Origin of the sequence: Streptococcus taonis, from assembly GCF_029948085.1 — a bacterium.
Classification (GTDB): Bacteria; Bacillota; Bacilli; order Lactobacillales; family Streptococcaceae; genus Streptococcus; species Streptococcus taonis.
Genome location: NZ_JARZZP010000007.1, coordinates 57,279 through 113,645 on the forward strand (window position 1 = coordinate 57,279; position 56,367 = coordinate 113,645).

At 40.3% G+C, this 56,367-nt stretch carries 44 protein-coding genes and 1 tRNA gene (1 of these 45 cut by a window edge); 36 read left to right on the forward strand and 9 right to left on the reverse strand.

Going from position 1 to position 56,367, the window contains the following annotated elements; translation table 11 throughout:
* The 10 genes from QEZ38_RS05110 to QEZ38_RS05155 form a co-directional block, all read left to right on the forward strand.
* Positions 1-398, forward strand: partial view of a Bax inhibitor-1/YccA family protein gene (locus QEZ38_RS05110; protein WP_281335222.1) — the 3' portion only. It extends 286 nt beyond the left edge of the window; the window shows 398 of its 684 coding nt (coding positions 287-684); its start codon lies beyond the left edge, outside the window; the stop codon is at positions 396-398.
* Between the two features lie 96 nt (positions 399-494).
* Positions 495-1,487: an aspartate--ammonia ligase gene (gene asnA / locus QEZ38_RS05115; RefSeq protein WP_281335223.1), complete on the forward strand. Its 993-nt coding sequence runs from the start codon at positions 495-497 to the stop codon at positions 1,485-1,487.
* A gap of 60 nt (positions 1,488-1,547) precedes the next feature.
* On the forward strand, positions 1,548-2,087 hold the full coding sequence (gene rsmD / locus QEZ38_RS05120) for a 16S rRNA (guanine(966)-N(2))-methyltransferase RsmD (protein ID WP_045762698.1): 540 nt from the start codon (positions 1,548-1,550) through the stop codon (positions 2,085-2,087).
* Positions 2,077-2,565 (forward strand): pantetheine-phosphate adenylyltransferase, encoded by a 489-nt coding sequence (coaD, locus tag QEZ38_RS05125; RefSeq protein ID WP_281335224.1) that lies wholly within the window; start codon positions 2,077-2,079, stop codon positions 2,563-2,565. Before rsmD ends, coaD begins: the two co-directional genes overlap by 11 nt.
* Positions 2,549-3,586 (forward strand): SepM family pheromone-processing serine protease, encoded by a 1,038-nt coding sequence (locus QEZ38_RS05130; protein ID WP_281335225.1) that lies wholly within the window; start codon positions 2,549-2,551, stop codon positions 3,584-3,586. The genes coaD and QEZ38_RS05130 overlap by 17 nt, the downstream gene beginning before the upstream one ends.
* Before the next feature lie 56 nt (positions 3,587-3,642).
* A complete protein-coding gene (locus QEZ38_RS05135; protein ID WP_000615324.1) occupies positions 3,643-3,873 on the forward strand; it encodes a DUF1146 family protein in 231 nt (76 codons plus the stop codon).
* Positions 3,874-3,898: 25 nt separating this feature from the next.
* Complete coding sequence (murA, locus tag QEZ38_RS05140; RefSeq protein ID WP_070460789.1) at positions 3,899-5,185, forward strand: UDP-N-acetylglucosamine 1-carboxyvinyltransferase; 1,287 nt, start codon at positions 3,899-3,901, stop codon at positions 5,183-5,185.
* A complete protein-coding gene (locus tag QEZ38_RS05145; RefSeq protein WP_080979309.1) occupies positions 5,172-5,366 on the forward strand; it encodes a DNA-directed RNA polymerase subunit beta in 195 nt (64 codons plus the stop codon). Before murA ends, QEZ38_RS05145 begins: the two co-directional genes overlap by 14 nt.
* A 206-nt stretch (positions 5,367-5,572) precedes the next feature.
* A complete protein-coding gene (locus tag QEZ38_RS05150) occupies positions 5,573-6,403 on the forward strand; it encodes a DNA/RNA non-specific endonuclease (RefSeq protein WP_281335226.1) in 831 nt (276 codons plus the stop codon).
* 252 nt (positions 6,404-6,655) lie between these two features.
* Positions 6,656-7,987, forward strand: coding sequence for a hemolysin family protein (locus tag QEZ38_RS05155; RefSeq protein ID WP_281335227.1), 1,332 nt, complete (start codon positions 6,656-6,658; stop codon positions 7,985-7,987).
* An 86-nt stretch (positions 7,988-8,073) separates the two neighbouring features.
* On the opposite strand, the gene QEZ38_RS05160 is transcribed toward QEZ38_RS05155, so the two are convergent.
* Positions 8,074-8,144: transfer RNA gene (locus QEZ38_RS05160), tRNA-Cys, on the reverse strand.
* A 189-nt stretch (positions 8,145-8,333) separates the two neighbouring features.
* Between QEZ38_RS05160 and QEZ38_RS05165 the strand changes: the two genes are divergently transcribed.
* From QEZ38_RS05165 to QEZ38_RS05245, 17 genes are all read left to right on the forward strand, one after another.
* Positions 8,334-10,313: a peptide ABC transporter substrate-binding protein gene (locus QEZ38_RS05165; protein WP_281335228.1), complete on the forward strand. Its 1,980-nt coding sequence runs from the start codon at positions 8,334-8,336 to the stop codon at positions 10,311-10,313.
* A gap of 65 nt (positions 10,314-10,378) precedes the next feature.
* Positions 10,379-11,875, forward strand: coding sequence for an ABC transporter permease (locus QEZ38_RS05170; protein WP_049502738.1), 1,497 nt, complete (start codon positions 10,379-10,381; stop codon positions 11,873-11,875).
* Entirely contained in the window at positions 11,875-12,801 is a 927-nt protein-coding gene (gene oppC, locus QEZ38_RS05175; protein ID WP_248035153.1) for an oligopeptide ABC transporter permease OppC, read from the forward strand. The genes QEZ38_RS05170 and oppC overlap by 1 nt, the downstream gene beginning before the upstream one ends.
* A gap of 8 nt (positions 12,802-12,809) precedes the next feature.
* The gene (locus QEZ38_RS05180; protein ID WP_281335229.1) at positions 12,810-13,877 is read left to right on the forward strand and encodes an ABC transporter ATP-binding protein; all 1,068 of its coding nucleotides are present in this window, start codon (positions 12,810-12,812) and stop codon (positions 13,875-13,877) included.
* A gap of 10 nt (positions 13,878-13,887) precedes the next feature.
* Positions 13,888-14,814, forward strand: coding sequence for an ATP-binding cassette domain-containing protein (locus QEZ38_RS05185; RefSeq protein ID WP_001291283.1), 927 nt, complete (start codon positions 13,888-13,890; stop codon positions 14,812-14,814).
* 437 nt (positions 14,815-15,251) lie between these two features.
* Positions 15,252-16,235, forward strand: a complete 984-nt coding sequence (locus QEZ38_RS05190) for an acetylxylan esterase (protein ID WP_281335230.1) — start codon at positions 15,252-15,254, stop codon at positions 16,233-16,235.
* Positions 16,236-16,603: 368 nt separating this feature from the next.
* Positions 16,604-21,058 carry an SIALI-17 repeat-containing surface protein gene (locus QEZ38_RS05195; RefSeq protein ID WP_342760439.1) on the forward strand — a complete coding sequence of 1,485 codons (4,455 nt, stop codon included), beginning with the start codon at positions 16,604-16,606 and terminating at the stop codon, positions 21,056-21,058.
* 622 nt (positions 21,059-21,680) lie between these two features.
* Complete coding sequence (locus QEZ38_RS05200; RefSeq protein WP_281335231.1) at positions 21,681-25,193, forward strand: SIALI-17 repeat-containing surface protein; 3,513 nt, start codon at positions 21,681-21,683, stop codon at positions 25,191-25,193.
* A 387-nt stretch (positions 25,194-25,580) separates the two neighbouring features.
* Complete coding sequence (locus QEZ38_RS05205) at positions 25,581-26,279, forward strand: N-acetylmannosamine-6-phosphate 2-epimerase (RefSeq protein ID WP_001135642.1); 699 nt, start codon at positions 25,581-25,583, stop codon at positions 26,277-26,279.
* 114 nt (positions 26,280-26,393) lie between these two features.
* Positions 26,394-27,719, forward strand: coding sequence for an ABC transporter substrate-binding protein (locus QEZ38_RS05210; protein WP_153225117.1), 1,326 nt, complete (start codon positions 26,394-26,396; stop codon positions 27,717-27,719).
* 233 nt (positions 27,720-27,952) lie between these two features.
* On the forward strand, positions 27,953-28,819 hold the full coding sequence (locus QEZ38_RS05215; RefSeq protein ID WP_075227343.1) for a carbohydrate ABC transporter permease: 867 nt from the start codon (positions 27,953-27,955) through the stop codon (positions 28,817-28,819).
* A 15-nt stretch (positions 28,820-28,834) separates the two neighbouring features.
* A complete protein-coding gene (locus QEZ38_RS05220) occupies positions 28,835-29,674 on the forward strand; it encodes a carbohydrate ABC transporter permease (RefSeq protein ID WP_045613500.1) in 840 nt (279 codons plus the stop codon).
* A 200-nt stretch (positions 29,675-29,874) separates the two neighbouring features.
* Complete coding sequence (locus QEZ38_RS05225; RefSeq protein WP_049548140.1) at positions 29,875-30,327, forward strand: NanQ anomerase/TabA/YiaL family protein; 453 nt, start codon at positions 29,875-29,877, stop codon at positions 30,325-30,327.
* A gap of 20 nt (positions 30,328-30,347) precedes the next feature.
* Complete coding sequence (locus tag QEZ38_RS05230) at positions 30,348-30,998, forward strand: DUF624 domain-containing protein (RefSeq protein ID WP_281335232.1); 651 nt, start codon at positions 30,348-30,350, stop codon at positions 30,996-30,998.
* Between the two features lie 164 nt (positions 30,999-31,162).
* The gene (locus tag QEZ38_RS05235; protein ID WP_016466210.1) at positions 31,163-32,080 is read left to right on the forward strand and encodes a dihydrodipicolinate synthase family protein; all 918 of its coding nucleotides are present in this window, start codon (positions 31,163-31,165) and stop codon (positions 32,078-32,080) included.
* A 15-nt stretch (positions 32,081-32,095) separates the two neighbouring features.
* Entirely contained in the window at positions 32,096-32,980 is an 885-nt protein-coding gene (locus QEZ38_RS05240) for an ROK family protein (RefSeq protein ID WP_075228292.1), read from the forward strand.
* A gap of 322 nt (positions 32,981-33,302) precedes the next feature.
* On the forward strand, positions 33,303-40,343 hold the full coding sequence (locus QEZ38_RS05245; protein WP_281335233.1) for an SIALI-17 repeat-containing surface protein: 7,041 nt from the start codon (positions 33,303-33,305) through the stop codon (positions 40,341-40,343).
* A gap of 324 nt (positions 40,344-40,667) precedes the next feature.
* On the opposite strand, the gene QEZ38_RS05250 is transcribed toward QEZ38_RS05245, so the two are convergent.
* Positions 40,668-41,513: a MurR/RpiR family transcriptional regulator gene (locus QEZ38_RS05250; protein ID WP_281335234.1), complete on the reverse strand. Its 846-nt coding sequence runs from the start codon at positions 41,511-41,513 to the stop codon at positions 40,668-40,670.
* Between the two features lie 174 nt (positions 41,514-41,687).
* Here QEZ38_RS05250 and pbp2b point away from each other — a divergent pair, with 174 nt between their 5' ends.
* From pbp2b to rpsI, 8 genes are all read left to right on the forward strand, one after another.
* Positions 41,688-43,745, forward strand: coding sequence for a penicillin-binding protein PBP2B (pbp2b, locus tag QEZ38_RS05255; protein ID WP_281335235.1), 2,058 nt, complete (start codon positions 41,688-41,690; stop codon positions 43,743-43,745).
* Positions 43,746-43,755: 10 nt separating this feature from the next.
* Positions 43,756-44,352 (forward strand): recombination mediator RecR, encoded by a 597-nt coding sequence (gene recR, locus QEZ38_RS05260; protein WP_000966747.1) that lies wholly within the window; start codon positions 43,756-43,758, stop codon positions 44,350-44,352.
* Between the two features lie 179 nt (positions 44,353-44,531).
* The gene (locus tag QEZ38_RS05265; protein WP_281335236.1) at positions 44,532-45,575 is read left to right on the forward strand and encodes a D-alanine--D-alanine ligase; all 1,044 of its coding nucleotides are present in this window, start codon (positions 44,532-44,534) and stop codon (positions 45,573-45,575) included.
* A 53-nt stretch (positions 45,576-45,628) separates the two neighbouring features.
* On the forward strand, positions 45,629-47,002 hold the full coding sequence (locus QEZ38_RS05270; protein ID WP_281335237.1) for a UDP-N-acetylmuramoyl-tripeptide--D-alanyl-D-alanine ligase: 1,374 nt from the start codon (positions 45,629-45,631) through the stop codon (positions 47,000-47,002).
* Positions 46,989-47,600, forward strand: coding sequence for an NUDIX hydrolase (locus QEZ38_RS05275; RefSeq protein ID WP_281335238.1), 612 nt, complete (start codon positions 46,989-46,991; stop codon positions 47,598-47,600). Before QEZ38_RS05270 ends, QEZ38_RS05275 begins: the two co-directional genes overlap by 14 nt.
* 120 nt (positions 47,601-47,720) lie before the next feature.
* Entirely contained in the window at positions 47,721-48,428 is a 708-nt protein-coding gene (locus tag QEZ38_RS05280; protein WP_281335239.1) for a YwaF family protein, read from the forward strand.
* Between the two features lie 159 nt (positions 48,429-48,587).
* On the forward strand, positions 48,588-49,034 hold the full coding sequence (rplM, locus tag QEZ38_RS05285; protein WP_001044622.1) for a 50S ribosomal protein L13: 447 nt from the start codon (positions 48,588-48,590) through the stop codon (positions 49,032-49,034).
* A gap of 18 nt (positions 49,035-49,052) precedes the next feature.
* The gene (gene rpsI, locus QEZ38_RS05290; RefSeq protein WP_002893764.1) at positions 49,053-49,445 is read left to right on the forward strand and encodes a 30S ribosomal protein S9; all 393 of its coding nucleotides are present in this window, start codon (positions 49,053-49,055) and stop codon (positions 49,443-49,445) included.
* Between the two features lie 117 nt (positions 49,446-49,562).
* Here the strand turns inward: rpsI and QEZ38_RS05295 are convergent, their stop codons facing one another.
* From QEZ38_RS05295 to QEZ38_RS05325, 7 genes are all read right to left on the reverse strand, one after another.
* A complete protein-coding gene (locus QEZ38_RS05295) occupies positions 49,563-50,780 on the reverse strand; it encodes a site-specific integrase (protein ID WP_281335240.1) in 1,218 nt (405 codons plus the stop codon).
* 66 nt (positions 50,781-50,846) lie between these two features.
* A complete protein-coding gene (locus QEZ38_RS05300) occupies positions 50,847-51,110 on the reverse strand; it encodes a helix-turn-helix domain-containing protein (protein WP_075228872.1) in 264 nt (87 codons plus the stop codon).
* 13 nt (positions 51,111-51,123) lie between these two features.
* The gene (locus QEZ38_RS05305; RefSeq protein ID WP_075228871.1) at positions 51,124-51,777 is read right to left on the reverse strand and encodes a replication protein; all 654 of its coding nucleotides are present in this window, start codon (positions 51,775-51,777) and stop codon (positions 51,124-51,126) included.
* 202 nt (positions 51,778-51,979) lie between these two features.
* Entirely contained in the window at positions 51,980-52,510 is a 531-nt protein-coding gene (locus QEZ38_RS05310) for a hypothetical protein (RefSeq protein ID WP_281335241.1), read from the reverse strand.
* Between the two features lie 72 nt (positions 52,511-52,582).
* Complete coding sequence (locus QEZ38_RS05315; protein WP_281335242.1) at positions 52,583-53,671, reverse strand: cell division protein FtsK; 1,089 nt, start codon at positions 53,669-53,671, stop codon at positions 52,583-52,585.
* A complete protein-coding gene (locus QEZ38_RS05320; protein ID WP_180364485.1) occupies positions 53,671-53,985 on the reverse strand; it encodes a hypothetical protein in 315 nt (104 codons plus the stop codon). The genes QEZ38_RS05315 and QEZ38_RS05320 overlap by 1 nt, the downstream gene beginning before the upstream one ends.
* An 88-nt stretch (positions 53,986-54,073) precedes the next feature.
* Positions 54,074-54,325, reverse strand: a complete 252-nt coding sequence (locus QEZ38_RS05325) for an RNA polymerase sigma factor (protein WP_281335243.1) — start codon at positions 54,323-54,325, stop codon at positions 54,074-54,076.
* Positions 54,326-55,161: 836 nt separating this feature from the next.
* Between QEZ38_RS05325 and QEZ38_RS05330 the strand changes: the two genes are divergently transcribed.
* A complete protein-coding gene (locus QEZ38_RS05330; RefSeq protein ID WP_281335244.1) occupies positions 55,162-56,190 on the forward strand; it encodes an LPXTG cell wall anchor domain-containing protein in 1,029 nt (342 codons plus the stop codon).
* Positions 56,191-56,367: the final 177 nt, after the last annotated feature.

The following is a 56,367-nucleotide window of genomic DNA, read 5'->3' on the forward strand; positions in this document are numbered from 1 at the left end:
TGAGTTTCATCGTGTCGCTCTATCTACCAGGAACGGTTCTAACGGCTTTCATTTCCAGCGCTGCCCTTTTCTTTGTCATGGCAATTGTCGGAGTTGTGATTAAAAAGGACTTGAGTGGTATCGGGCGTGCTTTGATTGCAGCCTTGGTAGGTTTCATTTTAGCTATGATTGTCAATGTATTTTTAAACAGTGGTCTCTTTGACTACATTATCAGTATAGTCATGGTTCTTGTTTTTGCAGGTTTGATTGCTTGGGATAACCAAAAGATTCGCTATGTTTATGAAGAATCAAATGGTCAAGTCGCTACAGGTTGGGCAATTTCTTTGGCGCTTAGCCTCTACCTTGACTTTATCAACCTTTTTCTTAGCTTCTTGCGTATCTTTGGAAGTGACGATTAATACTTTTAGAGCTCAAATGAGCTCTTTTTTAAATTTTTACTTTTATTTTTACTAGCAAAAGGGTATAATCATCTTATTATTCAAAAGGAGAGATGTATGAAGAAAAGTTTTATCCATCAACAGGAAGAAATTTCCTTTGTAAAAAATACCTTTACCCAGTATTTGAAAGATAAGTTAGAAGTTGTAGAAGTGCAGGGTCCAATCTTGAGTAAAGTTGGGGACGGGATGCAGGATAACCTTTCAGGGATTGAACATCCAGTTTCTGTTAAGGTTTTGCAAATTCCAGATGAATCTTATGAGGTGGTACATTCGCTTGCTAAGTGGAAGCGCCATACCTTGGCCCGTTTTGGTTTTGGCGAGGGTGAAGGCCTCTTTGTTCACATGAAGGCCCTTCGTCCAGACGAAGATTCACTAGATGCGACTCACTCAGTCTATGTAGACCAGTGGGACTGGGAAAAAGTTATTCCAAACGGACAGCGCAATCTTGCCTATCTTAAAGAAACGGTAGAAAAGATTTATAAGGCGATTCGTTTGACAGAGTTAGCAGTAGAAGCACGCTATGATATTGAGTCAATTTTGCCTAAGCAAATTACCTTTATCCATACAGAAGAGTTGGTAGAACGCTACCCAGACTTGACACCAAAAGAACGTGAAAATGCTATCTGTAAGGAGTTCGGTGCGGTCTTCCTAATTGGTATCGGTGGAGAATTGTCAGATGGAAAACCTCATGATGGACGTGCACCAGACTATGATGACTGGACAACTGAATCTGAAAATGGCTATCATGGCTTGAATGGGGACATCCTTGTTTGGAATGATAATTTGGGTGCAGCCTTTGAATTGTCTTCAATGGGCATTCGTGTCGATGAAGACACCCTCCGTCGCCAAGTAGCTATCACAGGAGACGAAGACCGCCTTTCTTTGGAGTGGCACAAAGCTCTCTTAAACGGCCTCTTCCCATTGACAATTGGTGGAGGAATTGGCCAATCTCGTATGGCTATGTTCCTGCTTCGTAAGAAGCACATCGGTGAAGTCCAAACCAGTGTTTGGCCACAAGAAGTGAGAGACACCTACGAAAATATTCTTTAATCAATCGAGCCGTAAGGTTCGATTTTCTTTTTTTGATAAGAATTTGGTATAATATACGGTATGAAAATCGTATCAGGTATCTACGGAGGGCGTCCTTTAAAGACGCTGGACGGTAAAACAACTCGACCTACTTCAGATAAGGTAAGGGGCGCTATTTTTAATATGATTGGTCCCTACTTTGAAGGTGGGCGAGTGCTAGATCTTTATGCTGGCAGTGGTGGTCTATCCATCGAAGCAGTCTCAAGAGGGATGTCCAGTGCCGTTCTGGTCGAGAAGGATCGCCGAGCCCAGAATATAGTCGCAGAAAATATTCGGATGACCAAGGAAACCTCTAAATTTCAATTATTGAAAATGGAATCCAGTCGCGCATTGGAGCAAGTGGATGGTGTCTTTGATCTTATTTTCTTGGACCCTCCATATGCAAAAGAACAAATCGTGTCAGATATTGAAAAAATGGCGGAGAGAAATCTTTTTTCAGAGGATGTCATGGTGGTTTGCGAAACAGATAAATCAGTAGAACTTCCAGAAGAAATCGCCTGTTTGGGTATCTGGAAGGAAAAAATATATGGAATTAGTAAGGTGACGGTTTATGTCAGATAAGATTGGGCTATTTACAGGTTCCTTTGATCCGATGACCAATGGACATTTGGATCTCATTGAGCGTGCAAGTAAGCTCTTTGATCAATTGTATGTGGGAATTTTTTATAATCCACACAAAATGGGATTTTTACCGATAGAGAGTCGAAAGAAGACTGTTGAAAAAGCAGTGGGACATCTCAAAAATGTGGAAGTGATAGCTTCTCACGATGAATTAGTCGTTGATGTTGCTAGAAGATTAGGTGCAGAGGTCTTGGTGCGTGGCTTGCGTAATGCAACAGATCTTCAGTATGAAGCTAGTTTTGATTTTTACAACCATCAACTAGCAGGAGAAATGGAGACAATCTACCTTCACAGTCGGCCGGAGCATGTTTACATCAGCTCTTCGGCTGTGAGAGAACTATTGAAATTTGGTCAAGATATCAGCGGGTATGTACCAAATGCTGTCCTAGAGGAGTTAAACAATGAAGAAAAAAACTAGATGGCCCTTATATCTCATTATTGGGCTCATTATCACTTTTATCGCTTTTACAGTGCCCCTGCCTTATTATATCGAGGTACCAGGAACTTCTGAAGATATTCGAAAGGTCTTACAAGTTAATAACCAACCTGACCAAGAGGAAGGTTCCTACCAATTTGTGACGGTTGGAGTTAAGCACGCTAGAATGGTTGACTTAGTCTATGCCTGGCTAACACCTTTCACCGACATACATAGTGCCAAAGAGATGACGGGTGGTTCATCAGATGCGGAATTTATGCGAATCAACCAGTTTTACATGGAAACTTCGCAAAACATGGCCAAATATCAAGGTCTGAAGACGGCGGGTAAGGAAATAGAGCTCAAATATCTGGGTGTCTATGTTTTGACTGTAACAGATAACTCGACTTTCAAAGGGGTTCTCAATATTGCTGACACCGTAACAGCGGTGAATGATAAAACTTTTGAGAGCTCCAAGGAGATGGTGGACTACGTTAATTCTCAGACTCTAGGTGATCAGGTGAAGGTTACTTATGAGGAGGATGGAAAAGTCAAAACTGCCGAAGGAAAGATCATTACTCTAGAAAATGGGAAGAATGGTATCGGAATCGGTTTGATTGACCGTACTGAAGTATCTAGTGATGTACCAATCAAGTTTTCAACTGCTGGCATTGGTGGTCCTAGTGCTGGGATGATGTTTAGTTTATCCATCTACACGCAAATTGCAGACCCTACTCTTCGAAATGGACGGATTATTGCCGGTACAGGAAGTATCGATAGAGATGGTAACGTAGGTGACATTGGCGGAATTGATAAAAAAGTGGTTGCCGCAGCTAAAAAGGGAGCTACTGTATTCTTTGCTCCTAACAATCCAGTAACTGAGGAAGCTAAAAAGGCAAATCCAAATGCCAAGAGTAACTATGACACAGCTCTAGAAGCAGCTCAAATGATTAAAACAGACATGAAAATCGTTCCAGTCAAAACGCTTCAAGATGCGATTGACTATTTAAAAAACAATCCCTAAACAGTAGGCGAATCCCTAAACTAGCGTAGAAAAAAAGAAGATGGTATAATAGGCAAATGATTCAATTGTTTTTTACCCTTAGTAGTCATATGTTTTTTGTCTACCTAGTCTTTCAACTCTTGAAAGATTTGGTCAGATGGGATCAAATTTTGAAGGTGACAAAGGATAATGCGAAGAAGGTTCGACTCTTGGTAGTATTGTGTAGTATCGGTTTAGGATATCTGATTAGTTCCTTTTTCCTAAATCTCTACCAACTTTGGCAAGAAGCAGTTAGAACACTATTCTAAAATTGTAAGTGAAGGAAAATACTCTATGGAAAAAATTGTAGTTCAAGGTGGCGATAATCGTTTGGTTGGAAGTGTCACCATCGAGGGCGCAAAAAATGCAGTGTTGCCACTGCTTGCAGCAACTATTTTAGCAAGTGAAGGAAAAACAGTCTTAAAAAATGTTCCTATTTTATCGGATGTTTTTACCATGAATCAGGTGGTTCGTGGATTAAATGCGAAAGTAGACTTTGATCAAGAAGCACATATTGTTGAAGTTGATGCGACTGGAGATATCACAGAAGAAGCCCCCTATAAGTATGTCAGCAAGATGCGTGCTTCTATTGTAGTATTGGGGCCAATCTTGGCTCGTGTGGGACATGCTAAAGTTTCGATGCCAGGTGGCTGTACTATCGGTAGTCGTCCGATAGACCTTCACCTAAAAGGACTCGAAGCAATGGGGGCTGAGATCACCCAAACGGCTGGTTATATTGAAGCTAAGGCAGAACGCTTGCACGGAGCTCACATTTACATGGACTTCCCTAGTGTTGGAGCTACTCAAAACTTGATGATGGCAGCAACTCTTGCTAACGGCGTAACTGTCATTGAAAATGCTGCGCGTGAACCTGAGATTGTCGACTTGGCTGTTCTCCTAAATAAAATGGGTGCCAAAGTCAAGGGGGCAGGAACAGAAACTATTACCATTACTGGTGTTGAACAACTACACGGCGCAACCCACAATGTTGTGCAAGACCGTATTGAAGCAGGAACCTTCATGGTAGCAGCTGCCATTACAGGTGGAGATGTCTTGATTCTGGATGCTATCTGGGAACATAATCGCCCCTTGATTGCTAAATTACAGGAAATGGGTGTTGAAGTCATCGATGAGGACGAAGGAATTCGTATTCGTTCTCAACGTGAAAAATTAAAGGCTGTTCACGTTAAGACACTTCCACATCCAGGATTTCCGACAGATATGCAAGCGCAGTTCACTGCTCTAATGACCGTTGCTCAAGGTGAGTCAACTATGGTAGAGACTGTATTTGAGAATCGTTTTCAACATTTAGAGGAAATGCGTCGTATGGGCTTGCACTCTGAAATCATCCGTGATACAGCCCGTATCGTCGGAGGACAGCCTCTCCAAGGTGCAGAAGTTCTATCGACAGACTTACGTGCCAGTGCAGCCTTGATTTTGACAGGCTTGGTAGCTGAAGGCGAAACAGTTGTAGGAAAGCTTGTCCATTTAGATAGAGGTTATTACCGTTTTCATGAAAAATTAGCCCAGTTAGGAGCTAAGATTGAACGGGTAAGTGTGGAAGCTGATGAAGATGAATAAACGATCCAAATATGTCTTACGTCGCTTTATCCTAGTAATTGTAGTACTACTATTAGGATTCTTAGCTCTTGCTATTGGTTTGATGATTGGCTATGGTATTCTAGGAAAAGGTCAAGATCCTTGGGCTATTTTAGCACCAGCAAAATGGCAAGAACTCATCGCAAAATTTACAGGAAAATAGACTGGGAGACCAGTCTTTTTCTAGGAAGTGAATGTAATACTCAATGAAAATCAAAGAGCAAACTAGGAAGCTAGCCGCAGGCTGCTCAAAACACAGTTTTGAGGTTGTGGATAGAACTGACGAAGTCAGCTCAAAGCACTGCTTTGAGGTTGCAGATGGACGCTGACGTGGTTTGAAGAGATTTTCGAAGAGTACAAGGAGAAAATATGAATAAAAAAACAAGGCAGGCCCTAATTGGCCTCTTGCTCTTTTTGCTCTTGTCAGCAGGAAGCTACTATATTAAACAAATGCAGTCTTCCAACACTGCACCACAAACACAAGCAAAACAAAAATCACAATCGTCGGATACTCCAAGTAAAGAACTGGCTGAAAGTGTCCTAACAGATTCGGTTAAAAAACAAATCAAGGGTACTCTAGAGTGGAATAGCGCAGGAGCCTTTATCGTCAATAACAATAAAACCAATCTGGATGCTAAGGTTTCAAGCAAACCCTATGCAGATAACAAGACAAAAACTGTAGGAGGAGAGACAGTTCCCACAGTAGCGAATGCGATCATGTCAAAAGCAACAAGGCAGTACAAGGACCGTGAAGAAACTGGCAATGGTTCAACATCTTGGACGCCTGCGGGTTGGCATCAGGTTAAGAATCTAAAAGGAAGCTATAACCATGCGGTCGATAGAGGACACTTGTTAGGCTATGCCTTGATAGGTGGTTTAGATGGCTTCGATGCTTCTACCAGCAATCCTAAAAATATTGCCGTACAGACAGCTTGGGCCAACCAAGCGCGTGCAGAAGATTCCACAGGCCAAAACTACTATGAGAGTTTGGTTCGAAAAGCCCTAGATCAGAATAAACGAGTGCGTTACCGTGTGACGTTGCTCTATGCGTCTGAGGAAGACTTGGTGCCGTCTGCATCGCAGATTGAAGCTAAGTCCTCTGATGGAGAATTGGAGTTTAATGTCGTTATTCCAAATGTCCAAAAGGGAATTCAGTTAGATTACCGAACAGGTGAGGTCACAGTCACAAAAAACAACTAATTGATCAAGAGGTTGAGGGAAAATCCCAACCTCGTTTTTTATTAGTCATGAACTGTTGACACGATTGGTTGTTTTTTGCTCTTCTGATTTTAAAGAGCTTTTTTGAAAATTTACAAGGCTTGAACTAGGGCGTCGGGACTGGGATTGCAGTTCTCTATTCAGCGACCCTTTATCATAGAAATTGAAAATTAATGTGTAGAAATTGGAAAATATGGTATAATAGTTTCAATTATACTTTTTAGGAGAAGGAAAATGGAAGACCCGAGCAGTCAGGATTTGTTACTGCAATTTGTTTTATTAGTTGTTTTGACCTTTTTAAATGCCTTTTTCTCTGCAACAGAAATGGCCATGGTTTCACTTAGTCGTTCACGTGTTGAGCAAAAAGCTGAGGAGGGAGATAAACGCTATATCCGTTTACTAAAGGTACTTGAAAACCCGAATCACTTTTTATCAACCATTCAAGTTGGTATCACCTTAATTACGATCTTGTCAGGGGCTAAACTAGCAGATTCACTTGGAGAGTTGATCGCCTCTTGGATGGGAAATAGCGAGACTGCCTATGCGGTAGCTAGCTTCTTATCATTAGCTTTCTTGACCTATATTTCTATTGTTTTTGGCGAACTTTATCCTAAGCGAATTGCTCTAAATCTTAAGGATGCCTTGGCTATCCGAACAGTACCGTTTATTATTGCTCTTGGTAAGATTGTGAGTCCCTTCGTTTGGATGCTCTCGGCGTCAACTAATCTCTTGAGTCAATTGACACCGATGACATTTGACGATGCAGATGAAAAAATGACTCGTGATGAGATTGAGTACATGTTGTCTAAGAGTGAAGAAACCTTGGATGCTGATGAAATTGAAATGTTACAAGGGATTTTCTCGCTAGACGAGCTCATGGCACGTGAAGTCATGGTTCCTCGAACCGATGCTTTCATGGTAGATATTCAAGATGACACTCAAACCATTATCCAAAGTATCTTGAAACAAAACTTTTCTCGTATTCCTGTTTATGATGGAGATAAGGATAATGTTATTGGATTGATTCATACTAAGAGTCTTCTTAAAGAAGCCTTTGCCAGCGGTTTTGACAATATTGTCTGGAAGCGAATCTTACAAGATCCACTCTTTGTACCTGAGACCATTTTTGTGGATGATTTATTAAAAGAGTTTAGAAATACCCAAAGACAGATGGCTATCCTACTAGATGAGTATGGAGGGATGGCTGGTCTAGTTACGTTGGAGGATCTCCTTGAGGAGATTGTTGGTGAGATTGATGATGAAACTGACCGAGCTGAAGTCTATGTTCACACTATTGGTGAGAATACCTATATTGTTCAAGGTACGATGAACTTGAACGACTTCAATAGTTATTTCGATGTTGAACTTGAAAGTGACGATGTAGATACGATTGCTGGTTACTATTTGACTGGCGTGGGAACTATTCCAACATCAGAAAAACTTAGCTATGAGTTAGAAAGTAGCAATAAGCATATCACTCTAACCAATGATAAAGTCAAAAATGGACGTGTAACCAAGCTTAAGGTTCAAATCCAAGCACTCGAATCAGAAGAAGAAACAGAATAAAACAAAAGCTTTATCAGAGTAGAACTGATAAAGCTTTTCTAGTAGTAAAAAAGAAAAGACCCCTGTAGGAGCCTTTGATAATATAGAGGCGGTAGACGGATTTGAACCGACGATCAAGCTTTTGCAGAGCCGTGCCTTACCACTTGGCTATACCGCCTTAACTTTTATTATTATACCTTTTAAATTAAATCTCGTCAATAGTTTCTTTTCTGAAAATGTAAGTTATCCTGCTTTCCTGATTTAAAAAGGCATGCGACAAAATATTCTGAAAATTCGTTTACTTTTGAAAGGGATTATGGTATAATTAACAGTATCTCATTAATTTTAATAGAGGAGTTAACTAAACATGAAAAAAGGTCGGATTTTTGCGGTAGCAGGGGTTGCCCTACTTGCAACAGGCGTTCTCGCAGCTTGTGGTTCTTCAAAATCATCAAATGCTGAAGCACCAAAAGCATATGGTTATGTATACACTGCTGATCCAGAAACATTGGACTACCTTATCTCTGGTAAACAAAGTACAAAAGTTGCCACTTCAAACGGTATCGATGGACTCTTTACGAATGATAAGTATGGTAACCTTACTCCTGCAGTCGCTGAAGATTGGTCAGTATCTCAAGATGGTTTAACATACACGTATAAAATTCGTAAAGGTGTAAAATGGTTCACATCTGATGGTGAAGAATATGCAGAAGTAACTGCAAATGACTTTGTTACAGGTTTGAAACACGCAGCCGACAATAAATCAGCCGCCCTTTACCTAGCACAAAATTCTGTTAAAGGATTGGCTGACTACTTGTCAGGAAACAACACAGACTTCTCTGCAGTAGGTGTTAAAGCAGTCGATGATTACACTCTTCAATATACATTGAACCAACCAGAACCATACTGGAACTCTAAACTGTCTTACGGAATTTTTTGGCCTTTGAACGCAGAGTTTGAAAAATCAAAAGGAAAAGACTTTGGTAAGGCGACAGATCCAACATCATTGCTTTACAATGGTCCGTTCTTGCTTAAAGGATTGACAGCTAAGTCTTCTATCGAGTTTGCGAAGAATGAACAGTATTGGGATAAAGACAATGTTCATATTGATACTGTAACGCTTGCTTATTATGATGGTTCGGACCAAGAATCAATCGAGCGTAACTTTACAAGTGGTGCATACAGCTATGCCCGTCTCTTCCCTACTAGCTCGAACTATTCTAAGGTAGCAGAAACATATAAAGATAATATCTACTATAACCCACAAGGTTCTGGTGTTGCTGGTTTGGGTGTCAATATTGATCGCCAAAGCTATAAGTATACTTCAAAAACAACTGACGAAGAAAAAACTTCTACTAAGAAAGCCCTTCTTAATAAAGATTTCCGTCAAGCTTTGAACTTTGCATTTGATCGCACTGCATATTCGGCTCAGATTAATGGTAAAGATGGAGCAGCACTTGCTGTTCGTAACCTCTTCGTAAAACCAGAATTTGTTTCAGCAGGTGAAAAAACATTTGGTGACTTGGTCACTGAGAAAGTTGTTTCTTATGGTGATGAGTGGAAAGATGTAAACTTTGCAGATGCTCAAGATGGACTTTACAATGCAGACAAAGCGAAAGCAGAATTAGCTAAAGCTAAAAAAGACCTTGAAGCAGATGGCGTAAAATTCCCAATCCACTTGGATATTCCAGTTGACCAAACTGCTAAGAACTACATTGCGCGTATTCAGTCCTTCAAACAATCTGTTGAGACCGCTTTGGGTACAGATAATGTAGTTATCGATATCCAACAAATCACTACGGATGAATTACACAATATCACATACTACGCTGCTAGTGCGGCAGCAGAAGATTGGGACCTTTCAGGTGCTGTTGGATGGAATCCAGACTATGATGATCCATCAACTTACCTTGATATCTTGAAATCAACTAATAGTGAAACAACTAAGACCTACATGGGCTATGATAATCCATCAAATCCAGCGGTTGCTCAAGTTGGTTTGAAAGATTACGACAAATTAGTTGATGATGCAGCTAGTGAAACAAGTGATCTTAACAAACGTTATGAGAAATATGCAGCAGCTCAAGCTTGGTTGACAGATAGCTCACTCTTCCTTCCAGCTATGTCGTCTACTGGTGCTGCTCCAGTTATTTCACGCGTAGTACCATTCTCAGAATCTTATACTCAATCAGGTGATAAAGGCTCAGATATTTACTTCAAATATCTTCAATTGCAAGCTAACACTGTAACAACCAAAGAGTACAAAGAAGCTCGTGAAAAATGGCTCAAAGAAAAAGCTGAATCAAACAAAAAAGCTCAAAAAGAGTTAGCGAGTCATGTGAAATAAATAATGCTCATCAGAACTTTCTCTCCTAAAGGAGAAGGTTCTTTTGGGATTTTAAAGGAAATAATATGAAAAAATATGTTTTTATGCGTATCTTGCGGTCGTTGGTTTCTATTTTCTTAGTAACGACCTTGATTTACACAATCATCTATACGATGGTTCCACGGAAGTTGATCTTCAAACAAGATACTAACTACAATAAAATTGCGACAACGGCTGATAAACGAGATAACTATGAAAATACTGTCTTTGAGCGTATGGGTTATATCGAATATTACGATACGAAAGAGTTGCAGGAAAAAGCTAGTAGCATTGACTCTTCTGTTACAGTAGATGCAAATGATACAAATAAAGCAATCTATGAAAAATATATCCAACAACTTGGGAATGGTTGGACTCTAGGTGAGTTTACAGAGAGTGGACAATTCTACGCTACACGTGAAATTCCTATTTTTGAGCGTGTGTTCAAATTCTATGCAAACTTGCTTGATATTGACCATACAAACAAGATCCAAGACCCTGAGAATCCTAACTTAGAGCGTTATTTGCGCTTTGAGAATGACCCTGCTATCGGTTGGTCTCTTGTGGGTTCAGGTACTAAACACAAATACCTCTTATACTTCAATAGTCAGTTCCCATTTGTTCACCAAAACTTTGTCAACTTGAATCTAGGAGATTCTTATCCAACTTATGCCAATACTCCTGTTCTTCAAGTTATTACACAAGGACAAGGACAAACGAAGACTTCTGAAGTTCAATTCCCAACTGGTAAGAAAACATCATCAGTTAACATTTACTCAAGAACTTATAAATCTCCGAGTCAAGCTGATGCTCGTGAAGTAGCGAACTACGGTAAAGATGATCCATATACAGCTACTGAAAGCAACTATCAGTACCCATCTATGATTGCAAGTTCTGCTATCACTGGTTTGATTGGTCTTGCGATTTCATATGCGATTGCGATTCCTCTTGGTTCAGCAATGGCTCGTTTCAAAAACACTTGGATCGATAGTTTCGCTACAGGGACTCTAACGTTCTTGTTGGCTCTTCCAACGATTGCCCTAGTCTATATTATTCGTTTGATTGGTTCTTCAATCGGCTTCCCAGACTCATTCCCAATCTTGGGTGCTGGTGATTGGCGTTCTTATGTCCTTCCAGCAGTGATTCTAGGCTTGCTAGGAGCACCTACTATGGCAATTTGGATTCGCCGTTATATGATTGACTTGCAATCACAAGATTTCGTTCGTTTTGCTCGTGCTAAAGGTTTGTCTGAGAAAGAGATTTCTGATAAGCACATCTTTAAAAATGCTATGGTACCACTCGTTTCTGGTATCCCAGGTTCTATCATTGGTGTTATTGGTGGAGCAACTCTTACTGAAACAGTCTTCGCCTTCCCAGGTATGGGTAAAATGTTGATCGACTCTGTAAAGGCTTCAAACAATAATATGGTAGTTGGTCTCGTCTTTATCTTCACTTGTGTTTCAATCTTCTCAAACCTTATTGGAGATATTTGGATGACCATTATTGACCCACGTATTAAATTGACAGAGAAAGGAGGCAAATAATGTCTACAATTAGTAATGAAAAATTTCAGTTTGTAAAACGTGATGATTATGCCTCTGAAGCAATTGATGCTCCTGCCTACTCATACTGGGGTTCTGTCTTTAGACAGTTTTTGAAGAAGAAATCAACAGTAATCATGCTAGGTATCTTGATTGCAATTGTTTTGATGAGTTTCATTTACCCAATGTTCTCTGATTTTGACTTCAATGATGTAAGTAAGGTAAATGATTTTAGCGCTCGTTACATTAAGCCAAATGCTGAGCATTGGTTTGGTACAGATAGTAATGGTAAATCTCTCTTTGACGGTGTCTGGTTTGGAGCTCGTAACTCTATCTTGATTTCTGTCATTGCGACCTTTGTCAACCTTTTTATCGGTGTTGTTATTGGTGGAATTTGGGGGATCTCAAAATCAGTTGACCGTATCATGATGGAAGTCTACAACGTTATCAACAATATTCCATCACTTTTGATCGTTATTGTTTTGACTTACTCTATCGGTGCAGGTTTCTGGAATTTGATCTTTGCCATGAGTGTAACCACTTGGATTAGTGTTGCCCATTCAATTCGTATCCAAATGTTACGTTACCGTGATTTAGAGTACAACCTTGCTTCACGTACCTTGGGAACACCAAGTTACAAAATTATTATGAAAAACATTATGCCCCAATTGGTATCTGTTATTGTTACGAGTACGTCGCAAATGCTTCCATCTTTTATCTCATATGAAGCTTTCCTATCATTCTTTGGACTTGGCTTGCCAATCACAGTACCAAGTTTGGGACGTTTGATTTCAGATTATTCTCAGAACGTAACAACCAATGCATACCTCTTCTGGATTCCATTGACAACTTTGGTCTTGGTATCCTTGTCCCTTTTCGTAGTAGGTCAAAACCTAGCGGATGCTAGTGATCCACGTACACATAGATAGGAGTAGAAATGACAAAAGAAAAAAATGTAATTTTGACTGCTCAAGATATTGTCGTGGAATTTGATGTTCGTGACAAGATTTTGACAGCTATTCGAGGTGTCTCCATTGATCTGATCGAGGGAGAGGTTCTCGCTTTAGTTGGAGAGTCAGGTTCAGGTAAATCAGTTTTGACAAAAACATTCACAGGAATGTTGGAAGAAAATGGTCGTATTGCACAAGGTAGTATTAATTACCGTGGGCAAGATTTGACAGCTTTATCTTCTCATAAAGATTGGGAAAGTATTCGTGGTGCGAAGATTGCAACTATCTTCCAAGATCCAATGACCAGTCTAGACCCAATCAAGACAATCGGAAGTCAAATCACAGAAGTTATTGTTAAACACCAAGGCAAGACTGCGCAAGAAGCTAAAGAATTGGCTATCGACTATATGAATAAAGTTGGTATTCCAGATTCTGAGAAACGTTTTGACGAGTATCCTTTCCAATATTCTGGGGGAATGCGTCAACGTATCGTTATCGCGATTGCTCTTGCTTGTCGTCCAGACATTCTTATCTGTGATGAGCCGACAACAGCTCTTGACGTGACCATCCAAGCACAGATTATTGATTTGTTGAAGTCACTTCAACACGAATACCACTTTACAACAATCTTTATCACCCATGACCTAGGTGTCGTAGCAAGTATCGCTGATAAAGTTGCAGTTATGTATGCTGGTGAAATCGTCGAGTATGGTACTGTTGAAGAAATCTTCTACGACCCACGTCATCCATATACATGGAGCCTCTTGTCAAGCTTGCCTCAACTTGCGGATGACAAAGGTGAATTGTACTCAATCCCTGGAACACCTCCATCGCTTTATACTGAATTGAAGGGAGATGCTTTTGCTCTTCGTTCAGATTATGCTATGAAGATTGACTTCGAGGAAAAAGCACCTCAGTTTGCAGTATCTGATACTCATTGGGCTAAGACATGGTTGCTTCATGAACAAGCTCCAAAAGTTGAAAAACCATCGGTGATTGCAGATTTACACGACAAGATTCGTGAAAAGATGGGCTTTACACATCTTGTGGACTAGGAGGAAGGAAATGTCTGAAAAATTAGTAGAAATTAAAGACTTAGAAATTTCCTTCGGTGAAGGAAGCAAAAAGTTTGTCGCTGTTAAAAATGCGAACTTCTTTATCAACAAAGGAGAAACTTTCTCACTTGTTGGAGAGTCTGGTAGTGGTAAGACAACAATTGGTCGTGCTATTATCGGTCTTAATGATACCAGCAAAGGTGATATCATCTTTGAAGGTCAAAAAATTAATGGTAAAAAATCACGTGAACAAGCTTCGGAATTAATCCGTCGTATCCAAATGATTTTCCAGGACCCTGCTGCAAGTTTGAATGAACGTGCAACGGTTGACTATATCATTTCTGAAGGTCTTTATAACCACCATTTATTTAAAGATGAAGAAGAAAGAAAAGAAAAAGTTCAAAATATTATTCGTGAAGTGGGACTTTTGGCTGAACATTTGACACGTTACCCACATGAGTTTTCAGGTGGACAACGTCAACGTATCGGGATTGCCCGTGCCTTGGTTATGCAACCTGACTTCGTTATTGCGGATGAGCCGATTTCAGCCTTGGACGTTTCAGTACGTGCCCAAGTTTTGAACTTGCTCAAGAAATTCCAAAAGGAATTAGGCTTGACTTATCTCTTTATCGCCCACGATTTGTCAGTAGTTCGTTTCATCTCTGATCGTATCGCGGTAATTTATAAGGGTGTCATTGTTGAAGTGGCTGAGACTGAAGAATTGTTTAACAATCCAGTTCATCCATACACGCAAGCACTTCTATCAGCTGTTCCTATTCCAGACCCAATCTTGGAACGTAAAAAAGTTTTGAAAGTCTATGATCCAGATCAACATGACTATGAAACTGATAAACCTTCTATGGTAGAAATTCGTCCAGGTCACTATGTTTGGGCAAACCAAGCTGAGTTGGAACGCTATAAAAAAGATTTGAAATAAGAAAGAGTTTTGTAATCTTGGTAGAATAATTCTATTAAGGTTATGAAACTTTTTTATTTTTGTAAAAGAACATTAGTTTAAAGATAGACAACTATATACCCGAAAACATGCTAATACTCAATGAAAATCAAAGAGCAAACTAGGAAGCTAGCCGTAGGTTGCTCAAAGCACGGCTTTGAGGTTGCAGATAAAGCTGACCTAGTTTGGATTTGAGTATAAGCCTAGTCTTCAATGACTCTTGGAGGAGAGAGAAAAGAAGCTGTTATTCTTTGAAAGTGTATTGAATTTATACAGAATGGAATGGATAAAACTACTTTCAGATAAGCTTTTATGAATCTTCAAAATTAAAATCACTTTCTATTTAAAATATCAGTCTTGCATTGCCTTCCTTTATGTGCTAGAGTTATGGTAACGTTTACAAAATTAAGGAGGGTTTTATGAGAAATTCAGCACTAATAGAAGAAATGAAAACTTACAGAGGTCGAGATGAAGTTCCGCAAGACTTTGACGATTTTTGGGATGGGGAAATAGAGAAGGTTTCGGTCTTGCCAGATTACCAACTAGAAGAACGTGATTTTCATATTCCAAATGTGAAGTGTTATGAGCTAACTTTTAAGGGCACTCGGGAAGGTCTTGTTTATGCGCGTGTGGTCTTACCAAAATCTGAACATAAAGTACCAGTTATTTTTCACTTCCATGGCTATATGGGACGTTGCTGGGATTGGGCAGATATGTTGGCCTTTACAGTCGCTGGTTATGGCGTTGTATCTATGGATGTCCGTGGTCAGTCTGGTTACTCACAAGATGGCTTGCGCTCGCCACTCGGAAATACTGTTAAGGGCCAAATCATTCGTGGTGCAGTAGAAGGAAAAGAGCAACTCTTCTATAAGGATGTTTATCTTGATATTTATCAATTAGTTGAGATTGTAGCTAGCTTCCCACAAGTGGATGAAGGCCAATTAGCAAGCTATGGAGCTTCTCAAGGAGGAGCGCTGGCTCTAGTGGCTGCGGGGTTAAATCCACGGATTAAGCGAACCGTAGCTATTTATCCATTCTTATCAGACTTTAGACGAGTGCTAGAGATTGGAAATACCAGCGAAGCCTATGATGAGCTTTTTCGTTACTTTAAGTTCCATGATCCATTCCATGAGACAGAAGAGCAGATTATGGAAACACTTAGCTATATCGATGTAAAAAATCTTGCCCATCGTATTAAGGGGGAAGTTCGGATGATTACTGGACTTGATGACGATGTCTGCTATCCAATCACTCAGTTTGCTATTTACAACCGTTTGACTTGTGAAAAGAGTTATCGTATCATGCCTGAATATGCTCACGAAGCCATGAATGTTCATGTCAATGATCAAGTTTACAACTGGTTGTGTGGTAGTGAGATCCCCTTTACCTATCTTGGTCACTAAAAATTGAAAAAAAGCTCTGTAGTTTCGAATGAACTACAGTCTTTTCTTTATGTGACTCAGATAATGAGAAAGTAGTTTCAGGTAGTTTGAAACTTCTAAATATCTTTGAAAGTAGAATCTATTATGGATTATAAAGTCTAAAATTTAGAATATTTATTATATAATATGGTTAAGATAAAAAGTGAAAGGAGTATAGCTAGTTGCGAATCTTTTAACTTGGAATTTATAAAAGAGCAACAGCATTTCATTTACAAAGAATGGCAATTCCATTCAATAATACAGTTTCTTATTTGCAGCTAGTCTGAAAGGCTAAAAATTTTAAGCAAAAAAGAAAGCGCTTTATTTTTTAAAATAACGGAAGGGAAAACATGAATCAGAGAGATTTTGATAGAAAACAGAGATATGGAATTCGGAAATTTGCAGTTGGAGCAGCTTCAGTAGTGATTGGAGCCATTGTTTTTGGTGCTGCCCCTGCTTTGGCTCAAGAGCTACCATCAGCGAATGGTGAAACAGCGGGGCAATCTTTGCCAGAATTGCCTAAGGAAGTAGAGACAGGAAGTCTGACGAATCTCGATAAGGAGCTTGCAGGCCAAGTAACCACAGTAAATAATAGTGGAACAGAAGTGAGCCGTGAAGAGTTGCAAGCAAACCCAGGGTCTGAAAAACCAACAGAAACAGAAGCATCAAACGAAACTCCAGCTACAGAGAGTGAAGACGAGGAAGTTGGAAATATTCCCCGTGACTTTTATGCCAGAGAGTTGGAAAATGCCAATACTGTTATTGAAAAAGAGGATGTGGAAACCAATCCTTCAAATGGTCAAAGAATTGACATGAAAGAGGAACTTGACAAGCTTAAAAAACTTCAAAATGCGACCATTCATATGGAGTTTAAGCCAGATGCATCTGCTCCACGTTTTTACAACCTTTTCTCAGTCTCTAGTGATACCAAAGTAAATGAGTATTTCACCATGGCCATCCTTGATAACACAGCTATCGTTGAAGGTCGTGATGCAAATGGAAATCAATTCTATGGTGATTATAAAACTGCTCCTTTGAAGATTAAGCCAGGTGAGTGGAACTCTGTAACCTTTACAGTTGAAAGACCAAATGCTGACCAACCAAAAGGTCAAGTTCGTGTCTATGTGAATGGTGTCTTGTCGCGTACAAGTCCTCAGTCTGGTCGCTTCATTCAAGATATGCCAGATGTCAACCATGTACAAATCGGTACAACAAAACGCACAGGCAAAAACTTCTGGGGCGCTAATCTTAAAGTCCGTAATCTGACTGTTTATGACCGTGCTCTTTCTCAAGAAGAAGTTAAAAAACGTAGCCAACTTTTTGAAAGAGGAGAGTTGGAGAAGAAACTTCCTGAAGGAGCAAAAGTTACTGATAAACTGGATGTTTTTGAAGGTGGTGAGAACCGCAAACCAAATAAAGATGGTATCGCAAGCTACCGCATTCCAGCTCTGCTGAAAACTGATAAGGGAACCTTGATTGCTGGAGCAGACGAGAGACGTTTGCATCACTCTGACTGGGGTGATATCGGTATGGTCATTCGTCGTAGTGATGATAAGGGTAAAACTTGGGGAGATAGAATCGTCATCTCAAATCCTCGTGACAATGAGAAGGCTAAGAGAGCTCATGCAGGATCACCAGTCAACATTGACATGGCTCTAGTTCAAGATCCGAAAACTAAGAGAATCTTTGCCATTTATGATATGTTCGTAGAAGGCGAAGCTGTTAGAGATTTGCCAGGAAAAGCGCCACAAGCCTATGAGAAAATTGGTGACAAGGTATACCAAGTCTTGTACAAACAAGGTGATGCAGGACGTTATACCATTCGTGAAAATGGCGAAGTTTTTGACCCTGAAAATAGAAAGACAGAATACCGTGTTGTAGTTGATCCTAAGAAACCAGCCTATAGTGATAAGGGTGATCTATACAAGGGTGAAGAACTGATTGGTAATGTCTACTTCGATTATAGCGACAAGAATATCTTTAGAGTTTCAAACACTAACTATCTCTGGATGTCTTATAGCGATGACGATGGAAAAACTTGGTCTGCACCTAAAGATATTACATACGGCATTCGTAAGGACTGGATGCACTTCTTAGGTACTGGACCTGGTACAGGTATTGCCTTACATTCAGGACCTCATAAAGGGCGTCTGGTTATCCCTGCCTACACTACAAATAACGTATCCTACCTCAGTGGATCCCAGTCTTCACGCGTTATTTATTCAGATGATCATGGTGAAACTTGGCACGCTGGTGAAGCGGTCAATGATAACCGTCCAGTAGGTAACCAAACAATTCATTCTTCAACTATGAATAATCCAGGTGCTCAAAATACTGAGTCAACTGTTGTTCAGTTGAATAATGGGGATCTCAAACTCTTCATGCGTGGATTGACAGGGGATTTGCAAGTTGCAACGAGTAAAGACGGTGGAGCAACTTGGGAAAAAGATGTAAAACGCTATTCAGATGTCAAAGATGTCTATGTTCAAATGTCTGCCATTCATACGGTGCACGATGGTAAGGAATATATCATCCTCAGTAATGCAGGTGGTCCAGGACGTTACAATGGTTTGGTACACTTGGCACAAGTGGAAGCTAACGGAGATTTGACTTGGCTCAAGCACAATCCAATTCAAAGCGGTAAATTTGCTTATAACTCCTTGCAAGATCTTGGAAATGGTGAATTTGGTTTGCTTTATGAGCATGCAACTGCCACTCAAAATGAATACACCTTGTCTTATAAAAAATTCAACTGGGATTTCTTAAGTAAGGATAGAATTTCTCCAACAAAAGCAACTGTGAAAAATGCTGTGGAGATGAGCAAAAATGTCATCGCTTTAGAATTTGATTCAGAAGTATTGGTGAATCAACCACCAGTTCTTAAACTGGCAAATGGGAATTTTGCTACCTTCTTGACGCAGTATGATTCAAAAACCTTGTTATTTGCAGCTAGCAAGGAAGATATTGGTCAAGAAATTACAGAAATCATTGATGGTGCAATTGAGAGCATGCATAATTTGCCTGTAAGTCTCGAAGGTGCAGGAGTCCCTGGTGGGAAAAATGCTGCAAAGGCAGAAATTCATGAAGTCCCAGAATTTACAGGTGCAGTCAATGGTGAAGGTACAGTTCATGAGGATCCAGCCTTTGATGGTGGCGTCAACGGTGAGGAAGCAGCCGTTCATGACGTGCCAGCCTTTGAAGGTGGTGTGAACGGCGAAGAAGCAGCTGTTCATGAAGTTCCAGAAATAGAGGTTGAAGAAAATCCACCAGGAACTATTCACGAAGTCCCAGAATTTGAAGGCGGTGTGAATGGTGCTGAAGCAGCAGTCAATGAAGTCTCAGACTTCGAGGGTGGTGTGAACAGCGAGGAAGCAGCCGTTCATGAAATTCCAGAAATAGAGGTTGAAGAAAATCCACCAGGAACTATTAACGAAGTTCCGGAATTTGCAGGTGGAGTCAATGGTGCCGAAGCAGCCGTTCATGATGTGCCAGCTTTTGAAGGTGGTGTGAACGGCGAAGAAGCCGCGGTCCATGAAGTTCCAGAATATATTCCAGTGCAAACTTCAAAAGGGGAAGCTGCGGTTCATGAAATTTCAGACTTCGAAGGCGGTGTGAATACAGTAGAAGCAGCTAAGTCAGACACTTCAGACTTCGAAGGCGGTGTCAATGGTGAGGAAGGAGCTAAGGCAGAAAGTCCAGAGTTCGAAGGCGGTGTGAATGCAGTAGAAGCAGCCAAGTCAGACACTTCAGAGTTCGAAGGCGGAGTCAATGCAGTAGAAGCAGCCAAGTCAGACGCTTCAGACTTCGAAGGCGGTGTCAATGGCGAAGAAGGAGCTAAGGCAGAGAGTTCAGAGTTCGAAGGCGGTGTGAATGGAGTAGAGTCCGCTAAGTCAGACACTTCAACCTTTGAAGGTGGTGTCAATGGCGAAGAAGGAGCTAAGTCAGAGAGTCCAGAGTTCGAAGGCGGTGTGAATGGAGTAGAGTCCGCTAAGTCAGACACTTCAACCTTTGAAGGTGGTGTCAATGGCGAAGAAGGAGCTAAGTCAGAGAGTCCAGAGTTCGAAGGCGGTGTGAATGGAGTAGAGTCCGCTAAGCTAGAGGTGCCAGAATATACAGGCGGTGTGAATGCAGTAGAATCCGCTAAGTTAGAAGCTCCAGAATACACAGGTGGTGTCAATGCAGTGGAATCCGCTAAGTTAGATTCTCCAGAATACACAGGTGGTGTCAATGCAGTGGAATCCGCTAAGTTAGAGGTGCCAGAATATACAAGTGGTGTAAATGGAGTAGAATCTGCTAAGTTAGAAGTTCCAGAGTACACAGGTGGCGTCAATGGAGTAGAGGCTGCTAAGTTAGAAGTTCCAGAGTACACAGGTGGCGTCAATGCAGTAGAATCTGCTAAGTTAGAAGCACCAGAGTATACAAGTGGTGTAAATGGAGTAGAATCTGCTAAGTTAGAAGTTCCAGAGTATACAGGTGGTGTAAATGGAGTAGAATCTGCTAAGTTAGAAGTTCCAGAGTACACAGGTGGTGTCAATGGAGTGGAATCTGCTAAGTTAGAAGTTCCAGAGTACACAGGTGGTGTTAATGGGCTAGAAGCTGCTATCCATGAGGTCTCAGAGTATAAGGGAGAACAGTCAATTGTGGTTCAAGCTATGGCACAAGATAAAACTTATCAAGCCCCTGCTGCTCGTCAGCAACTTCTTCCTGAAACAGGAAGTGAAGATCTTGCTCCTCTTGCCTCTCTAGGACTTGTAGGAATGCTCCTAGGTATGTTTGCTATGGGCAAGAAAAAAGAAGATCAATGAAATAGTTAAAATCAACGAAATTCATAGAGAAATTTGATCTTATATTAGAAAGGGTCGTGACTAGAACTAGTTACGGCCTTTTTGATCTAGATAAATCAGGAGTCAAATAGTTAATACTCTTCGAAAATCTCTTCAAACCACGTCAGCTTCGCCTTACCGTATATGTGTTACTGACTTCGTCAGTTCTATCCACAACCTCAAAACTGTGTTTTGAGCAACCTGCGGCTAGCTTCCTAGTTTGCTCTTTGATTTTCATTGAGTATAAGTTTGAGATAAAGTTCATTAAAAAAACGATTCAACCGAATGAAGCAATTTTATGTTAGAAAAATCCAAAGCACCCGAAAGTAGTTTCAAATGTCTGAGTTTATGTTTTAAAAACTGAAAGTATAATCTGTTCTATCTCAATCTCTCTTAAAAGGGGAGGATTTATTATATAATGAGAATAAGATAAAATTTGAAAGGAGTAGGAGACTCTAGTTAACGATGGGTCGTTAAGTGAGAGAAAATTTGAAAGAGCGAGTGTAACCATTCGTGAAAAAGTAATTTTTGTCATTTAGTCAGATGACTAAAAATTTTAAGCGAAAAAGAAAGCGCTTTATTTTTAAAAATGAAAGGAAGAAAGATGAAGCATAATCAGTTGGATAGAAAACAACGATACGGAATTCGCAAATTTACAGTAGGAGCCGCTTCAGTCGTTATTGGAGCAGTTGTTTTTGGTGCATCGCCAGTATTAGCACAAGAGTCAACGGTCACTAGTAAAGAGACCGCCGAGCTTAGTGTCGAAAAGGAACAGCCTGAAAAAGCAGAGATCGTTGAAAAGAATGTTACGGAATCTAATGGGGTAGATACAGTTACACATGCATCTACAGAAGCACATACTGGAACAGAGACAACTACAACGGCAGAAGCAACTAGAGAAACCGAAAAAGATCCAGCTGCGCTTCCACGTGATTACTATGCTAGAGAGTTGGAAAATGTCAATACTGTTCTTGAAAAGGAAGATGTAGAGACTAATGCTGCAAATAGCAATAGAATTGATCTGACAGAGCAATTAGGCAAACTGAAACAACTTCAAAACGCGACCATTCATATGGAGTTCAAACCAGATGCTTCTGCGCCAGCATTTTACAACCTTTTCTCAGTCTCAAGTGATAAGGTTCGAAATGAATATTTCACCATGGCTGTTTACAACAACGTTGCCTTGATTGAGGGCCGCGATCAAAACGGCGACCAATTTTATGATAGATACACAGACGCACCATTAACTGTCAAACCAGGTCAGTGGAACTCAGTAACCTTTACAGTTGAAAGACCAAGTGCAGATTCTCCAGATGGGCAAGTTCGTCTCTATGTAAACGGAGTTTTGTCACGAACAAGTAAGAAATCAGGACGCTTTATCAAAGATATGCCTGATGTGAATCATATGCAAATTGGTACCACAAATCGTGCAGGAAGTATGGTTTGGGGGGCAGGTTTACAAGTTCGTAATCTAACTGTTTATGATCGTGCCTTGAGTCCAGAAGAAGTTCAAAATCGTAGCTACCTATTTGAAAGATCCGAATTAGAGAAAAAGCTTCCAGAAGGAGCTGAGATAACAGATAAAAAGGATGTCTTTGAAGCTGGTAAAAATGGGCAGTCAAATCCAGATGGTATTAATAGCTATCGTATTCCAGCCCTCCTTAAGACTGACAAGGGAACTCTGATTGCTGGAGCTGACGAACGCCGCTTACACCACTCTGACTGGGGTGATATCGGTATGGTCGTTAAACGAAGTGAAGACAAGGGCCAAACATGGGGCGATCGCATCACTCTTACGAATCTACGTGACAATCCAAAAGCCAAGGATCCAAACATTGGTTCACCAGTGAATATCGACATGGTCTTGGTTCAAGATACTGAAACTAAACGCATCTTCTCAGTCTATGATATGTTCCCAGAAGGTAAAGGAATCTTCGGAATGTCTTCTGAAAGAGAAGTTGCCTATAAGGAAATTGATGGAAAAACTTATCAAATTCTATACCGTGAAGGAGAAAATGGGGCCTATACAATTCGTGAAAATGGCCTTGTCTACACACCAGATGGCCAGGCAACGGATTACCGTGTTGTTGTAAATCCTGTCAAGCCTGGTTATAGCGATAAAGGTGATCTTTATCAGGGTGAGCAGTTACTAGGAAATATCTACTTTACAAGTAATAAAACTTCTCCATTTAGAGTTGCTAAAGACAGCTACCTATGGATGTCGTACAGTGATGATGATGGTAAGACTTGGTCTGCACCACAAGATATTACTCCAATGGTTAAAGCTGATTGGATGAAATTTTTAGGTGTGGGACCTGGAGTGGGCATTACCCTCCAGAATGGACCTCATAAAGGTCGGATTGTCGTTCCTGTCTATACGACGAATAGAACAAACCACCTCAATGGTTCTCAATCATCTCGTATCATCTACTCAGATGACCATGGTAAGACTTGGCATATGGGTGGCGGTGTCAATGACAACCGTACACTTTATGATGGCACAGTAGTTGATTCAAGCAACATGAATAATTACTATGCTCAAAATACGGAGGCTTCAGTTGTTCAGCTGAACAATGGTCAGTTGAAACTCTTTATGCGTGGTTTGACTGGTGATTTGCAGGTTGCGACAAGTCATGATGGTGGTATTACATGGGACAACTATGTAGCACGCTATGATGTACCTGATGTTTATGTTCAAATGGCGGCGACACATACAGTTCAAGATGGTAAAGAGTACATCCTTCTAGCAAATGCCAATGGCCCAGGTCGTAAGAATGGTTATATTCGAGTGGCTCGCGTAGAAGAAGATGGCGAGTTGACTTGGCTGCATCATCATTTGATTCAAGAAGGGGAGTATGCCTATAACTCACTTCAACAGATCGGACCAAAAGAATTTGGTCTCTTGTATGAACATCATGAAGCTGGTGGCAATCCTTATACTCTATCCTTCAAGAAATTCAACTGGGATTTCTTAACGAAGGAAAGAATTTCTCCTAAAGAAGCCAAAGTTAAAAATGTTATTGAAAAATGGCCAGGAATTCTTGCAGTAGAATTTGATTCAGAAGTTTTGGTTAACAAAATCCCAACACTTCAGTTGGCAAATGGTAAAAAAATAAACTTTATGACCCAGTACGATACTAAGACTCTTCTATTCACAATAGACAAGTCAGATCTTGGTCAGGAGATAACTGGACTTGCTTCTGGAGCTATCGAGAGTATGCATAACCTTCCAGTGAGTCTTGAAGGAGCAGGTATTCCTGGAGCTGCCAACGGTAGTGAAGCTGCTGTTAACGAAGTACCAGAATTCACAGGTGGAGTTAATGGTGTAGAAGCTGCGACTGCTGAACTTCCAGAATTTACTGGTGGAGTCAATGGTAGTGAAGCAGCTGTTCATGAAGTACCAGAATTCGAAGGTGGGGTGAATGGCGAAGAGGCTGCTGTAACGGAGCTCCCAGAGTATACTGAACCTATTGGTACAGTAGGCGAAGAAGCAGCACCGATAGCAGAACTTCCAGAATTCACAGGCGGAGTTAATGGAAGCGAAGCAGCTGTACATGAAGTACCAGAATTCGAAGGTGGGGTGAATGGCGAAGAGGCTGCTGTAACGGAGCTCCCAGAGTATACTGAACCTATTGGTACAGTAGGCGAAGAAGCAGCACCGATAGCAGAACTTCCAGAATTCACAGGCGGAGTTAATGGTAGTGAAGCAGCTGTGCATGAAGTCCCAGAATTCACAGGTGGTGTGAATGCAGTAGAAGCAGCAAAAGCAGAATCTCTAGAATTTACAGGTGGAGTCAATGGTAGTGAAGCAGCTGTGTATGAAGTACCAGAATTTACAGGTGGTGTGAATGCAGTAGAAGCAGCAAAAGCAGAATTTCCAGAATTTGTAGGTGGAGTCAATGCTGCAGAATCTGCAGTCCAGGAAGTCCCAGAGTTCACAGGTCAGCAGTCTATTGTATCTCAGGCTACGGCACAAGATAAGACTTATCAAGCACCTGCAGTTCGTCAAGATGTTCTTCCTAAGACAGGAAGTGAAGATGCCACTGTCCTTGCTTTTGTAGGACTTGTTGGGATGCTCCTTGGTATGTTTGCTTTGGGGAAGAGAAAAGAAGATTAGTCAAATCGTTAAAATTGAAGGTTTCCTTAGTGAAACTAAATCTTATACTCAATGAAAATCAAAGAGCAAACTAGGAAGCTAGCCGCAGGTTGTACTTGAGTACGGCAAGGGGACGCTGACGTGGTTTGAATTTGATTTTCGAAGAGTATTAGTTAGAAAGGGTCGTAACGAAAATTAGTTACGGCCTTTTTCTTTAAAAAAGGGCTGGTTTTAAGATTTAAGAGGTGTTGGGATAGATGTTAGATCCCTGAAACTACTTTCAGAAGAAACTGTTGCATAAAATTGTTTTGAAACTCCAATCTATTCTAGCACAAGTTGTTGAAAGCGCTTTAATAATAAGCTATAATAGTCACATAAACACAAAGGAAAAGAAAAGGAGGAAAGTAGATGCCACAAATTAGTAAAGAAGCCTTGATTGAACAAATCAAAGATGGAATCATCGTTTCTTGTCAGGCACTTCCTCATGAACCGCTCTACACAGAAGCGGGAGGAGTTATCCCCTTGTTGGTGAAAGCAGCTGAACAAGGTGGTGCAGTCGGTATCCGAGCAAACAGTGTTCGAGATATCAAGGAAATTAAAGAGGTCACTAAACTTCCGATTATCGGGATTATCAAGCGGGACTATCCACCGCAAGAACCATTCATTACTGCTACAATGAAGGAAGTGGATGAACTAGCGGCTCTTGACATCGAAGTCATTGCTCTTGACTGTACCAAGCGTGAACGTCATGATGGCTTGGAGATCCAAGAATTTATCCGTCAGATCAAAGAAAAATATCCAAATCAACTCTTGATGGCTGACACAAGTACCTTTGAGGAAGGTCTAACAGCAGTTGAAGCGGGAATTGACTTTGTCGGAACAACCTTATCAGGTTACACTTCTTACAGTCCAAAAGTGGATGGCCCAGACTTTGAACTCATCAAGAAACTCTGTGATGCAGGGGTGGACGTCATCGCTGAAGGAAAAATTCACACACCAGAACAAGCTAAGCAAATCCTAGGTTACGGAGTGCGAGGTATCGTAGTTGGTGGCGCTATTACTAGACCAAAAGAGATTACGGAACGATTTGTTGCGGGTCTTAAATAACACAATATAAAAAACGAGGAGAGTGGTTGATTAGTAGGAAAAAATGAAAACGTATACAAAGTCGACATTGCTCATTATCCAATATGGATACGCTTATCAATTAGGAGAATACAAATGAAATTTAGAAAACTAGCTTGTACAGTACTTGCGGGTGCTGCGGTTCTATCACTTGCTGCTTGTGGCAAATCAGACGCTAACAAAGATGCTGCCAAATCAGGCGATGCAGCAGCAACAACAGAAATTACTTGGTGGGCATTCCCGGTATTTACTCAAGAAAAATCTGGTGACGGTGTTGGAACTTATGAAAAATCTATCATCGAAGCTTTCGAAAAAGCAAATCCAGATATCAAAGTTAAATTAGAAACAATCGACTTCAAATCTGGACCAGAAAAAATCACAACAGCTATCGAAGCTGGTACAGCTCCAGATGTACTTTTCGATGCACCAGGTCGTATCATCAATTACGGTAAAAATGGTAAATTGGCTGAGTTGAATGACCTCTTTACAGATGAATTTGTGAAAGATGTTAACAACGAAAACATCGTACAAGCAAGTAAAGCTGGTGACAAAGCATACATGTATCCAATCAGTTCTGCACCATTCTACATGGCTATGAACAAGAAAATGTTGGAAGATGCTGGTGTAGCTAACCTTGTTAAAGAAGGTTGGACAACTGATGATTTTGAAAAAGTCTTGAAAGCACTTAAAGATAAAGGATACACTCCAGGTTCATTGTTCAGTTCTGGTCAAGGGGGAGACCAAGGAACACGTGCCTTCATCTCTAACCTTTACGGCGGTTCTGTAACTGATAAAGAAGTAACTAAATACACAACTGACGATCCTAAATTCGTTAAAGGTCTTGAAAAAGCAGCTAGCTGGATCAAAGATGGTTTGTTGAATAACGGTTCACAATTTGACGGTGGAGCAGACATCCAAAACTTTGCAAACGGTCAAACTTCTTACACAATCCTTTGGGCACCAGCTCAAAACGGTATCCAAGCTAAACTTTTGGAAGCAAGTAAAGTTGAAGTGGTTGAAGTTCCATTCCCATCTGATTCTGGCAAACCAGCTCTTGAATACCTTGTAAACGGATTTGCAGTATTTAACAACAAAGATGAAAAGAAAGTTGCTGCAGCTAAGAAATTTATCCAATTTATCGCTGATGATAAAGAGTGGGGTCCTAAAGACGTAGTTCGTACAGGAGCATTCCCAGTTCGTACTTCATTTGGAAAACTTTACGATGACAAACGTATGGAAACAATCAGTGGTTGGACTCAATACTACTCACCATATTACAACACAATCGACGGATTTGCTGAAATGAGAACACTTTGGTTCCCAATGTTGCAAGCTGTATCAAATGGTGACGAACAACCTGCTGCAGCATTGAAAGCATTCACTGAAAAAGCGAATGAAACAATCAAAAAAGCAGCTAAATAATAAGCCCTAAATAAAAACTGAGTTCCCCCCTTTTCCCTGAGCATATCTGTGTATGAAAAGGGGGACTTTTGTTTGAAATAGAAGCAACTGACAGGTCAAAATTAAAATGAAGTTTTTACATTGACGAATCTTAGAAAAATTTCATTTTGATTTTAGATCAGGGTCAGATAACAGTCAAAAAAACAAAACTATGTGAAAGTGAGGTGCCAACTGTGAAAATCAATAAAATTCGCATGCGGGAAACTATTATTTCCTACGCATTCCTAGCACCAGTATTAATCTTCTTTACCGTCTTCGTTTTAGCTCCAATGATCATGGGCTTCATCACAAGTTTCTTCAACTATTCGATGACTAGCTTTGAGTTTGTGGGCTTGGACAACTACATTCGTATGTTTAAAGACCCTGTGTTTACAAAATCTTTGATTAATACCGTAATCTTGGTTATCGGGTCTGTACCAGTCGTTGTACTCTTCTCGCTCTTTGTAGCATCACAAACTTACCAACAAAATGCCATCGCTAGATCTTTCTACCGTTTCGTCTTCTTCCTTCCTGTAGTAACAGGTAGTGTTGCCGTAACAGTAGTATGGAAATGGATCTACGATCCACTATCAGGTATTTTGAACTTCGTGCTTAAGTCAAGCCACATCATCAGCCAAAACATTTCTTGGTTGGGAGATAAAAACTGGGCTTTGATGGCGATTATGATTATCCTTTTGACAACATCAGTTGGTCAACCAATCATTCTCTACATCGCTGCAATGGGTAATATTGATAACTCACTTGTAGAGGCGGCTCGTGTTGACGGTGCGACTGAGTTCCAAGTATTCTGGAAGATTAAATGGCCAAGCCTTCTTCCAACAACTCTTTATATTGCAATCATTACAACCATCAACTCATTCCAATGTTTCGCCTTGATTCAGTTGTTGACATCTGGTGGTCCAAACTACTCAACAAGTACACTTATGTACTACCTCTACGAAAAAGCCTTCCAATTGACTGAATATGGCTATGCCAATACTATTGGTGTATTCTTGGCAGTTATGATTGCCCTTGTCAGCTTCGCTCAATTCAAGATCCTCGGAAACGACGTAGAATACTAAGGAAAGGAGACAGCTATGCAATCTACACAAAAGAAACCTTTAACAGCCTTTACTGTTATTTCAACAATCATTTTGCTCTTGTTGACTGTACTCTTTATCTTCCCATTCTACTGGATCTTGACAGGTGCATTCAAATCACAACCAGATACCATTATGATTCCACCACAATGGTTCCCTAAAGCTCCAACAATGGAGAACTTCCAACAATTGATGGTGCAAAACCCAGCCTTGCAATGGATGTGGAACTCAGTATTCATTTCTTTGGTAACCATGTTCTTGGTTTGTGCAACCTCTTCACTAGCAGGTTATGTATTGGCTAAGAAACGTTTCTATGGACAACGCATTCTCTTTGCAATCTTTATCGCTGCCATGGCTCTTCCAAAACAAGTTGTCCTTGTACCATTGGTACGTATCGTCAACTTCATGGGAATCCATGACACTCTTTGGGCAGTTATCTTGCCTTTAATCGGATGGCCATTCGGGGTCTTCCTTATGAAACAGTTCAGTGAAAACATTCCTACAGAATTGCTCGAATCTGCTAAAATCGATGGATGTGGTGAGATTCGTACTTTCTGGAGCGTAGCCTTCCCTATTGTAAAACCAGGATTTGCAGCTCTTGCAATCTTCACTTTCATCAATACTTGGAATGACTACTTCATGCAATTGGTAATGTTGACTTCACGTCAAAACTTGACCATCTCACTCGGGGTTGCGACTATGCAGGCCGAGATGGCAACCAACTATGGTTTGATCATGGCAGGTGCTGCCCTTGCAGCTGTGCCAATCGTAACAGTCTTCCTTGTCTTCCAAAAATCCTTTACTCAAGGGATTACTATGGGAGCTGTCAAAGGATAGTCCTCTGCGAAAATTGAATATAGTAGAATCTGTTTATCAGTATGCAGCAGTATAGTTGATAGACTAAGAGAATACAGGATATATAAGTGTCTACAAAATGGAGAGGAGTTGCTTACTTCATGAAGTTTTGTTAGACACTTATAAACTTACTGGCTAGACATCGTATGTCTGAAGGTAACAATCAGGTAAAGGAAATTACTATGATTTTTGATGATTTAAAAAACATTAGCTTTTACAAGGGAATTCATCCTAATCTAGATAAGGCTATTGATTATCTCTATGAGCATCGTAAGGATAGCTTTGAATTAGGCAAATACGAGATTGATGGGGATAAAGTCTTTCTAGTTGTACAGGAAAATGTTCTCAACCAAGATGAAAATGATCGCTTTGAGCATCATAAAAACTATGCAGATTTGCATTTGTTAGTTGAAGGACATGAGTATTCTAGTTACGGTTCTCGTGTAAAAGACGAGGCTGTAGCCTTTGATGAAGCCAGTGATATTGGCTTTGTCCATTGTCACGAACACTACCCACTTTTGTTGGGTTATCACAATTTTGCAATCTTCTTCCCAGGTGAACCTCATCAACCTAATGGTTATGCAGGTATGGAAGATAAAGTTCGCAAATACTTATTTAAAATTTTAATCGATTAGTCAGTTAGGAGGAGCAAACAATGGCACATAAAGGATCTGGATTGATAAAAGCAGCATTCGATACGGATAACTTTCTGATGCGATTTTGTGAGAAAGTGTTAGATATCGTGACGGTCAACCTACTTTTTGTTGTGTCTTGTTTGCCTATTGTGACAATCGGAGTAGCAAAAATTAGTCTCTATCAGACAATCTTCGAAGTTAAGAGTAGTCGTCGTGTTCCTGTTTTTAAAACGTATATGAGAGCCTTTAAGCAAAATTTGAAATTAGGCCTCCAGTTAGGTTTGTTGGAACTAGGAATTTTTCTAATTAGTGTAGTTGACTTGTCTCTATTCTGGGGGCAAACAGGCCTAGGCTTCCAGCTCATTAAAGCCATTTGCTTAGGAATTCTAATATTTTTAACTCTGGTTATGTTGGCTAGCTATCCAATTGCAGCACGCTATGACTTGACTTGGAAAGAAGTACTCCAAAAGGGCTTGCTCTTAGTTAGCTTTAACTTCGTGTGGTTCTTCTTGATGCTTGCGATTATTTTATTAATCATGATGCTTCTCTATCTATCAGGCTTTACGCTCGTACTTGGTGGTTCAGCATTTCTACTCTTTGGCTTTGGCCTTCTTGCCTTTTGCCAGGCTGGATTAATGGAAAAATTGTTTGCTAAATATCAAGCAGATTGAAAATGATATGAAACTACTTTCAAACATGAAAAGCTATGGGAGATGAATAGAAATTAAAATCTAAGTGGCTGAGATGTATTGAAAGCGCTTTTTACAAGGTGTATACTAAAATAGTAAAAAATCATCTGCTCAGAGCAGATAATAAGAAATCTTAGGAGAAATCTATGTCAGATTTAAAAAAATATGAAGGCGTCATTCCTGCCTTCTACGCATGTTATGATGATGCGGGCGAAGTAAGCCCAGAACGTACTCGTGCTTTGGTGCAATACTTTATTGATAAAGGTGTTCAAGGGCTTTATGTCAACGGTTCTTCAGGTGAATGTATCTACCAAAGCGTAGAAGACCGCAAATTAATCTTGGAAGAAGTGATGGCAGTTGCTAAAGGCAAGTTGACTATCATTGCTCACGTGGCTTGCAACAATACTAAAGACAGTATCGAACTTGCTCGTCATGCAGAAAGCTTGGGTGTTGATGCTATTGCAACAATCCCACCAATTTACTTCCGTTTGCCTGAGTACTCAGTTGCAAAATATTGGAACGACATCAGTGCAGCAGCACCAAACACAGACTATGTTATCTATAACATTCCTCAATTGGCAGGAGTTGCTTTGACTCCAAGCCTTTACACAGAAATGTTGAAGAACCCACGTGTTATCGGTGTTAAAAATTCTTCAATGCCAGTTCAAGATATCCAAACTTTTGTTAGTCTTGGCGGTGATGATCATATCGTCTTTAACGGTCCAGATGAACAATTCCTAGGTGGACGTCTCATGGGTGCAAAAGCTGGTATCGGTGGTACTTATGGTGCTATGCCAGAACTCTTCTTGAAACTCAACCAATTGATTGCGGACAAAGACCTAGAAACAGCGCGTGAATTGCAATATGCAATCAATGCTATCATTGGTAAATTGACTGCTGCACATGGAAACATGTACGGCGTTATCAAGGAAGTCTTGAAAATCAATGAAGGACTTAATATCGGATCAGTTCGTTCTCCACTTACACCAGTGACCGAAGAAGATCGTCCAGTTGTAGAAGCAGCTGCTCAATTGATTCGTGAAACTAAGGAGCGTTTCCTCTAATCAATAGGAGGCTTTATGACTAATTACGTTGCAATTGATATTGGTGGAACTAATATCAAATATGGTTTGATTGACCAAGATGGACAACTTGTAGAGTCTCACGAAGTAGCAACTGAGGCTCATAAGGGCGGTCCACATATCTTACAGAAAACAAAAGATATTGTCGCTAGCTATCTAGAAAAAGGACCGGTGGCAGGTGTGGCTATTTCCTCAGCGGGAATGGTTGATCCTGATAAGGGTGAGATTTTCTATGCTGGTCCACAGATCCCGAACTATGCAGGGACTCAATTTAAGAAAGAAATTGAAGAAAGTTTCCAAGTTCCTTGTGAAATTGAAAATGATGTCAACTGTGCAGGGCTAGCAGAAGCTGTTTCTGGATCTGGAAAAGGTGCAGGAATAACGCTATGTTTGACCATCGGAACAGGTATCGGCGGTTGCTTAATCATTGACGGCCAGATTTTCCATGGATTTAGTAATTCTGCCTGTGAAGTTGGCTATATGCATATGCAAGATGGGGCTTTCCAAGATTTAGCTTCTACAACTGCCTTGGTTGAGTATGTAGCTAAGGCTCATGATGAAGAAGTAGCCCATTGGAATGGTCGTAGAATTTTCAAAGAAGCTACAGAAGGCAATAAACTCTGTATGGAGGGAATTGACCGTATGGTAGACTATCTTGGAAAAGGTCTTGCTAACATCTGTTATGTTGCCAATCCAGAGGTTGTTATACTAGGTGGTGGTATTATGGGGCAGGAAGCGATTTTGAAACCGAAAATTCGTACAGCTCTGAAAGATGCGCTTGTTCCAAGTTTAGCGGAAAAAACAAGATTGGAGTTTGCGCGTCATCAAAATACTGCGGGTATGCTTGGAGCTTACTATCACTTCAAAACAAAACAATCCTAAGTTGGCCTTGCCAATTTAGGATTTTTTAGTGGTAAATAGTGGCAAAAGTATTTAGTAAAAATCCAGTTAAAACTTTGGAAGCCCTTGCATTTTTCAGGATAATATAGTATATTTATTATACTGCAGAAACTCTAGGTAAAATTTTTGCTAGTTTGAGCCTTATTTTATTTCCAAAAAATGTAAGCGATTTCCTCATAAGAGCTTGCCCAAAAATAAATAGCTCAGGGAAAGAATTTTAAGCTAGGGAATCAAACAAAAAATGTCGCCAGCTAAAGCTGGGCTTGGGCAGTAGCTGACTGCTCTAGAATAGTAGGAGTATTTGATGAAACAATATTTTTTAGAAAAAGGTAGAATATTTAGTATTCGTAAACTGACTGTTGGTGTTGCTTCTGTAGCAGTCGGTCTTGCTTTTTTTGCATCTGGTAATGTTGCGGCTAGTGAACTTGTGACAGAACCAAAACTTGAAGTAGATAGTAAAGCAAAAGAAGTGGCAGATGTAGATCATAAAAAAGAAGAAGCAGTCAAAGAAGAAGTAACTGAAAAAACAGAACCTGCTGTCGAGAAGGTGGCAGAGGAAGGAAAGACTGCTGAAGTGGCTGGTGATTTACTCCCTGAAGAAATTTCTGATCGTGCTTATCCTGATACTCCAGTGAAAAAAGTCGATACTGCAGCTATTGTATCAGAAAAAGATAGCCCACAAGTAGAGACTAAGAGCATTTTGAAACCTGCAGAAGCAGCTCCATCTGAAGCTGGAAAAGAAAATAGAGCCATTATCAATGGCGGACAAGACCTTAAGCATATCAATTATGAAGGTCAACCAGCTACATCTGCTACTATGGTTTATTCAATCTTTAGCTCACCTTTGGCCAATGGCGGTAGTCAGCGATACCTTAACTCAGGTTCAGGTATCTTTGTTGCTCCAAATGTCATCTTGACAGTGGCCCACAACTTCTTGGTCAAGGATGCGGATACTAATGCTGGCTCTATCCGTGGTGGTGACACGGCTAAGTTCTATTACAATGTAGGTTCAAATACTGCTAAGAATAATTCTTTGCCAAGCTCAGGAAATACTGTTTTGTTCAAGGAAAAAGATATTCATTTCTGGAATAAAGAAAAATTCGGTGAAGGCTATAAGAATGACCTAGCCTTGGTTGTAGCTCCAGTTCCACTTTCAATTGCAAGTCCAAATAAGGCAGCTACCTTTACTCCTTTAGCAGAACATCGAGAATACAAAGCTGGAGAACCTGTTAGCACCATCGGTTACCCTACAGATTCAACTTCTCCAGAATTGAAGGAACCAATTGTTCCAGGTCAATTGTATAAGGCGGACGGTGTTGTTAAAGGTACTGAAAAGTATGATGATAAGGGAACAGTTGGTGTCACTTATCGTTTGACTTCTGTATCAGGTCTTTCAGGTGGTGGGATTATCAACGGTGATGGTAAGGTCATTGGGATCCACCAACGTGGTACTGTCGATAATGCGAACATTGCTGAAAAAGATCGCTTTGGAGGAGGGCTTGTCCTCTCACCAGAACAATTGGCATGGGTCAAAGAAATCATTGACAAGTACGGTGTCAAAGGTTGGTATCAAGGCGATAACGGCAATCGTTATTACTTCACTCCAGAGGGAGAAATGCTTCGAAATAAGACAGCTGTTATCGGTGAAAACAAATATTCCTTCGATGAAAGTGGTGTAGCAACTCTCCTTGAAGGTGTTGAATATGGACGAGTTGTTATCGAACACGTAGACCAGAAAGATAATCCAGTCAAAGAAAACGATACTTTTGTTGAAAAGACAGAAGTTGGAGCTCAATTTGACTATAACTATAAAACAGAAATTGAGAAGACTGACTTCTACAAGAAGAACAAAGACAAATATGAGATTGTCTCAATTGATGGCAAAGCTGTCAACAAGCAATTAAAAGATGCTTGGGGAGATGATTATAGCGTTGTGAGCAAGGCTCCTGCAGGAACTCGCGTCATCAAGGTTGTTTATAAAGTCAATAAAGGTTCCTTCGACATTCGTTACCGCTTGAAAGGTACAGATCAAGAATTGGTACCTGCAACTGTGGACAATAATGAAGGTAAAGAATATGAAGTTTCCTTTGTCCATAGATTCCAAGCTAAAGAAATCACGGGCTACCGTGCAGTAAATGCAAGTCAAGAAGCTACCATCCAACACAAAGGAGTGAATCAAGTTATTTTTGAATACGAAAAAATTGAAGATCCAAAACCAGTAACACCAGTCACTCCAGCAGTTGATCCAAAAGATGAAGAAACAGAAATTGCTGCTTACGGACCACTGCCAAGCAAGGCCCAATTGGACTACCACAAGGAAGAATTGGCTGCCTTTATCCACTATGGTATGAATACTTATACCAACTCTGAGTGGGGAAATGGTAGAGAAAATCCTCAAAACTTTAACCCAACTAACCTTGATACAGACCAGTGGATTAAGACTTTGAAGGATGCTGGGTTCAAACGAACAATCATGGTTGTCAAACACCATGACGGTTTTGTGATTTATCCATCTAAATACACAGACCATACGGTAGCTGCAAGTCCATGGAAAGACGGTAAGGGAGACCTTCTCGAAGAAATCTCTAAATCAGCAACGAAATATGACATGAATATGGGTGTTTACCTATCACCATGGGATGCAAATAACCCTAAATATCATGTTTCAACTGAAAAAGAGTACAACGAATACTACCTCAACCAGCTCAAGGAAATCCTTGGCAATCCTAAATACGGAAATAATGGTAAGTTTATCGAAGTTTGGATGGACGGAGCGCGTGGTAGCGGAGCTCAAAAAGTAACCTACACCTTTGACAAGTGGTTCGAGTACATCAAGAAAGCTGAAGGAGATATCGCTATCTTCTCTGCTCAACCAACAAGTGTACGTTGGATTGGTAATGAACGTGGGATTGCCGGTGATCCAGTTTGGCATAAGGTCAAGAAAGCTAAAATCACTGACGATGTGAAGAATGAATATCTCAACCATGGCGATCCAGAAGGAGATATGTACTCTGTCGGTGAAGCAGACGTTTCTATCCGTTCAGGTTGGTTCTACCATGACAATCAACAACCAAAATCAATCAAAGATTTGATGGATATCTACTTCAAGTCTGTTGGTCGTGGAACGCCGCTTCTTCTCAATATTCCACCAAATAAAGAAGGTAAATTTGCAGATGCAGACGTGGCTCGCTTGAAAGAATTCCGCGCAACCTTGGATCAAATGTATGCGACTGACTTTGCTAAGGGTGCAACTGTAACGGCAAGCTCTACTCGTAAGAATCACTTGTATCAAGCAAGCCACCTAACAGATGGTAAGGATGATACTAGCTGGGCACTAGCAAATGATGCTAAGACAGGTGAATTCACTGTCGATCTTGGTCAAAAGAGACGCTTTGACGTGATTGAACTCAAAGAAGATATCGCTAAAGGTCAGCGTATCTCTGGATTCAAGGTTGAAGTTGAACTCAATGGCCGTTGGGTACCATACGGTGAAGGCTCAACTGTTGGTTATCGTCGCCTTATCCAAGGTCAACCAGTAGAAGCACAAAAGATTCGTGTGACTATTACTGGTGCGCAAGCGACTCCTATTTTGACAAACTTCTCTGTTTATAAGACTCCAAGCAGTATCGAGAAGACAGATGGTTACCCTCTAGGATTGGACTACCATTCAAATACAACAGCAGATAAAGCAAATACAACTTGGTATGACGAATCTGAAGGTATCCGCGGAACATCTATGTGGACTAACCAAAAAGATGCAAGCGTAACTTACCGTTTCAACGGAACTAAGGCTTATGTCGTATCTACAGTGGATCCAAACCACGGTGAAATGTCGGTTTACGTTGATGGTCAAAAGGTTGCAGATGTACAAACCAATAACGCAGCTCGAAAACGTAGCCAGATGGTTTATGAAACAGATGACTTGGCTCCAGGTGAACATACCATCAAACTCGTTAACAAAACTGGAAAAGCTATTGCAACTGAAGGTATCTACACGCTCAACAATGCTGGTAAAGGTATGTTTGAGTTGAAAGAAACTACCTATGAAGTTCAAAAAGGTCAACCAGTTACTGTAACCATTAAACGTGTTGGTGGTAGCAAGGGAGCTGTGACAGTTCATGTTGTGACTGAGCCAGGAACAGGGGTTCACGGTAAGGTATATAAAGATACAACGGCTGATTTGACCTTCCAAGATGGTGAAACAGAAAAGACTTTGACAATTCCGACAATTGACTTTACGGAACAAGCTGATTCAATCTTTGACTTTAAAGTGAAAATGACTAGCGCTTCAGACGATGCCTTGCTTGGATTTGCAACTGAAGCAACTGTTCGAGTAATGAAGGCTGAATTGCTTCAAAAAGATCAAGTAAGTCACGATGATCAGGCCAGTCAACTTGACTATAGCCCAGGTTGGCATCATGAAACCAATTCTTCTGGCAAATACCAAAACACTGAGTCTTGGGCATCATTTGGTCGTTTGACTGAAGAGCAAAAGAAAAATGCTAGCGTAACAGCTTACTTCTACGGAACAGGTCTTGAAATCAAAGGTTTTGTTGATCCTGGACATGGTATCTACAAGGTAACTCTGGATGGTAAAGAACTTGAGTATCAAGATGGTCAAGGAAATGCCTCTGATGTCAATGGCAAGAAGTACTTCAGTGGTACAGCAGCTACACGTCAAGGCGATCAGACTCTCGTTCGTTTGACTGGGCTAGAAGAAGGTTGGCATGCTGTAACCTTGCAATTGGATCCAAAACGAAATGATATTACGAGAAACATTGGTATCCAAGTTGACCAGTTCATCACTCGTGGTGAAGGTAGCGCTCTTTATACCAAAGAAGAGTTGATCCAAGCTATGAAGAATTGGAAGGATGAGTTGGTTAAATTTGACCAAACAAGTTTGAAAAATACTCCAGAGGCGCGTCAAGCCTTTAAGTCAAACTTGGACAAATTATCAGAACAACTTTCAGCAAGTTCTGCAAATGCACAAGAAGTTCTGAAAACAGCAACAGTTCTGCAAACGATCCTTGATAAGGAAGAAAACTACGGTGTCGAAGAAACACCAGCACAGCCGGAAGAGCCTAAGATTGACTATGATAAGGCTATGGCAAGTCTGGCAGAGGCCATTCAAAACAAGAGCAAGGAATTAGGCAACGATAAAGAAGCTAAGAAGAAACTAGTTGAGTTGTCCGAGCAAACAATCGCAGCGATTGAAGCAGCTAAGACTCAGGATGCGGTAGACAAAGCCTTGCAAGCAGCTTTAACTTCTATCAACCAACTTCAAGCGACTCCGAAAGAGGAAGTAAAACCAGAGCAACCAGCCCAACCAGAAGAGCCTAAGATTGACTATGATAAGGCCATGGCAAGTTTGGCAGAGGCTATTCAAAACAAGAGCAAGGAACTAGGCAACGATAAAGAAGCTAAGAAGAAACTAGTCGAGTTATCAGAGCAAGCAATCGCAGCGATTGAGGCAGCCAAGACTCAGGATGCAGTCGATAAGGCCTTACAAGCAGCTTTAACTTCTATCAACCAACTTCAAGCGACTCCAAAAGAGGAACCAACACCAGAGCAACCAGCTCAACCAGAAGAGCCTAAGATTGACTATGATAAGGCCATGGCAAGTTTGGCAGAGGCTATTCAAAACAAGAGCAAGGAACTAGGCAACGATAAAGAAGCTAAGAAGAAACTAGTCGAGTTATCAGAGCAAGCCATCGCAGCGATTGAGGCAGCCAAGACTCAGGATGCAGTCGATAAGGCCTTACAAGCAGCTTTAACTTCTATCAACCAACTTCAAGCGACTCCGAAAGAGGAACCAAAACCAGAGCCACCAGCACAGCCGGAAGAGCCTAAGATTGACTATGATAAGGCTATGGCAAGCTTGGCAGAAGCTATTCAAAACAAGAGCAAGGAACTAGGTAGCGATAAAGAAGCTAAGAAGAAACTAGTTGAGTTGTCCGAGCAAGCAATCGCAGCGATTGAAGCAGCTAAGACACAGGATGCGGTAGACAAAGCCTTGCAAGCAGCTCTAACTTCTATCAACCAACTTCAAGCGACTCCGAAAGAGGAAGTAAAACATTCAAATCTTCCGACTGAAGGAGATAAGGTCTTAGTTCAAACGCAACCAAGCCTTGAAGTAACGACAGAATCAATCGCCTTTAATACTGTTCGTCGTGAGAATGCCTTCTTAGCCAAAGGCAAGGAACAAGTTGTTTCAGAGGGCAAAGCAGGTCAAGTAACGACTTATATAGAAGTAGATGGAGACACACGTAAGACAGTTAAGGTTGAACGTGAAGAAGCTCAAGATCGTGTCATCGAAGTTGGTACTTTTGAAGGAACATCTGTGCCAGGTGATGGCGTTAAAGAATTGAGCTTTAGTCAGCCAAGCCTTGAAGTTGTTGAAGAAGCTCTCGGATTTAAGACAGTGAAGCAAGATGATCCAACACTTCCAGAAGGTGAAACTCGAGTAGTTCAGGCTGGTCGTAAAGGTAAAGAACGCGTCAGCATAGAAGTAGCATTGGATGGAAGTCGTACTGAAAAACTTCGCGAAGTTGTGGAAGCACCGCGAGATGAGATTGTGCTAGTCGGAACTAAGAAAGTTGAATCAGGTAAAACAGATCCAGCGATCCATGAAGTAGCAGAGTTCACAGGTGGTGTCAATGGAACAGAAGCAGCTAGTCATGAACTTCCAGAATTTACTGGTGGAGTAAATGGCTCTGAAGCAGTTGTTCGTGGAGAAGATCCAGAGTTCACAGGTGGTGTCAATGGAACAGAAGCAGCTAGTCATGAACTTCCAGAATTTACTGGTGGAGTAAATGGCTCTGAAGCAGTTATTCGTGGAGAAGATCCAGAGTTCACAGGTGGAGTAAATGGTTCAGAAGTGGCTAGTCATGAACTTCCAGAGTTTACTGGTGGTGTCAATGGAGCAGAAGCGGCTAGTCATGAACTTTCAGAGTTCACAGGTGGTGCCAATGGAACAGAAGCAGCTAGTCATGAACTTCCTGAATTTACTGGTGGAGTAAATGGCTCAGAAGCAGTTGTTCGTGGAGAAGATCCAGAGTTCACAGGTGGTGTCAATGGAGCAGAAGCAGCTAGTCATGAGCTTCCAGAGTTTACTGGTAATGTCAATGGAGCAGAGGCAACTGTCCATGAGCTCCCAGAATACAAGGATGAGCAGTTACATGTAGCTCAGGCTATGTCACAAGACAAGACTTATCAAGTACCTGCAAATCGTCAAGATATTCTCCCTGAAACAGGCGCAAAAGAAACTGCTACCCTTGCAAGCTTGGGAGCTGTAGGAGCACTTCTTGGATTAGCTGCAATGGGAAAGAAAAAAGAAGACGAATAGAATCTGTCAAACTCAAGAAACACTTTTGAGAAAGTATAGATTTCGTGGGAAGTTATTGCAGAATAGTAGCATTGTTTAAAGAAACTGCTGTAATAACTGTCCAAACTTTAGAGATTGGAACCAATAACTAATCTCAATTATAAAAAGCGAGCAAAACGAGTTTTCTGATAAACAGAAGCTGGTCTTGTTCGCTTTTTTATATCAAGAATCAGGTGTAAAGTTCTATGTGCATAAGTCATCAGTTATAGGACTTGAGCAAACTAAAAACCAGCGACTTTAATCGCTGGTTACTCATATGCTTGTTTACTTGATAGGGATGAAGGCTTATCTAGACCTTCTATTTCTACGATAGCCATTTAGTTTTTTATTTTCCCAATAACTGTTAAAGATTTTTTCTTTACTCTCACGGTCAATTTCTAGGAAATAAGCATAGAGTAGATCAATTAAGATCAACATAGGAAGTTGGGCAGAAATGCGTTGGATATAGGAAGCCTGACTCTGGCTTGCTACCAGTACAGTTTCTGTAAATTCCTGAGTTTCCTTGCTAGGCGTACTAGTAAAAAGAACAGTTTTAGCCCCCATATCTTGAGCGTCTAGTAGACTGTCAATGATGGATGGAGTTGTTCCTGAAAGGGAAAAGCCAAAGACCAAACATTTTTCATCGATGATACTGGTTGTCCAGGCGAAACCATCTGGATCTGTCAAAGCCTCACAAACGACTCCAAGTCTCATGAAACGCAATTTCATCTCACGCGCAACGAGGCCAGAACTTCCAGTGCCAAAAAAATAGACGCGTTCTGATTGATCAATCATTTGGGCAATGCGCTCCAGTTGGTCATCATCAATCAATTCTTGTGTCATTTCTCGGATGTTTGTATAGCTCCTCAAGACTCTTTGGGTCAAAGGATTCATATCCTGTTGTGGGACGGAAAGGGTATCTTTTTGTTGTTGGTATTTGAAAATAAATTCCCGATAACCCGTAAAGCCACATTTTTTGGCAAAACGAGTGAGAGCCGCCTGAGAAATATGAAGTTTTTGAGTGACCTGCTGAGAAGACAAGTCATCGTGAATGGTATCTGCCTGCAAAAAATAGCGGGCAATCTCTTGCTCTAAATCGGTCATTTCTTCAAAGTGAAGATCAATAATCGTAGAGATATCTTGCTTGTTCATGGGCCTCCCTTGTAGTTATTGGTTAAAATTTTTATCAATGAAATCTATAAAATAGCGCTTACTTTAATTATACCACAGTTGCTTTGTTTTTTGGATAAAAAGGAAAAGTCTTTTCTTTTTCCATAATTTTCTCTTTAAATTATGGTACAATGAAGAGTAAGATTTTGATTAGAAATGAGACTACTTTGTATGAGAAAATTTAATAGCCATTCGATACCGACTCGGCTTAATTTATTGTTTGCAATCGTTATTTTGCTCTTCATGACCATCATTGGTCGCTTGCTCTATATGCAATTCGTAAATAAGGATTTCTATGAAGCCAAGTTAGCGTCTGCTAGCCAGACGCGGGTTACAACGAGTTCTGCTCGTGGGGAAATCTACGATGCTACAGGAAAACCTTTGGTAGAAAACACAGTCAAACAAGTGGTTGCTTTTACACGAAACAACAAGATGACGGCTGCAGATTTAAAGGATATTTCTACTAAACTTTTAACTTATGTGACGGTATCCTCTCCAGATTTGACAGAACGTCAAATTGCTGACTATTATCTAGCTGATCCAGCAGTTTATAAAAAAACGGTAGAGGCCCTACCCAAAGATAAGCGTTTTGACTCAGATGGTAATCAACTTTCTGAATCGGATCTTTATAACAATGCTGTTGAGAGTGTTAGCTCTAGCCAAACTAATTATACAGAGGATGAAAAGAAGGCTATTTATCTCTTTAGTCAGCTCAATGCAGTTGGAAATTTTGCAACAGGCAATATCCAAACAGATCCTTTAAGTGATACTCAAGTCGCTCTAATCGCCTCTGCATCTAAAGAGTTGCCTGGGATTAGCATCTCTACCTCGTGGGATCGCAAGGTCCTTGAAACCTCTCTTGCTTCTATAGTGGGAAGTGTTTCAAGTGAAAAGTCAGGTCTTCCAGCTGAGGAAGTAGATGCCTATCTAAAAAAAGGTTATTCTCTCAATGACCGTGTTGGAACCTCTTACCTTGAGAAACAATATGAGGAAGTCCTACAAGGGAAACGTACTGTTAAGGAAATTCATCTCGACAAACATGGAGATATGGAAAGTGTAGAAAATATTGAGGAAGGTAGCAAGGGTAAAAATATCAAACTGACCATTGATTTGGCCTTCCAAGATAGTGTGGATAGCCTTCTGAAAAGCTATTTTAATTCTGAGCTTGCTAATGGAGGTGCCCAATATTCGGAAGGTGTCTATGCGGTTGCCCTCAATCCTAAGACAGGAGCTGTTCTAGCCATGTCAGGGATTAAGCACAATCTGGAATCTGGTGAATTGACTCCAGACTCACTAGGTACAGTGACCAACGTTTTTGTTCCAGGATCTGTCGTTAAGGCAGCTACCATCAGTTCAGGTTGGGAAAATGGGGTCTTGTCAGGAAATCAAACCTTGACAGATCAACCAATCGTCTTCCAAAGTTCTGCCCCTATCAATTCCTGGTATACCCCTTATTATGGTTCTTTTCCGATTACAGCCGTTGAGGCCTTGGAGTATTCATCCAATACTTACATGGTTCAAACTGCCCTCGGCATCATGGGGCAAACTTATCAGCCGAATATGACAGTGGGAACCAACAATCTTGAATCTGCCATGGGAAAACTTCGTTCAACCTTTGGTGAATATGGTTTGGGCGTGTCAACAGGAATTGACCTACCAGATGAGTCAACAGGGTTTATTCCTAAAGACTACGATTTGGCTAACTATCTAAATAATGCCTTCGGACAGTTTGACAACTACACGCCGATGCAGTTAGCTCAGTATGTAGCAACGATTGCCAATAATGGTGTCCGCTTAGCTCCTCATATCGTGGAAGGAGTCTACGACAACAACGAACAAGGTGGTCTAGGAGAACTCATTAAGCAAACGGACAGCACAGAAATGAATAAGATTAATATTTCTGAGTCTGACATGTCTATCTTGCAACAAGGCTTTTACCAAGTATCGCACGGGACAAGTGCTCTCACGACAGGTCGCGCCTTTTCAAATGGGGCAGCAGTCTCTATCAGTGGGAAAACCGGTACAGCCGAAAGTTATGTCAATGGTGGTCAAAATTCCGACAATACCAACGCTGTGGCCTATGCACCGACAGATAATCCGCAGATTGCGGTTGCGGTAGTATTCCCGCATAATACGAATCTAACTAATGGTGTTGGACCTTCGATTGCTCGCGACATTATCAATCTATACAACCAACACCATCCAATGAACTAGAAAGGAAGCCATGCTTTACCCAACACCTATAGCTAAGCTGATTGACAGTTATTCTAAACTTCCAGGTATCGGGATTAAGACAGCTACCCGACTGGCCTTTTATACCATTGGGATGTCGGATGATGACGTCAATGAATTTGCAAAAAATCTTCTTGCAGCCAAGCGAGAATTGACCTATTGCTCTATTTGTGGGCGTTTGACAGATGATGATCCTTGTTCCATCTGTACTGATCCTAGCCGTGACCAATCAACTATCTTGGTTTTGGAGGATAGTCGCGATGTCGCTGCTATGGAAAATATCCAAGAATACCATGGACTATATCATGTCTTACACGGTTTGATTTCCCCTATGAATGGGATTAGTCCTGACGATATCAATCTCAAAAGTCTCATGACACGTCTCATGGATAGCGAGGTTTCAGAGGTCATTGTAGCCACCAATGCGACAGCTGATGGTGAGGCGACTTCTATGTATATCTCTCGACTTCTTAAACCTGCAGGGATCAAGGTTACTCGTCTAGCACGAGGTCTAGCAGTGGGAGCTGATATCGAGTATGCGGATGAAGTAACACTCTTAAGAGCCATTGAAAATCGTACAGAACTCTAGTCTGTAAGATTGACGATAGAGGCAATGAACTAGCAGCAGATAATCATTTAAAAGTACAAAGAGCCTGAATCCCATTTTGATTCAGGCTCTTTTCTTGTTTTTTGCTGTACAAGTTTAAAAAAAGAGACAAATGTGATATACTAAAGGACGAGTATTCTATTAGAATTGGAACAAATCATATGAAACAAACAATTATTCTATTATATGGTGGACGCAGTGCAGAACGTGAAGTGTCTGTCTTGTCAGCTGAGAGTGTCATGCGTGCGGTCAACTATGATCGTTTTGCAGTCAAAACCTTCTTTATCAGCCAGTCCGGTGATTTCATCAAAACCCAAGAATTTGCCCAGACTCCTGGACAAGATGAACGTCTCATGACCAATGAAACGATTGATTGGGACAAGAAAATTGCTCCAAGTGCTATCTACGAAGAAGGAGCCGTTGTCTTTCCAGTTCTTCATGGACCTATGGGAGAAGATGGTTCTGTTCAAGGTTTCTTAGAAGTCTTGAAAATGCCTTATGTTGGCTGTAACATCCTATCTTCAAGCCTTGCCATGGATAAAATCACAACTAAGCGCGTTTTGGAGTCTGCTGGGATTGCCCAAGTTCCTTACGTAGCTATCGTTGAAGGAGATAATTTGGCTTCTAAGATTGCAGAAGTAGAAGAAAAATTAACTTATCCAGTCTTTACCAAACCATCTAATATGGGTTCTAGTGTTGGTATTTCTAAGTCTGAAAATAAAGAGGAACTCCATCAAGCTCTAGAGCTTGCCTTCAAGTACGATAGTCGTGTCTTGGTAGAACAAGGGGTAAATGCCCGTGAAATCGAGGTTGGACTTTTAGGAAACTATGGTGTCAAGAGCACTCTTCCTGGTGAAGTTGTCAAAGACGTAGCCTTCTATGACTATGATGCCAAATATGTCGATAACAAGATTACTATGGATATCCCAGCAAAGATTAGTGATGACGTGGTAGCTGTCATGCGTCAAAATGCAGAAACGGCCTTTCGTGCTATCGGTGGACTTGGATTGTCGCGTTGCGACTTCTTCTATACAGATAAGGGGGAAGTTTTCCTAAATGAGCTAAATACGATGCCAGGATTCACCCAATGGTCTATGTATCCCTTACTTTGGGACAATATGGGGATTAGCTACCCAGAACTAATCGAGCGTTTGGTGGAACTTGCCAAAGAAAGCTTTGACAAGCGTGAAGCGCACCTATTGTAAAGACAGACATAAGGGCAGGAAGGGACTCCTCGCCCCTTTTTAAAGGAGTAAACATGAAACTTACGATTCACGAAGTTGCGCGTCTTGTTGGTGCTAAAAATGACGTATCAGTCTATCCGGATAGTCCGCTAGTTAAGGCAGAATTTGATAGTCGCTTGATTGCTGAGGGGGATTTGTTTATTCCTCTCAAGGGAGCGCGTGATGGTCATGATTTTATCGAGACAGCCTTTGAAAATGGCGCTGCTGTAACTCTATCAGAGAAGGAAGTAGAAGGTCATCCCTATATTCTAGTAGATGATGTTTTAACTGCTTTTCAAGTTCTCGCAGCCTACTACCTTCAAAAGACCGGTGTAGATGTCTTTGCCGTTACAGGTTCGAACGGTAAGACTACTACCAAAGATATGTTGGCCCATTTGCTTTCTACAAGCTACAAAACCTACAAAACACAAGGGAACTATAATAACGAGATTGGCCTTCCCTACACGGTTCTCCATATGCCGGATGATACCGAAAAGCTGGTCTTGGAAATGGGACAGGATCACCTAGGAGACATCCATCTCTTATCTGAACTAGCTCATCCAAAGACAGCTATTGTGACTCTGGTCGGAGAGGCACATTTGGCCTTCTTCAAGGACCGTTCTGAAATTGCCAAAGGGAAATTACAGATTGCTGATGGAATGGAGAACGGTGGCTTGCTCTTGGCGCCAGCTGATCCTATTGTAGAGGATTATCTACCTACTGACAAAAAAGTGGTTCGCTTTGGCCCAGGTGCAGAACTAGAAATTACAGAATTAACTGAGCGTAAGGATAGCTTGACTTTCAAGGCTAATTTCTTGGAGAAATCCCTTGATTTGCCAGTAACAGGTAAGTACAATGCGACTAATGCTATGATTGCATCTTATGTTGCTCTTCAAGAAGGAGTGACTGAAGAGCAAATCCGTCAAGCCTTCCAAAATCTTGAATTGACCCGTAATCGTACCGAGTGGAAAAAAGCTGCCAATGGGGCAGATATCCTATCAGATGTTTACAATGCTAATCCAACAGCTATGAAGTTGATTTTAGAAACTTTTTCAGTTATCCCCGCTAATGAAGGTGGCAAGAAACTCGCAGTTCTGGCGGACATGAAAGAACTTGGAGGCCAGTCTGTTCAACTTCATAATCAAATGATTTTGAGCATTACACCTGATGCCCTTGATACTGTTATTTTTTACGGTGAAGACATTGCTGAATTGGCTCAATTAGCCAGTCAAATGTTCCCAATTGGTCATGTGTACTACTTCAAGAAAACAGCCGATGAGGACCAGTTTGAAGCTATGGTTAAGCAGGTCAAGGAAAGTCTTGGCGCACATGACCAGATTCTGCTTAAAGGTTCGAACTCTATGAATCTAGCCAAGCTAGTAGAAAGTTTAGAAAATGAGCACAACTGATTTCGCCAAAGCTATTCAGAGAATGTTAGCTATCACTGATACTGGGTTGACCTATTCAAAGGATTCTTATGACCGTGAACGTTATGAGGATTTACGTCAGATTTTATGGAGTGTCTTGCAGGATCAAACGGAGCTCGATCAAGAGGAATTGACTGCAATTTTAAAACCAACAGGTAGCTATGCAACTCCCTTGATGGATGTAAGGGCATGGATTGTTCAAAATCAGAAGATTTGCCTGGTTAGAGGACAAGGAGAGGATACTTGGGCATTACCTGGTGGCTTTGGTGAAGTAGGTTATTCGCCTAAGGAAAATATCCGAAAAGAAGTTCAGGAAGAAACAGGCTTTTCGGCAGAAGTAGGCTCTTTATTGGCGGTTTTTGATACCAATCGCTTTCAACTTCAGAACAAACAGTATGCCAAGTTCGTCTTTGACTGTCAGTTATTGGATGGACAATTTCAAGAAAATCAAGAAATTGCAGAACTTGAATTTTTTGATATCAAGAATCTCCCACCCCTATCTGAAAAACGAATAACCCAAGAACAAATGGAAATTCTATGGCAGGTCTATCAGGGTGAGCGGGAACAATATGTCGATTAGAAGCTTTGTTTTATATTAAGATCGACAGTTTCTTTTACACAAAATTATAAGAAATAAATGTAAGCTAGGCTCTATAAAAATCAGTAAGAGATTGGCTTATATGAAAATGAGGAAAGTTACATGAATTTTTGGGAAGCTTTATTTAGTACGCAGCCGACGGAGCCACCCCAGTTTGACCTTCTTTGGTATGGAAGTCTATTTACCTTATTAGCATTGACTGTGTTTCTTGCCTATCGTTATGGTGAGAAAAAGGCCTGTCAGCGATTTTTCCAGATTTTACAGGCGGTACAGCTAATCCTGCTCTACGGATGGTATTTAGTAAATCAGATGCCTCTAACTGAAAGTCTACCCCTTTATCATTGCCGTTTGGCTATGTTTGTAGTGCTTTTGACCCCGGGTGTCTCTAGAGTCAAACAGTATTTTGCTGTATTGGGAACCTTTGGAACTTTGGCAGCTTTTATTTATCCAGTGCCAGATCCCTATCCCTTTCCCCACATTGCCATCCTGTCCTTTATTTTCGGACACTTAGCTCTCTTTGGAAATTCCTTGATTTATCTCCTGAAGGACTACGATGCTAGTTTACTGGATTTCAAACGAATCCTAATTATCACGTCTTCGCTCAATGCTTTGATTTTCGTGATTAATTTAGTAACAGGTGGAGATTATGGATTTTTGACAAGACCACCATTGGTTGGAGACCACGGTCGTTTGATCAATTATCTAGTGGTAACGCTATTCTTGACTTGCGCTATTTACTTAGTCTCTAAAATTTTTCAGACAATCCTTCAGGATCAGGCAGAAAAAAGGTTGAAAATCTGGCAGAAATAAAAAAATATTTTCCCAATCTCTTGACTTTTATCTGAGAATTTTGATACAATAGTAGACGGTATTGTTTACCCCATTTGTAAGGCCCCGGAACCTTTCAAATAACTTGCGGACCGGAACATCCGCCCTGTAAACAAAAACGATATTCATATAGGAGAAATCATGAACAAAACTACATTCATGGCTAAACCAGGCCAAGTAGAACGCAAATGGTACGTTGTTGACGCAACTGATGTACCTCTTGGACGCCTTTCAGCAGTTGTTGCTAGCGTACTTCGCGGAAAAAACAAACCAACATTCACACCACACACTGATACAGGTGACTTCGTAATCGTTATCAATGCTGAAAAAGTTAAATTGACTGGTAAAAAAGCATCTGATAAGATCTACTACACTCACTCAAACCACCCAGGTGGATTGAAATCAATCTCTGCTGGTGAACTTCGTTCTAAAAATGCAGTTCGTTTGATCGAGAAATCAGTTAAAGGTATGCTTCCACACAATACTCTTGGCCGCGCTCAAGGTATGAAATTGAAAGTATTCGTTGGAGCTGAGCACACTCACGCTGCACAACAACCAGAAGTTCTTGATATTTCAGGACTTATCTAAGGAAAGGAACAATAAAGTATGTCACAAGCACAATATGCAGGTACTGGACGTCGTAAAAACGCTGTTGCACGCGTTCGCCTTGTTCCAGGAACTGGTAAAATCACTGTTAACAAAAAAGATGTTGAAGAGTACATCCCACACGCTGACCTTCGTCTTGTAATCAACCAACCATTCGCAGTTACTTCAACTGCAGGTTCATACGACGTTTTCGTTAACGTTGTAGGTGGTGGTTACGCTGGTCAAGCAGGAGCTATCCGTCACGGTATCGCTCGTGCCCTTCTTCAAGTAGACCCAGACTTCCGCGATTCATTGAAACGCGCAGGACTTCTTACACGTGACTCACGTAAAGTTGAGCGTAAGAAACCAGGTCTTAAGAAAGCTCGTAAAGCATCACAATTCTCAAAACGTTAATCAATACGATACTATCAACGTTTCAAAGCACGCAAAAGTTTACCTTATGGGTGCTTTTTTCGTGTTTTTTTAAAAAGTTTACCTCAAAGTTCACCTTATTTTCACCTTATTTTCACCTTATTGATTTAGAGATTCTAAAGCTAATGCACCAACTGCAATAGGAACTACATTCGAAGTATTGACATAAATCTGTGTTGTACCTGTGTCGCTATGTGTTAGAGCTTCGGAAATAGCTTCTAAGCTCATTCCTGCCTGTTTAGCGAGTGTTGCTCCCGTATGACGTAGTTTATGTGGTGTAGCGTGTGTAAGTTCTGGGTGTCGCTTTCTGATAGTTTTCATCTTATTATTGAGATAGTCAGAGTGTAAAGGTTTATTGATGTTTCCTCTGGTATCTATGTAAGTGAAGATGAATTGTTCCGGATTAGTGATGATACCAAACTTTGCTAGTTCATATTTTTGTTGTTTTTTCCATAAGGTTAGAAGTTGAAGCAAGTCGCTAGAAATAGAAAAGATAGTTTTTTTATTTCCTTTGGTAGATTTTACTTGTCCATATCTATCTAAAGCCTGAATTAACTGAATCTGAGATTTTGAAAAGTCGATATGTTTCCACTGGAGAGCATATGTTTCTGATTTTCTATCTCCAAGGAAAAAAGTGAGATAGAAAAGGACATAATCTTTAAGGGTTATTTTATCATTCTCTAAATCTTCTTGAAATGCTGAGAACCATTCTTGGAGTTGTTCATGAGTTAGATATAAATCTTCCTCTCTCTTTGCCTCTGCAAGTTGAATCTTTTTAGTGGCTTTTATTCTTCTTAGTATTTTTGCAACTTTATTAGCTTCTATATACTCAAGTTCTTCTGCCCAATCAAAAATGGAAATCACATAGCTACGTAAAGATTTGAAGTTGGCATATTCATTAGCCTTAGATGTCATTAGATTTAGGATAACTTGCTTATTTTGATTTAGAAACTGTATCGTATAGTTTCCAAGAAGTGGTAGTATATGTTTTTCAAAACATGTTTTGGTATTAGCAACTGTTGACCTGTTTGGTGGCTTAGAAGTAGATGTAGTTTGTCCTGCTTTATAAGAGTCCCACCAGATATTGTTATAGAAGTCTGAGAAAAGAATATCTCCTTTTGCTAGTCCTGTAAATTCATTATCTTCTATTTGATTTAACTTGGTAAGCAAGTCTATTTCAGCTTGCCTTGCCTCCTTTCTAGTTTTAAATCGCTTATCGTAATAATTGCTATTAACAATACCAAGTGGCATTCGTGCTTCAATTGGGATATAGACTTTTAAGCGATAAGTTCCGTTTTTTGTCTTACTGATAGTCATGATATTCTCCTTGTGTATCGAACCAGAAAATATCATGACTATTATAAAACAAAAATCTTGATATTTCTAGTTATGTAAGTTTAGCCATTGATCGATAGCGTCTTTATGGAATCGAATCGTTTTACCGATTTTGATTTTGGGTAAGCCTTTTACAATCCAAGAATCCAGTGTATTATTTGATATACCTAAATAGTTACAAGCTTGTTGTTTGTTCAAATAGGGACTATCGATACCGCTCTTGTTTAATTGCTCTCTGATTTCTTTATTTATAAGATTAGAGAGTAAAAGTTGAATTTGTTGAATTTGTTCATCTGGTAAGATTACTTGCATAGCTTTTCCTCCATTATACTTCTATTGAAGTATTGTTTGATATGACGTCACTAGTTTCATTAGGAGTATTCGTCAAGGAATTTTCTGATGAAGTTATTTTACTTTTGTCTGTGCTATACCTTCGTGAATCTAAATATTTGGCGAAAAAGTATGTTTTATCTACGATAAGCCTTAATAAGCTCGGATTTTCTTCTCTCGCATATCTAACCAAATGATTAAACTCTGTGAAATTCTTCTTGTCTATCACGTCAATAATAGTTGATAGAAAATCATCGTTGTTATTGTTTATGAGGAATTTGTCTAATTCAAATCCGCATCCGGTCTCTATGTCTTTAATATCGTACTGACTTTTCTCAGGATTCTCTGCGTGGACAAAGTAGTCATACATCCCCTTGGGAGACATAATAGGCTCTACATGGGCAGGCCCCTTTAATTTATCCTTGATGAGTTCAGATACTTGAGAATAACTTTTGAGTGAATCAAAGAAAAAGGCACCATGTTTATGAGCTTTTTTAAGCTCCCCTGTTTTTCTATTAACATCTTTATCGTGCCAAGGGGATAAGATAAAGGGAATATGAAGACCTTCAAGGATTTCTAAATAGTCTTCAGGGGCGCTTTCTCTGTAGAAAAGAAAAGCCCATTTATTGGAACGTTGTTCTTTTGACATATGCAACATACCTCGCTTTCAAATTGTATTACTATCTATAAGGAGATTTAGAAGGGTTCTTTCGGAAGGTGGAAGACGTTTTTTTGATATTTTTGTGATTATTGATTATTGGACTAACGGGGTCGTAGTAACCCGTTAGTCCATATACCAAGCAGACGGGCGCTAGGTGGCGTTCACTTCGTGCGCCATAGCGCCCGTCCTATCATTTACGTCTTGTTCCGATAAAGTAGAAGTCCATGCCCTTTCTTTCAGGTCTTGAAAAATAATAGTCAGGATTGCGACTAGAAATTTCTTCACTGATGATTGTTTCTAAATCTTTTAGAATTCTAATGGCTTGTTGAGATTTGGGGACAGGAATAATCAAGGTTGTGCTTTCCTCTCGTATATCTACAACCACTTTCTGAATCGCTTTATTGAACTGTCTGTTGATAAGGTTGTATCTCTTTACATTTCCTTGCTCGCTTGTGCTTACCGTTTCTGAGTGTTCTCTTTGAATCAGAAAAAGACGAAGAGAAAAGGTCTGTATGATGGATTTAAAGAGGTTAATTATTCTATCTTCACTCTGGCGTATCTTGATTTCATAGCCAAGCAATCCAAAGAATAAGAGAAGGGACAAGAAAGAAATAGATGAGCTGATAAAGTGAAGTAAATTCAGGAAGTCAAACAGAGATGTGAAATAGATACTGTTTTCCAAGGGATTCATTCCAAGCCTCAATAAGATTGAAATAAGCATAGATAGGATTCCTACTATAAAAAGGGTAGTTGCTGGATGTATGTTTTTTTGAAAATTCGTTTTTTTCATAGTCTATAAAATTCCTTTCGTGGTGTAATAGGTGGGGCAGAGGAGGGGGAGAACTTGATAGGGATGTTCGTTATCAATGATTTGAATTAAGCCAGTTCCTTTTCCGATTGGAATAACAATGCCTTCTGGGTCAAGGTTGGGAAACAAAAACTGTGTGGTCTTTTTATTAATGTTTCCAATTTGTATCAGAACATTTAATTGTTCTCGAACAGAAACTGGTATGGTAGTATGGTCAAAGCGTTGACTGACTAGAAGTAAATGAACTCGTGTGGCTCGTCCCAGTAACGCGATTTGAGACAATAAAGAGAAGAAGGAATCTTTTATGGTTTTATTGACCCCTTCTGACAAGGCAAGGACTTCATCAATGACAATAGTCAAGTGCTTAAACTCATATCGTGGATTTTCAAATAAAATCCCTTGCCTTTTATGGATGAGTGTCAAACACTGGCTCAAACTTTCGTTAATTTCTGACACAAAATCAGACTTAGAACGGTTTTCATGGGGATGAATGACAGGGATTTGGTGTTCTCTTGACCAACGTGATGGTGTATCAAATTTAGGGTCAATGATAATCAAGTCTGAGAAGTTTCTGAGGACACTTAAAAGGTATGTAAGCGCATAGCTTTTCCCACTACCTGAATTTCCTGCAATCGCAAGTGATGTTACCTTATCATAGTTAATGGTTAGATTTTTCATGATAGGAATATTATTGCCCTTTAGAGATGAGGCAAATGTTTCAAGGTCTGGAATAACCAAGCGTTCCGAAACTCCTCTTTTCCATGGGAAGAATAAGCCTCGCTGAACATGAATATCCTCTGCCTTTAATGCGACAAAGTAAGCCGAATTTTGCTTTAGTAATGTATACTGTGGATATAATGACGCATTAGCAATTAAGAAAATCTTCTGATACAAGTCATCATCAATGATAAAGCCACAAGGAAGGCGAGGGACAAAGATAAAACCGTCTTCTTTGACAAGAATGTTAAAAGAGTTGGTGTAGGATGTTTCACCCTGTAAGACAGAGCCCAAACCCATATTTAGGCTCTGCAACAGGTATTGTTCCAACTCTCTTTGTGTGAGAGTTGAAACCATTAGTTCACCTCTTTCAATCCGTCAGCTTTGAAGTAGACATTGTAGTTAACTTCGCATGCCATTAGACTTTCAAATGAAACCAGAGATAGGTAGTCTGGTAGTTCAGGTGCTTCTGTAAATTTCACTTGAAAAGGAGGGAGACCTTTTTGTCCAAACCAAGCTTTATAAGCGACAATTTCCCCTGTCGGTTTATTGTTTTCGTACTTTTGTTGGGGTTCGAGTTCGTCACTCAGTAAGTAGATAGGAGCGTTGAGGTCAACGTATTGTTGGGCGATGTGTTTTGAGTAACCGCCTTTGCGGTGTTGTGGTTTAATTTTCATATGGATAGACCTTTCTATAAGCAAATTTAAAAGTGAGAAGAAACAAGCTCGGTTTTATGTCATGAGCTGGACAGTTCTTTATTTATTCTTCAAGATTTTCCCTCAGAAGTTTGAGTGATTTTTCTAGCCTTCTTTTGACTGTTTTGTCACTGAGGTGAACTTCTTCAGCTAATTGAGTAAAATTCTTATCTTCAAAGAAGTAACCATAGATAATGCTTTGTACGATATCGTCAAACTTATCAATTGTCTGATAGACAATCTTCATATCTTCTTCATAAATAAGTAACTCAAGAGGACTGGAGTGTCTGGAATTGTCAGGTAGAAAGTCAAGCATTTCTTTCCTCTTATAGATGAAGTTGAGGCTGAGTTTTCCATGATACCTGTCTTTCCTTTCTGCGTTATCGAATGGTAATGATAAAAGATGGACAACTCTTTTCCAGTTGTCACGTTCAGCCGCTTCCTTAATTTTTTTTCTCTTCGGATAGCGACCTTGTCAGGTTTGGGTTGTTTTGAATTTTCTTTTGCCATGATTCTTTACCTTTCTTATGGACAAAAATAGTTAACGTGTTCTTGCTCGGTTTAACATCATGAGCTGGATGGCTGTTCTTGTTTATAAGGAGATTTTTTGGGAGTTTTCGGACTAAAAAGTGAAAAAAGTTCAGAAAAAACAAAAAATCCCCCACAACACTTGTGGGGGGAGGGTAGGGCAAAGATTTGTAACTGAAATTTAACTTGACAGAATCTTGATTTTGGAGTATAATTCCCTTTAGGGAATAAACAATTGAAAATAAATTTTTTTTTATGAATAAATTGGTGTTTGAGGTGAAACCTCATTATTCTTATAATTCGTGTATACGAATTATAAGTTTGAAGTAGGAGAGATTCCCGCGTTTTAGGAATTTTTGACTAAGCCTCAGGCTTTTTTTTTATAAATTTTAACTATTCTCACATTATGATGTTGTCCTGTTTGTTTTCTTAACAAATGTTGCATTTAAGGGTATTATAGGAATGATAATATAAACTAGGAAAATGTTGTTTTTAAAGTACTTTAAAATTAGATGAAATAAGCGGTGCCCCAACTACTATTGAAGAGAAATACTACATAAAATAGTTTTAAAAAACTGTATAATATGATAAAATAGGACTATAAAATTATCAAAAGGAGTTTATATGATGGAATCAAACGCACAAGGCCATGGCGCCATCAAAAAAGCGGTTATTTCAACGCTTGCAATCTCGGCTCTTGGGGTAACTACTGGGGTATCTGCTAATGAGACTGAGGTAGCAGTTAATGAGCCAGCAACAAAAGTAGTTGCCAATAACGAGGTTGTTGCTAAAGTTCCTACTCAAGCTGATGTTGATAAGGCTAAGGCTGAGTCAGACAAGGCTAATCAAGATGTAGCTAAACAAAAAGAAGTTGTTGCATCTGCGGAAGCAAATATTGCCACTGCTAAGAAAGAGTTGGCTCGCCTAGAGGGTATCGCAGAAGTTAAGGCTCGTGGGTATGAGAACTTCAAGCAACTCAAAGCCGAGCATGACGCATACCTTGCTGAACAACAACGCTTGCAAGCTTTGAAAGAAAAAGAAGAGGAAATTCGCAAGGCGGGTGACGCATCTGGAAGGGCTGGTAATGGTGCGGTTGTTGCTAAGGACGAAATAGTTCCTAAAGTTCCTAGTCAAGCTGATGTTGATAAGGCTAAGGCTGAGTCAGACAAGGCTAATCAAGATGTAGCTAAACAAAAAGAAGTTGTTGCATCTGCGGAAGCAAATATTGCCACTGCTAAGAAAGAGTTGGCTCGCCTAGAGGGTATCGCAGAAGTTAAGGCTCGTAGGTATGAGAACTTCAAGCAACTCAAAGCCGACCATGACGCATACCTTGCTGAACAACAACGTTTGCAAGCTTTGAAAGATAAAGCAGATGCAATCCGTAAGGCAGGTGGTCAACCTAAAGAAGTTACTGACGCTAACGGTAAAGTAGTTGACATCGTAGATGCTAAGGCTCAAAATAAACCTGTAGTTGCGACAGTGGGAACTAAAGACGATAAAACATATCAAGCTCCTGCACAAGCTACAAATGCAAAAGCAGAACCTAAGAAACAACTTCCAAATACAGGAACGAAGGATTCAGGACTTTTAGCATTGCTTGGAGCAAGTGTTGGACTATTTGCTTTAGCTGGAAGACGAAAATACAATAGATAAAAAGAAAGAGGCTCTTTGTCAACTGTAGTGGGTTGATAAAAAGTTATAACGGCTCTTTGTCAACTGTAGTGGGTTGATGAAAAGTTATAACCTGGAGAGGACCAACATGGTTCTCTCCTTTTTGATGTTCAAAGCAATGAGGATTCTAGTTTTAAAGTTTTCAAAGTTCCGGAAGCC

Coding starts and splice junctions, on each gene's coding strand:
- rpsI (WP_002893764.1), top strand. CDS start 49,053: ATGTCACAAGCACAATATGCAGGTACTGGACGTCGTAAAAACGCTGTT.
- QEZ38_RS05270 (WP_281335237.1), top strand. CDS start 45,629: ATGAAACTTACGATTCACGAAGTTGCGCGTCTTGTTGGTGCTAAAAAT.
- QEZ38_RS05310 (WP_281335241.1), bottom strand. CDS start 52,510: ATGCTTATTTCAATCTTATTGAGGCTTGGAATGAATCCCTTGGAAAAC.
- QEZ38_RS05240 (WP_075228292.1), top strand. CDS start 32,096: ATGACTAATTACGTTGCAATTGATATTGGTGGAACTAATATCAAATAT.
- coaD (WP_281335224.1), top strand. CDS start 2,077: ATGTCAGATAAGATTGGGCTATTTACAGGTTCCTTTGATCCGATGACC.
- QEZ38_RS05295 (WP_281335240.1), bottom strand. CDS start 50,780: ATGACTATCAGTAAGACAAAAAACGGAACTTATCGCTTAAAAGTCTAT.
- QEZ38_RS05195 (WP_342760439.1), top strand. CDS start 16,604: ATGAATCAGAGAGATTTTGATAGAAAACAGAGATATGGAATTCGGAAA.
- recR (WP_000966747.1), top strand. CDS start 43,756: ATGCTTTACCCAACACCTATAGCTAAGCTGATTGACAGTTATTCTAAA.
- oppC (WP_248035153.1), top strand. CDS start 11,875: ATGTCTACAATTAGTAATGAAAAATTTCAGTTTGTAAAACGTGATGAT.
- QEZ38_RS05225 (WP_049548140.1), top strand. CDS start 29,875: ATGATTTTTGATGATTTAAAAAACATTAGCTTTTACAAGGGAATTCAT.
- QEZ38_RS05135 (WP_000615324.1), top strand. CDS start 3,643: ATGATTCAATTGTTTTTTACCCTTAGTAGTCATATGTTTTTTGTCTAC.
- QEZ38_RS05275 (WP_281335238.1), top strand. CDS start 46,989: ATGAGCACAACTGATTTCGCCAAAGCTATTCAGAGAATGTTAGCTATC.
- asnA (WP_281335223.1), top strand. CDS start 495: ATGAAGAAAAGTTTTATCCATCAACAGGAAGAAATTTCCTTTGTAAAA.
- QEZ38_RS05235 (WP_016466210.1), top strand. CDS start 31,163: ATGTCAGATTTAAAAAAATATGAAGGCGTCATTCCTGCCTTCTACGCA.
- QEZ38_RS05250 (WP_281335234.1), bottom strand. CDS start 41,513: ATGAACAAGCAAGATATCTCTACGATTATTGATCTTCACTTTGAAGAA.
- QEZ38_RS05230 (WP_281335232.1), top strand. CDS start 30,348: ATGGCACATAAAGGATCTGGATTGATAAAAGCAGCATTCGATACGGAT.
- QEZ38_RS05315 (WP_281335242.1), bottom strand. CDS start 53,671: ATGGTTTCAACTCTCACACAAAGAGAGTTGGAACAATACCTGTTGCAG.
- QEZ38_RS05220 (WP_045613500.1), top strand. CDS start 28,835: ATGCAATCTACACAAAAGAAACCTTTAACAGCCTTTACTGTTATTTCA.
- QEZ38_RS05150 (WP_281335226.1), top strand. CDS start 5,573: ATGAATAAAAAAACAAGGCAGGCCCTAATTGGCCTCTTGCTCTTTTTG.
- QEZ38_RS05330 (WP_281335244.1), top strand. CDS start 55,162: ATGATGGAATCAAACGCACAAGGCCATGGCGCCATCAAAAAAGCGGTT.
- QEZ38_RS05130 (WP_281335225.1), top strand. CDS start 2,549: ATGAAGAAAAAAACTAGATGGCCCTTATATCTCATTATTGGGCTCATT.
- QEZ38_RS05265 (WP_281335236.1), top strand. CDS start 44,532: ATGAAACAAACAATTATTCTATTATATGGTGGACGCAGTGCAGAACGT.
- QEZ38_RS05190 (WP_281335230.1), top strand. CDS start 15,252: ATGAGAAATTCAGCACTAATAGAAGAAATGAAAACTTACAGAGGTCGA.
- QEZ38_RS05215 (WP_075227343.1), top strand. CDS start 27,953: ATGCGGGAAACTATTATTTCCTACGCATTCCTAGCACCAGTATTAATC.
- QEZ38_RS05280 (WP_281335239.1), top strand. CDS start 47,721: ATGAATTTTTGGGAAGCTTTATTTAGTACGCAGCCGACGGAGCCACCC.
- murA (WP_070460789.1), top strand. CDS start 3,899: ATGGAAAAAATTGTAGTTCAAGGTGGCGATAATCGTTTGGTTGGAAGT.
- QEZ38_RS05165 (WP_281335228.1), top strand. CDS start 8,334: ATGAAAAAAGGTCGGATTTTTGCGGTAGCAGGGGTTGCCCTACTTGCA.
- QEZ38_RS05145 (WP_080979309.1), top strand. CDS start 5,172: ATGAAGATGAATAAACGATCCAAATATGTCTTACGTCGCTTTATCCTA.
- QEZ38_RS05170 (WP_049502738.1), top strand. CDS start 10,379: ATGAAAAAATATGTTTTTATGCGTATCTTGCGGTCGTTGGTTTCTATT.
- QEZ38_RS05180 (WP_281335229.1), top strand. CDS start 12,810: ATGACAAAAGAAAAAAATGTAATTTTGACTGCTCAAGATATTGTCGTG.
- rplM (WP_001044622.1), top strand. CDS start 48,588: ATGAACAAAACTACATTCATGGCTAAACCAGGCCAAGTAGAACGCAAA.
- QEZ38_RS05245 (WP_281335233.1), top strand. CDS start 33,303: ATGAAACAATATTTTTTAGAAAAAGGTAGAATATTTAGTATTCGTAAA.
- pbp2b (WP_281335235.1), top strand. CDS start 41,688: ATGAGACTACTTTGTATGAGAAAATTTAATAGCCATTCGATACCGACT.
- QEZ38_RS05325 (WP_281335243.1), bottom strand. CDS start 54,325: ATGCTTGACTTTCTACCTGACAATTCCAGACACTCCAGTCCTCTTGAG.
- QEZ38_RS05185 (WP_001291283.1), top strand. CDS start 13,888: ATGTCTGAAAAATTAGTAGAAATTAAAGACTTAGAAATTTCCTTCGGT.
- QEZ38_RS05300 (WP_075228872.1), bottom strand. CDS start 51,110: ATGCAAGTAATCTTACCAGATGAACAAATTCAACAAATTCAACTTTTA.
- QEZ38_RS05205 (WP_001135642.1), top strand. CDS start 25,581: ATGCCACAAATTAGTAAAGAAGCCTTGATTGAACAAATCAAAGATGGA.
- QEZ38_RS05155 (WP_281335227.1), top strand. CDS start 6,656: ATGGAAGACCCGAGCAGTCAGGATTTGTTACTGCAATTTGTTTTATTA.
- QEZ38_RS05200 (WP_281335231.1), top strand. CDS start 21,681: ATGAAGCATAATCAGTTGGATAGAAAACAACGATACGGAATTCGCAAA.
- QEZ38_RS05210 (WP_153225117.1), top strand. CDS start 26,394: ATGAAATTTAGAAAACTAGCTTGTACAGTACTTGCGGGTGCTGCGGTT.
- QEZ38_RS05305 (WP_075228871.1), bottom strand. CDS start 51,777: ATGTCAAAAGAACAACGTTCCAATAAATGGGCTTTTCTTTTCTACAGA.
- rsmD (WP_045762698.1), top strand. CDS start 1,548: ATGAAAATCGTATCAGGTATCTACGGAGGGCGTCCTTTAAAGACGCTG.